Source organism: Dactylosporangium aurantiacum (genome assembly GCF_000716715.1).
In the GTDB taxonomy this organism is placed as follows: domain Bacteria; phylum Actinomycetota; class Actinomycetes; order Mycobacteriales; family Micromonosporaceae; genus Dactylosporangium; species Dactylosporangium aurantiacum.
Map to the genome: position 1 here is coordinate 112,844 of NZ_JNYJ01000038.1, position 57,671 is coordinate 170,514.

46 protein-coding genes and 3 pseudogenes (2 of these 49 running past the window's edge) are annotated in these 57,671 nt (G+C 72.5%); 22 read left to right on the forward strand and 27 right to left on the reverse strand.

The features are described from left to right. Both OP18_RS35540 and tmk read right to left on the reverse strand, forming a co-directional pair. A protein-coding gene (locus OP18_RS35540; RefSeq protein WP_033363508.1) for a DNA polymerase III subunit delta' crosses the window boundary here: on the reverse strand, positions 1 to 628 show its 5' portion. It extends 578 nt beyond the left edge of the window; the window shows 628 of its 1,206 coding nt (coding positions 1-628); its start codon is at positions 626 to 628; its stop codon lies off the left edge, out of view. Continuing rightward, positions 625 to 2,793: a dTMP kinase gene (gene tmk / locus OP18_RS35545; RefSeq protein ID WP_052387810.1), complete on the reverse strand. Its 2,169-nt coding sequence runs from the start codon at positions 2,791 to 2,793 to the stop codon at positions 625 to 627. The genes OP18_RS35540 and tmk overlap by 4 nt, the downstream gene beginning before the upstream one ends. A gap of 142 nt (positions 2,794 to 2,935) precedes the next feature. Between tmk and OP18_RS35550 the strand changes: the two genes are divergently transcribed. Genes OP18_RS35550 through OP18_RS35570 form a run of 5 tightly spaced genes read left to right on the forward strand, consistent with a single transcriptional unit; the run spans position 2,936 to position 6,820 of the window. Then, positions 2,936 to 4,144: an amino acid deaminase/aldolase gene (locus OP18_RS35550; RefSeq protein WP_033363509.1), complete on the forward strand. Its 1,209-nt coding sequence runs from the start codon at positions 2,936 to 2,938 to the stop codon at positions 4,142 to 4,144. An 8-nt stretch (positions 4,145 to 4,152) separates the two neighbouring features. Beyond that, positions 4,153 to 5,106 carry an SAM-dependent methyltransferase gene (locus OP18_RS35555; RefSeq protein ID WP_033363629.1) on the forward strand — a complete coding sequence of 318 codons (954 nt, stop codon included), beginning with the start codon at positions 4,153 to 4,155 and terminating at the stop codon, positions 5,104 to 5,106. 32 nt (positions 5,107 to 5,138) lie between these two features. Next, positions 5,139 to 5,396, forward strand: coding sequence for a DUF6364 family protein (locus OP18_RS35560; protein WP_033363510.1), 258 nt, complete (start codon positions 5,139 to 5,141; stop codon positions 5,394 to 5,396). Then, positions 5,383 to 5,673, forward strand: a complete 291-nt coding sequence (locus OP18_RS35565) for a type II toxin-antitoxin system PemK/MazF family toxin (RefSeq protein ID WP_033363511.1) — start codon at positions 5,383 to 5,385, stop codon at positions 5,671 to 5,673. The genes OP18_RS35560 and OP18_RS35565 overlap by 14 nt, the downstream gene beginning before the upstream one ends. 10 nt (positions 5,674 to 5,683) lie before the next feature. After that, positions 5,684 to 6,820 carry an NADH-quinone oxidoreductase subunit D gene (locus OP18_RS35570; RefSeq protein WP_033363512.1) on the forward strand — a complete coding sequence of 379 codons (1,137 nt, stop codon included), beginning with the start codon at positions 5,684 to 5,686 and terminating at the stop codon, positions 6,818 to 6,820. Positions 6,821 to 7,035: 215 nt separating this feature from the next. On the opposite strand, the gene OP18_RS35575 is transcribed toward OP18_RS35570, so the two are convergent. The 4 genes from OP18_RS35575 to OP18_RS35590 form a co-directional block, all read right to left on the reverse strand. After that, the gene (locus OP18_RS35575) at positions 7,036 to 9,207 is read right to left on the reverse strand and encodes a hypothetical protein (RefSeq protein ID WP_156090027.1); all 2,172 of its coding nucleotides are present in this window, start codon (positions 9,205 to 9,207) and stop codon (positions 7,036 to 7,038) included. A 95-nt stretch (positions 9,208 to 9,302) separates the two neighbouring features. Further along, positions 9,303 to 10,283, reverse strand: a complete 981-nt coding sequence (locus OP18_RS35580; RefSeq protein WP_033363514.1) for a glycine betaine ABC transporter substrate-binding protein — start codon at positions 10,281 to 10,283, stop codon at positions 9,303 to 9,305. 166 nt (positions 10,284 to 10,449) lie between these two features. Beyond that, positions 10,450 to 11,121 (reverse strand): ABC transporter permease, encoded by a 672-nt coding sequence (locus OP18_RS35585; RefSeq protein ID WP_081971405.1) that lies wholly within the window; start codon positions 11,119 to 11,121, stop codon positions 10,450 to 10,452. 103 nt (positions 11,122 to 11,224) lie between these two features. Beyond that, a complete protein-coding gene (locus tag OP18_RS35590; protein WP_033363516.1) occupies positions 11,225 to 11,905 on the reverse strand; it encodes an ABC transporter permease in 681 nt (226 codons plus the stop codon). Between the two features lie 38 nt (positions 11,906 to 11,943). Between OP18_RS35590 and OP18_RS35595 the strand changes: the two genes are divergently transcribed. Further along, the gene (locus OP18_RS35595) at positions 11,944 to 12,900 is read left to right on the forward strand and encodes an ABC transporter ATP-binding protein (protein ID WP_052387844.1); all 957 of its coding nucleotides are present in this window, start codon (positions 11,944 to 11,946) and stop codon (positions 12,898 to 12,900) included. 54 nt (positions 12,901 to 12,954) lie between these two features. Here OP18_RS35595 and OP18_RS35600 read toward each other — a convergent pair whose 3' ends face one another. The 7 genes from OP18_RS35600 to folP all read right to left on the reverse strand — a co-directional run bounded on the left by OP18_RS35600 (position 12,955) and on the right by folP (position 17,579). After that, positions 12,955 to 13,428, reverse strand: a complete 474-nt coding sequence (locus tag OP18_RS35600; RefSeq protein ID WP_033363518.1) for a hypothetical protein — start codon at positions 13,426 to 13,428, stop codon at positions 12,955 to 12,957. Positions 13,429 to 13,476: 48 nt separating this feature from the next. After that, the gene (locus OP18_RS35605; RefSeq protein ID WP_033363519.1) at positions 13,477 to 13,764 is read right to left on the reverse strand and encodes a hypothetical protein; all 288 of its coding nucleotides are present in this window, start codon (positions 13,762 to 13,764) and stop codon (positions 13,477 to 13,479) included. 30 nt (positions 13,765 to 13,794) lie between these two features. Beyond that, positions 13,795 to 15,222, reverse strand: a complete 1,428-nt coding sequence (locus OP18_RS35610; RefSeq protein ID WP_052387812.1) for an ABC transporter permease — start codon at positions 15,220 to 15,222, stop codon at positions 13,795 to 13,797. Between the two features lie 67 nt (positions 15,223 to 15,289). Then, positions 15,290 to 15,862: a DUF3180 domain-containing protein gene (locus OP18_RS35615; protein WP_033363520.1), complete on the reverse strand. Its 573-nt coding sequence runs from the start codon at positions 15,860 to 15,862 to the stop codon at positions 15,290 to 15,292. 15 nt (positions 15,863 to 15,877) lie between these two features. Further along, positions 15,878 to 16,399: a 2-amino-4-hydroxy-6-hydroxymethyldihydropteridine diphosphokinase gene (gene folK / locus OP18_RS35620; RefSeq protein WP_033363521.1), complete on the reverse strand. Its 522-nt coding sequence runs from the start codon at positions 16,397 to 16,399 to the stop codon at positions 15,878 to 15,880. Continuing rightward, positions 16,396 to 16,761, reverse strand: coding sequence for a dihydroneopterin aldolase (folB, locus tag OP18_RS35625; RefSeq protein WP_033363522.1), 366 nt, complete (start codon positions 16,759 to 16,761; stop codon positions 16,396 to 16,398). Before folB ends, folK begins: the two co-directional genes overlap by 4 nt. A gap of 20 nt (positions 16,762 to 16,781) precedes the next feature. Then, positions 16,782 to 17,579 (reverse strand): dihydropteroate synthase, encoded by a 798-nt coding sequence (gene folP, locus OP18_RS35630; RefSeq protein WP_052387813.1) that lies wholly within the window; start codon positions 17,577 to 17,579, stop codon positions 16,782 to 16,784. A 338-nt stretch (positions 17,580 to 17,917) separates the two neighbouring features. Here folP and OP18_RS35635 point away from each other — a divergent pair, with 338 nt between their 5' ends. From OP18_RS35635 to OP18_RS35665, 7 genes are all read left to right on the forward strand, one after another. Further along, positions 17,918 to 18,232 (forward strand): hypothetical protein, encoded by a 315-nt coding sequence (locus tag OP18_RS35635; RefSeq protein WP_033363523.1) that lies wholly within the window; start codon positions 17,918 to 17,920, stop codon positions 18,230 to 18,232. A gap of 47 nt (positions 18,233 to 18,279) precedes the next feature. Continuing rightward, the gene (locus OP18_RS35640) at positions 18,280 to 18,654 is read left to right on the forward strand and encodes a hypothetical protein (protein WP_033363524.1); all 375 of its coding nucleotides are present in this window, start codon (positions 18,280 to 18,282) and stop codon (positions 18,652 to 18,654) included. Between the two features lie 122 nt (positions 18,655 to 18,776). Then, entirely contained in the window at positions 18,777 to 22,163 is a 3,387-nt protein-coding gene (locus OP18_RS35645) for an ATP-binding protein (RefSeq protein ID WP_081971406.1), read from the forward strand. 41 nt (positions 22,164 to 22,204) lie between these two features. Further along, positions 22,205 to 24,127 carry a DMT family transporter gene (locus tag OP18_RS61100; RefSeq protein WP_052387845.1) on the forward strand — a complete coding sequence of 641 codons (1,923 nt, stop codon included), beginning with the start codon at positions 22,205 to 22,207 and terminating at the stop codon, positions 24,125 to 24,127. 6 nt (positions 24,128 to 24,133) lie between these two features. After that, a complete protein-coding gene (locus OP18_RS35655) occupies positions 24,134 to 24,676 on the forward strand; it encodes a hypothetical protein (protein ID WP_033363526.1) in 543 nt (180 codons plus the stop codon). Further along, positions 24,673 to 25,809, forward strand: coding sequence for a M23 family metallopeptidase (locus OP18_RS35660; RefSeq protein WP_033363527.1), 1,137 nt, complete (start codon positions 24,673 to 24,675; stop codon positions 25,807 to 25,809). The genes OP18_RS35655 and OP18_RS35660 overlap by 4 nt, the downstream gene beginning before the upstream one ends. Beyond that, positions 25,806 to 26,435 (forward strand): hypothetical protein, encoded by a 630-nt coding sequence (locus OP18_RS35665; RefSeq protein WP_052387814.1) that lies wholly within the window; start codon positions 25,806 to 25,808, stop codon positions 26,433 to 26,435. The genes OP18_RS35660 and OP18_RS35665 overlap by 4 nt, the downstream gene beginning before the upstream one ends. Here the strand turns inward: OP18_RS35665 and OP18_RS35670 are convergent, their stop codons facing one another. Next, positions 26,436 to 27,059, reverse strand: coding sequence for a hypothetical protein (locus OP18_RS35670; protein ID WP_156090028.1), 624 nt, complete (start codon positions 27,057 to 27,059; stop codon positions 26,436 to 26,438). 321 nt (positions 27,060 to 27,380) lie between these two features. Here OP18_RS35670 and OP18_RS53530 point away from each other — a divergent pair, with 321 nt between their 5' ends. After that, positions 27,381 to 29,399 carry a hypothetical protein gene (locus OP18_RS53530; protein WP_052387815.1) on the forward strand — a complete coding sequence of 673 codons (2,019 nt, stop codon included), beginning with the start codon at positions 27,381 to 27,383 and terminating at the stop codon, positions 29,397 to 29,399. Positions 29,400 to 29,521: 122 nt separating this feature from the next. Here OP18_RS53530 and folE read toward each other — a convergent pair whose 3' ends face one another. The 7 genes and pseudogenes from folE to dacB all read right to left on the reverse strand — a co-directional run bounded on the left by folE (position 29,522) and on the right by dacB (position 39,053). Next, positions 29,522 to 30,154, reverse strand: coding sequence for a GTP cyclohydrolase I FolE (gene folE, locus OP18_RS35680; RefSeq protein ID WP_033363529.1), 633 nt, complete (start codon positions 30,152 to 30,154; stop codon positions 29,522 to 29,524). Between the two features lie 211 nt (positions 30,155 to 30,365). Further along, positions 30,366 to 32,250, reverse strand: a pseudogene (ftsH, locus tag OP18_RS35685) (ATP-dependent zinc metalloprotease FtsH); the annotation flags it as partial. A 212-nt stretch (positions 32,251 to 32,462) separates the two neighbouring features. Then, on the reverse strand, positions 32,463 to 33,038 hold the full coding sequence (hpt, locus tag OP18_RS35690; RefSeq protein ID WP_033363530.1) for a hypoxanthine phosphoribosyltransferase: 576 nt from the start codon (positions 33,036 to 33,038) through the stop codon (positions 32,463 to 32,465). A gap of 85 nt (positions 33,039 to 33,123) precedes the next feature. Next, positions 33,124 to 34,743 carry a gamma-glutamyltransferase family protein gene (locus OP18_RS35695; protein WP_033363531.1) on the reverse strand — a complete coding sequence of 540 codons (1,620 nt, stop codon included), beginning with the start codon at positions 34,741 to 34,743 and terminating at the stop codon, positions 33,124 to 33,126. Between the two features lie 222 nt (positions 34,744 to 34,965). Then, complete coding sequence (gene tilS / locus OP18_RS35700; protein WP_211273766.1) at positions 34,966 to 35,934, reverse strand: tRNA lysidine(34) synthetase TilS; 969 nt, start codon at positions 35,932 to 35,934, stop codon at positions 34,966 to 34,968. Between the two features lie 578 nt (positions 35,935 to 36,512). After that, a pseudogene (locus tag OP18_RS61105) lies at positions 36,513 to 37,568 on the reverse strand (zinc-dependent metalloprotease); the annotation flags it as partial. 90 nt (positions 37,569 to 37,658) lie between these two features. Then, on the reverse strand, positions 37,659 to 39,053 hold the full coding sequence (gene dacB / locus OP18_RS35710; RefSeq protein ID WP_052387818.1) for a D-alanyl-D-alanine carboxypeptidase/D-alanyl-D-alanine endopeptidase: 1,395 nt from the start codon (positions 39,051 to 39,053) through the stop codon (positions 37,659 to 37,661). Between the two features lie 81 nt (positions 39,054 to 39,134). Here dacB and OP18_RS35715 point away from each other — a divergent pair, with 81 nt between their 5' ends. Continuing rightward, positions 39,135 to 39,674, forward strand: a complete 540-nt coding sequence (locus OP18_RS35715; protein ID WP_052387819.1) for an inorganic diphosphatase — start codon at positions 39,135 to 39,137, stop codon at positions 39,672 to 39,674. Between the two features lie 5 nt (positions 39,675 to 39,679). Here the strand turns inward: OP18_RS35715 and OP18_RS35720 are convergent, their stop codons facing one another. After that, complete coding sequence (locus OP18_RS35720; protein ID WP_033363533.1) at positions 39,680 to 43,615, reverse strand: type VII secretion protein EccC; 3,936 nt, start codon at positions 43,613 to 43,615, stop codon at positions 39,680 to 39,682. Positions 43,616 to 43,745: 130 nt separating this feature from the next. Between OP18_RS35720 and eccD the strand changes: the two genes are divergently transcribed. Continuing rightward, the gene (gene eccD / locus OP18_RS35725; protein WP_033363534.1) at positions 43,746 to 45,080 is read left to right on the forward strand and encodes a type VII secretion integral membrane protein EccD; all 1,335 of its coding nucleotides are present in this window, start codon (positions 43,746 to 43,748) and stop codon (positions 45,078 to 45,080) included. A gap of 683 nt (positions 45,081 to 45,763) precedes the next feature. Continuing rightward, a complete protein-coding gene (locus OP18_RS35730) occupies positions 45,764 to 47,074 on the forward strand; it encodes a S8 family serine peptidase (RefSeq protein ID WP_081971383.1) in 1,311 nt (436 codons plus the stop codon). 47 nt (positions 47,075 to 47,121) lie between these two features. Here OP18_RS35730 and OP18_RS35735 read toward each other — a convergent pair whose 3' ends face one another. From OP18_RS35735 to OP18_RS61110, 5 genes are all read right to left on the reverse strand, one after another. Continuing rightward, positions 47,122 to 48,306 carry a MarP family serine protease gene (locus OP18_RS35735; RefSeq protein ID WP_033363535.1) on the reverse strand — a complete coding sequence of 395 codons (1,185 nt, stop codon included), beginning with the start codon at positions 48,304 to 48,306 and terminating at the stop codon, positions 47,122 to 47,124. A gap of 4 nt (positions 48,307 to 48,310) precedes the next feature. Then, positions 48,311 to 48,964 carry an NUDIX hydrolase gene (locus OP18_RS35740; protein ID WP_052387821.1) on the reverse strand — a complete coding sequence of 218 codons (654 nt, stop codon included), beginning with the start codon at positions 48,962 to 48,964 and terminating at the stop codon, positions 48,311 to 48,313. 119 nt (positions 48,965 to 49,083) lie between these two features. Continuing rightward, on the reverse strand, positions 49,084 to 49,707 hold the full coding sequence (locus tag OP18_RS35745) for a TlpA family protein disulfide reductase (RefSeq protein ID WP_052387822.1): 624 nt from the start codon (positions 49,705 to 49,707) through the stop codon (positions 49,084 to 49,086). Then, positions 49,704 to 50,429 carry an endonuclease III gene (gene nth / locus OP18_RS35750; protein ID WP_033363536.1) on the reverse strand — a complete coding sequence of 242 codons (726 nt, stop codon included), beginning with the start codon at positions 50,427 to 50,429 and terminating at the stop codon, positions 49,704 to 49,706. The genes OP18_RS35745 and nth overlap by 4 nt, the downstream gene beginning before the upstream one ends. 35 nt (positions 50,430 to 50,464) lie before the next feature. Next, entirely contained in the window at positions 50,465 to 51,661 is a 1,197-nt protein-coding gene (locus OP18_RS61110; protein ID WP_033363642.1) for a CapA family protein, read from the reverse strand. Positions 51,662 to 53,339: 1,678 nt separating this feature from the next. Here OP18_RS61110 and OP18_RS35760 point away from each other — a divergent pair. The 5 genes and pseudogenes from OP18_RS35760 to OP18_RS35780 form a co-directional block, all read left to right on the forward strand. Then, a complete protein-coding gene (locus OP18_RS35760) occupies positions 53,340 to 54,017 on the forward strand; it encodes a Crp/Fnr family transcriptional regulator (RefSeq protein ID WP_033363643.1) in 678 nt (225 codons plus the stop codon). 106 nt (positions 54,018 to 54,123) lie between these two features. Next, positions 54,124 to 54,717: a TetR/AcrR family transcriptional regulator gene (locus tag OP18_RS35765; protein ID WP_033363537.1), complete on the forward strand. Its 594-nt coding sequence runs from the start codon at positions 54,124 to 54,126 to the stop codon at positions 54,715 to 54,717. Position 54,718: 1 nt separating this feature from the next. Beyond that, the gene (locus OP18_RS35770; RefSeq protein ID WP_033363538.1) at positions 54,719 to 55,540 is read left to right on the forward strand and encodes a TIGR03084 family metal-binding protein; all 822 of its coding nucleotides are present in this window, start codon (positions 54,719 to 54,721) and stop codon (positions 55,538 to 55,540) included. Positions 55,541 to 55,596: 56 nt separating this feature from the next. Further along, positions 55,597 to 57,104 (forward strand): annotated as a pseudogene (locus OP18_RS51540) (acyclic terpene utilization AtuA family protein). Next, positions 57,101 to 57,671, forward strand: the 5' portion of a protein-coding gene (locus OP18_RS35780) for an acyl-CoA dehydrogenase family protein (RefSeq protein ID WP_033363539.1). It continues 530 nt past the right edge of the window; the window shows 571 of its 1,101 coding nt (coding positions 1-571); its start codon is at positions 57,101 to 57,103; its stop codon lies off the right edge, out of view. The pseudogene OP18_RS51540 and the gene OP18_RS35780 overlap by 4 nt, the downstream one beginning before the upstream one ends.

Here is a 57,671-nt window from a genome sequence, read left to right on the forward strand (position 1 = left end):
CCGCCGCCCACGCCGCGGTCTGCTCGTCGAGGCCGTCGCGGCGGCGCAGGAGCGCGGCGATCGCGTCGGCGGGCGGCTGGCGCAGCGCGACGACCCGGCACCGGGAGCGGATCGTGACGGAGATGTCGTCGGGGTGGGTGCTGGGCGTGCACAGCAGGAAGACGGTGCGCGGCGGCGGCTCCTCGATGGCCTTGAGCAGCGCGTTGCCGGCGGCCTCGGTGAGCCGGTCGGCGTCCTCGACGAGCAGGACCTGCCAGCGGCCCTGGGTCGGTGAGCTGGCCGCGCGCAGCACCAGGGCGCGCATCTCGCCGACCGCGATCGACAGCCCTTCCGGGACCACGAACCGCACGTCGGCGTGGGTGCCGCCGAGCGTGGTGTGGCAGGCCGCGCACTCGCCGCAGCCGCCGTCGGGGCACTGCAGCGCGGCGGCGAAGATGCGGGCGGCCACCGACCTGCCGGAGCCGGGCGGGCCGGTGAAGAGCCACGCGTGGGTCATGCCCGCCTCGGCGACGTCGCCGCGGACGATCGCGGCGGCCGAGGCGACGGCGCGGCTCAGCGTCGCGACCGCGTCGTCCTGGCCGACGAGCTCGGCGAAGATCGGCGGGGCGGTGCTGACGTCCACGCTCATACCCTGGTCTCCCGGCCCCCGTCGGGCAACTCGTCGGGAAGCTCGTCGGTCAGTTCGTCGCCGGTCAGCGCGGTGACCGTCTCGGCGGCGTCCTCGAGGGCCTCCTCGATCGCCTCCTCGAGGTCGAACTCCTCCTCGGCGGGCATCAGGTGCCGGACCCGCTGCAGCACGCCGGTGGCCAGGGCCTCGGCCGGCCGGGACGCGTCGAGCACCAGGTAGCGGCTCGGGTCGGCGGAGGCCAGGTCGAGGAACGCATACCGCACCCGCTCGTGGAACGCGAGCGACTCGCTCTCCAGGCGGTCGGCGTCGCCGCGGCGGCCGGCCCGGGCCAGGCCGACGGACGGCTCGAGGTCCAGCAGGACGACCAGGTCGGGCTTGAGGCCGCCGGTCGCCCACTTCGACAGCCACGACACCTCGTCGACCGGCAGGGTGCGGCCGGCACCCTGGTAGGCCAGCGACGAGTCGACATACCGGTCGCTGATGACGACCGCGCCGCGGGCCAGGGCGGGCCGGACAACGGACGCCACGTGGTGCGCGCGGTCCGCGGCGTAGAGCAGCGCCTCAGCGCGCGGGGTCACCACCTCGCCGGTGACCTCGGGCGGGTCGAGCACCAGGCTGCGGATCCGCTCGCCGAGCGGCGTGGCGCCGGGCTCGCGGGTGACGACGACCTCGCGGCCGATCTTCTCCAGCGCCTCGGCGAGGTGCCGGACCTGGGTGGACTTGCCGGCGCCCTCGCCGCCCTCGAAGACGATGAACAGCCCGCGGGCCGCGAGCGGCTCGTCGGGGCTGAGGGGGCGGCCACGGATGGAGCCGAGCACGTCGGCGAAGAGCGGCACGCCCTTCTTGTCGTCCATCTGGCGCAGTGCGACGACACCGGCGAGGACGCCGAGGATGCCGGCGAGGGCGAGCAGCGGCCGGGTGCTGGAGACCTCGAACTCCCGGAAGCCGAGGTTGAGGTGCCGGGACCCGCCGGCGCCGACGATGACGCTGGACAGCGAGATGGTGAGCATGAGCACCACGCGGGTGCCCATCTGCACGAAGGCGAACGCGCGGCCGCGCATGTCGTCGGCGACCTCGCCACCGAGCAGCGTGGTGCCGGACAGGAACGCCATGCCGGCGCCGACGCCGACGAGCAGGGCGCCGCCGACGGCGACGGCCAGATGCGTGGCGAGGGCGAGGATGAGCACGGAGCCCGCGGCCAGCACGATCGACAGGCCGAACCAGCGGCGCCGCGACAGCGCCCCGACGATGCGCGGGCCGGCCGCGATGCCGACGCCGAGGCCCAGGAACAGCGTCGCGAAGAGCAGCGCGAAGCCGGAGTCACCGGCGCTGAGCGACACCGCGTAGAACTTGGCGGTGCCGACGACCACGCCGCCGCCGGCGAACGCGCCGAAGATGCCCAGCACCAGGCCCCGCACCAGCGGGGTCCGGCTGACGAACGACCAGCCCTGGGTGAACTCCTTGAGCATCCCGGGCTTGCGCTCGACGTCGGCGGTGCGCCGGCCGCTGATCTCCTTGATGCCGAAGAACACGGTGAGCGCGGTGGCCAGGAACGTCAGCGCGTTGAACCACAGCGCGACCTCGCTCGGCTCCGCGCCCGCCGGGCGGTCCGTGGCGCCGAACACCACGACGACCAGTTTCTCCAGGCCGATGAGCACGAGGCCGGCGAGCACCGGCGTGATGCCATACGTGGTGGCGAGCGTCAGCTGGTTGGCCGTCTCGAGGCGGGCCCGGGGCAGCAGGTTGGGCACCGCCGCCTCCTTGGCCGGCGTCCAGATCATCGCGGTGGTCTCGATGATGAACGTGGCGATGGCGGCCCACGCGATCACGAGCGTGCTGTCGTCGACGACCAGCGCGGCGGCCGGCATCGAGGCGAAGAAGAGGAACCGGATCAGGTCGCAGACGACCATGGTGAGGCGCCGGTCGAAGCGGTCGGCGAACACGCCCGCGACGGGCCCGAGCACGAGCGCGGGCAGCAGGCGCACGGCGATGACCGAGCCGAACGCCACACCCTGCGCCGCCGAGTTGTCCACCTGCGCGGCGGCGAACGTCGAGGCAGCCAGCAGGCCGAGCCAGTCACCGAGGGACGACAGCCCCAGCACCGCCCACAGCCGGCGGAACGGCCGGATGCGCAGGACCGCCTTCAGCTCGCCGAAGCCGGACAAGTCGCTGCTGGCGATGGCGGCACCTCCTCAGTAGAACGCTTACTGTAACCACGCTACCGGTCTCCAGGTGTCGCCCAGGTGTCGACCGACGCGCCGTACGCGAGGTTCTTTCATATTCACCGTCGACTCGGTACGGTGAGTCGTGTCCAGCTCACGTGACGCCCTCAGGGCCCGCTACGACCGGGCGACCGCCGATCTCGACCCGCCGTTCGCGATCGTCGACCTCGATGCGTTCGACGCCAACAGCGCCGCGATGCTCGGCCGGGCCGCCGGCAAGCCGCTGCGCGTGCCCAGCAAGTCGGTGCGGGTCCGCGCGCTGATCGACCGGGCCCTGGCGCAGCCGGGCTGGCGGGGCGTCATGGCGTACACCTTGCCGGAGGCGATCTGGCTGGCCGGGCAGGGCACGTCCGGCGACATCCTGGTGGCCTACCCGACGGCCGACCGGGCCGCGCTGCACCGCCTGGCCACCGACGAGAAGCTCGCCGCGACCGTCACCGTCATGGTCGACAGCACCGCCCAGCTCGACCTGATCGACGCGGTGGTCCCGGCCAGTGAGCGGGCCGGCGCCGTGCGGGTCTGCATCGACCTGGACGGCTCGTGGCGCCCCGCCCGGGGCGTGCACATCGGGGTGCGGCGCTCGCCCGTGCACAGCGCCCGCCAGGCGGGCGAGCTCGCCGCCGCGATCGCCGGCCGTGCCGGGTTCCGGCTGGTCGGCCTCATGTGCTACGAGGCGCAGATCGCGGGCCTCGGCGACGCGCCGCCCGGGCGCCCGGTGCGCGGCGCGCTCATCCGGGCGATCCAGTCGCGGTCGTTCCCCGAGCTGCTGGCCCGGCGGGCGGCCGTCGTGGCCGAGGTCCGCCGCCACGCCGACCTGGAGTTCGTCAACGGCGGCGGCACCGGCAGCGTCCAGGCCACCGCGCAGGACCCCGCGGTCACCGAGGTGGCCGCCGGATCAGGGCTGTTCGGGCCGTGGCTCTTCGACGGGTACCGCCGCTGGCGCCCGCAACCGGCGGCGTTCTTCGCCATGTCGGTCGTGCGCCGGCCGGACGCGCGGGTCGCGACGGTCCTCGGTGGCGGCTGGATCGCCTCCGGGGAGACCTCGCCGACCCGCCAGCCGCTGCCGTGGCTGCCGGAAGGGCTCGAGCTGATCGGGACCGAGGGCGCCGGCGAGGTGCAGACCCCGCTGGTCGGCCCCGGCGCCGCCGGCCTGCGCCTCGGCGACCGCGTCTACTTCCGCCACGCCAAGGCCGGCGAGCTGTGCGAGCACGTCAACGAGGTGCACCTCGTGTCCGGCGACACGATCGTGGACGTGGTGCCGACGTACCGGGGAGAAGGCAAAGTCTTCCTGTGAGCGTGAGCGTGAGCGTGCGGTGGCGGGCGGCGATGCAGCGGGCGCTCTACGGCCCCGACGGGTTCTTCCGCCGCCCCGGACCCGGCCCCGCCGCGCACTTCCGGACCAGCGCGCACGCCTCGCCGCTGTTCGCCGGGGCGATCGCCACGCTGCTGGAGCGCCTCGACGACGCCCTGGACCGGCCGGCCCGCCTCGACCTGGTCGACGTCGGCGCCGGCCGCGGCGAGCTGCTGCGCGGCGTCCTCGCCGCCCTGCCGCCGTCCGTGGTGGCCCGCGTCGCCGCCGTCGGCGTCGAGGTCGCGCCCCGCCCGCCCGAGCTGCCCGCGCGGATCGGCTGGGCCACCGGCATCCCTTCCGGCATCACCGGCCTGCTCGTGGCCACGGAGTGGCTCGACAACATCCCCGTCGAGATCGTGGAGCTCGATGCGCGGTCGCGGCCACGGTACGTGTGCTGCGCCGCCGACGGCACCGAGACGCTCGACGAGGCGCCGCTGACCCCGCAGGACGCGGCGTGGCTGGCCACGTGGTGGCCCCTCGAAGGGCTGCCGGAGGGCGCCCGCGCCGAGGTGGGGCGGCCGCGGGACGAGGCGTGGGCGGCCGCGGTGGGCAGCGTCGCGCGCGGCCTGGCCCTCGCGGTCGACTACGGGCACCTGCGCGGCGCCCGGCCGCTGTTCGGCACGCTCACCGGCTTCCGGCACGGCAAGGAGACCCCGCCGGTGCCCGACGGGTCGTGCGACCTGACGGTCGCGGTGGCGCTGGACTCGCTGGACGTACACCACCTGCTGCTGACCCAACGGGAGGCGCTGCGGCTGCTCGGGGTGCACGGCGGGCGGCCGCCGCTGGCGATGGCCTCCACCGACCCGGCCGGCTACGTGCGCGCCCTGGCCCGGGCCGGCGAGGGTGCCGAGCTGACCGACCCGGCCGGGCTCGGCGGCCACCACTGGGTCATGCGCTGGGTATGACGTCTGGTCATACCGGGGGTACACTGTGCGGCATGACGGCCAAGGTGACGTTGTCCTTCTCCGATCAGACCATCGCCGACGCCCGGCACTGGGCTGAGCGCGACGGGGTCTCGCTCAGCGCGTGGATCGACCGCGCCGCGCAGGAACGCGCCCTGCGCGAGATCTTCACCGCGCACGCCGAGGCGGTCCGCCGGGCCAAGCCCGACCTGGAGCGCGCCGCGCTCGCCGACGAGGAGGAGATCGCCCTGGTCGACGCGGAGCTGTTCAGCGGGCGCCGTGCGGCGCGGTGAGGTCTGGCTGATCAAGGGCGCCCGCGAGCGCCTCGGGCTGATCATCAGCTCCGACGTGTTCAACAGCACGGACGTGCCCGTGGTCATCGTCGCCGAGGTCACCGACCAGGAGGAGCTGCGCGACTCGCCGCTCGCCGTCGAGCTCGACGACCTCGTCGTCATGCCCGACCGGCTGTCCTCGCCGCTGAAGCGCTGGTTCACGGAGCGGGTCGCCGTCGCCGACACCGCCACGATGCACAACGTCTCGCGCGCGCTGCGGATCCTGCAGGACCTCTAGGCTGGTTCGCATGACCTCCGAGTTGACGGTCGGCACAGGGGCGGGCCTCGACACCGCCGACATGGTGCTCAACATCGGCCCACAGCACCCCTCGACCCACGGCGTGCTGCGGCTCAAGCTCGTCCTGGACGGCGAGCGGGTGCTCAGCGCCGAGCCGATCATCGGCTACATGCACCGCGGCGCGGAGAAGCTTTTCGAGGTCCGCGACTACCGGCAGATCATCATGCTGGCCAACCGGCACGACTGGCTGTCGGCGTTCGCCAACGAGCTCGGCGTCGTCCTCGCCGTCGAGCGGCTCATGGGCATCGAGGTCCCCGAGCGCGCCGTCTGGCTGCGCACCGCCCTGGCCGAGCTCAACCGGGTGCTCAACCACCTGATGTTCCTCGGCTCGTATCCGCTGGAGATCGGCGCGATCACCCCGGTCTTCTACGCCTTCCGCGAGCGCGAGACGATCCAGGCCGTCCTCGAGGAGGCGTCCGGCGGCCGGATGCACTACATGTACAACCGCGTCGGCGGCCTCAAGGAGGAGGTCCCGGCCGGCTGGACCACCCGCGCCCGCGCCGCGATCGACCAGGTCCGCCGGCGCATGCCGGACCTGGACAACCTCATCCGCCGCAACGAGATCTTCCTCGCCCGCACCGTCGGCGTCGGCGTGCTCTCCGCCGCCGACGCGGCCGCGTTCGGGGCCTCCGGACCGGTCGCCCGCGCCTCGGGACTGGACTTCGACCTGCGCCGCGACGAGCCGTATCTGGCCTACGGCTCGCTCACGGTCCCCGTGGTGACCCGCACCGCCGGCGACTGCCACGCCCGCTTCGAGGTGCTGCTGGACCAGGTGTACGCCTCACTCGACCTCGCCCAGGCCTGCCTCGACGAGGTCGACAAGGTCACCGGCCCGGTCAACGTCCGCCTGCCGAAGGTGGTGAAGGCGCCGGAGGGGCACACGTATGCCTGGACCGAGAACCCGCTCGGCATCAACGGCTACTACCTGGTGTCCCGCGGCGAGAAGACCCCGTGGCGGTTGAAGCTGCGCACCGCCTCGTACTCCAACGTGCAGGCCCTGTCGAAGCTGCTCCCGGGCACCCTGGTGCCCGATCTGATCGCGATCCTGGGCTCGATGTTCTTCGTGGTGGGCGACGTCGACAAGTAGGGCTGTGCTGGCTGCCGCGCCTCCGGCGCGGCGGCGGGGGTTCCACCCGCAGCCCTCATACTCGCTGCGCTCGCACTTCCCAACCTGGCCCGACCGGCGAAATCTGGCGCTGCGCTTCCTGGCTTCGTCGTGGTCGGGCCTCCGTCGCGGGCCGGACCGGGCGGAGCCGTCGTGGTCGCCCCGCACCTCGTGACGCCGCAGCGGCGGCGGGGCGCTCAGCGCCAGCGGTCGTCGTTTCCCTCGAAGTCGACGATCTGGCGGGCCGGGCGGGAGCGGGGCTCGTCGCGGGAGCCGTTCCAGCCGTAGTCCTCGTCGTCGTCGTGACGGGCCCGGCGGGGGACGCGCTCGTCCTCGCGGGACGGCGCCGGGTCCTGCCAGCGGGACGGTGGCGCGGCCGGCAGTGCCGCCTGGGCGGCGCCGAGGGCGGGACGGTCGCGGCGGACCTCGGACCAGCGGGTGGTGCCCGTGTCGTCGCGGCGGGCCTCCTCGTAGCTGCTCTCGGACCACTGCGCGTCGGCCTCGCGTTCGCGCTCGCGGCGGGCCTCGGAGCGGCGCGGGCTCTCCCGGCGGGGCTCGTCGGCGGGCGGGTACTCCTCGTGCCGCACCGACGCCCAGCGGTCCTCGATGCGCACGTGGGTGCCGGTCTCGTCGGCGTGGACGGCGGCGCGGCGCTCACCCATGCGCAGCTCACGGCCGCCGCGCTCGTCGCTGTGGACCGACGCCCACCGGTCGGTGGTGCGCACGCCGGTCACGCTGCCGGCGTCGTCGTCAGGGTCGTACGCGCGGCGCCGGCCGCCCGTCCGCTCCACGTCGCGGGACGGGCCGTCGCCGTCGGCGCGGGCCATCCGCTCGCGCAGCAGCTGCTCGGTCCAGGACTCCTCGCGGGGGGCCTCGGTGCGTTCGATCCACTCGGAGCGCTCGCTGCGCTCGGTCCATTCGGAGCGTTCGGTGCGCTCGGAGCGGCTGATCCGCTCGGCGCCCCAGGCCCGGTCTGTGCGGTCGGACGGCTCGTCGCGACCCCCGCGGTCAGTGTGCTCACCACGTCCGCCGCGGTCGGCGTGGTGACCCCGGCTCCGTTCGCCACGGTCGCTGTAATCGCCACGGTCCCCGTGGTCGCCACGGTCGCCCCGGCCGGCGTGGCTGCCGTAGTCGCCCCGGTCGCCGTGGCCGTAGTCGCCGTAGTCGTCGCGCTCGTCGCGGCGGCGGCGCCCGCCGGCCTCGCCGCCGTCGGCCCGCTCGTCTCGGCGGCGCCGGCCGCCGTCACCGTCGGACCAGCCGCCCTCGGCGCGGCCGGGGTCCGCGTCGGACCAGCCGCCGCGGCCGGTGCGCCCACCGGCGTCACCCCGCCCGCGATCGACCCGCCCGGCGTCGTCGTCCGGCCGGGCGCCCCATTCGCCGCGACCCGTGCGGTCGGACTGGTCGGCCCATTCGGCGGCCTCCCGGCCCGCCCGGCCGCGGTCGTGCGCGCCGGCCCGGCCCCGGTCGGCGCCCCGGTCGGCGCCCCGGTCGGCGCCCCGGTCAACGCCCCGGTCAACGCCCCGGTCAACGCCCCTGTCCGCGCCCCTGTCCGCGCCCCTGTCCGCGCCCCTGTCCGTGCCCCGATCCGCGCCCCGGTCGGTGTCGGGGTCCTCGCCGCGGTCGCCCCAGCCCTGGCGGGCGGCGCGGCCGGTGCGGTCCCCGGACTCGCTCCAGTGGCTCGCGTCGACGACCCGCCCGGCGCCACCGTCGGGGCGGCCCCGGTCGCCCGGCTCGTGCCAGTCCTGCCCGTCGCGGTCGGACCACTCGCCGGCCGGGCGGCGCTGCTGCGGGATCTCGACCGGGCGGGCGCCGTACACGGTGCCGTCGCGCCGCTGGTCGGTCGGGTCGACGACCATCGTCTTCGTGGTGACCTGCACGGTCTCCGTGTGCCGCAGCACGCCCTGGGGGACCGCGGCGGAGCCGACCGGCTGCGGGCCGGCGTGCTGCGCGGCGGCCGCCTGCTGGGCGGCGCGGGTGGTGCGCTCGAGCTGGCCGCGCATCATGTCGACCTGGTTGCGCAGGGCGTCGACGGTCTCGTGCAGCACGCCGATGCGCTCGACGAGCTGACCGTGCGTGGCGCGGGCCGCGTGGGTGATGTCGCCGCGGATGTCGTCGCGGAGCGTGTCGAGCTCCTCGAACATCGCCTCCTCGATCTCGCCGCGCAGGTTCTCGTGGTCGGGGCGCAGGGCGATCGACAGTCCGATGAGCACCACGACGCCCACCGCGAGCACCGCGGCGAGCTGCAGGACGAACCCGCCGCCGAAGAGCAGCAGCAGCGCGGCCAGCGGGGCGAGACCGACCCCGGCCCAGAAGAGGATCTGCAGCAGCTTGGCGCTCCGCACTCCTCCGGTGGTTTCCGCGCCTGGCATGAGCAGAGACCTTACCTAGTCTTCAGAGCAAGCGAAATGCCCGCCCTCGGGGTCGAGGACGGGCATTTGGCAACTACCGTGCGTTATCGCCGGGGCTAGCCGAGCGAGCCGTCCGAGGAGAAGACGAGCGCGATCGAGGCCGTGCCCTTCTTCAGCGCGTCGAGGCTCTGCGGGCCGCCCGCGTCGAGGCTGACGAACTTGCCGAACTGGATGCTGTACGTCTTCTCCAGACCCGGCTGGCAGAACGGCCGCTGCGGGCACTCCGCCGGGCCACCGAGGACGGTGTCCTTGCCGGAGCACTTGCTGGCGAAGTCGCTGAGCGTCTTCACCCCGTTCTTGTCGGCGAACGCGGTGGTGACCGCGAACGCGTTCTGGTCGGCCGCCTTCGACGCCTTGCCGAACGTCAGGCCGGCCTTGCCGCCGATCTCCTTGAGCGCGGTGACGGTCTTGTCGACGTCGCCGGACGCGAGGGCCTTGGCGTCCTTACCGTTGACCTGCCCGTTGATGAACTCGGTCAGGGTGCCGGCGTACTCGGGGACGACCTGGAGGTCGCCCTTGGTCAGCTGGCCGTAGTAGATCTCGCGCTTACCGATGGTCTGGACGGTCGCGTCGTACCCGGCGGCGTCCAGGACGATCTCGTAGAGGGCGCCGAGCGTGGCGTTCTCCGCGAAGTCGGCGGCGCCGATCTTGATCGCCCCGCCCTTGCCCTTCTCGATGCCGGTGGTGAGGTTCTCGGCCTTGGCGAAGTCCTCCGCCGCGACCTTGGACGTCTTGCGGTCCACGACGACCGCCTTGTTGAGCTGGATCAGCTTCTCCGTGGTGAGCGCGTCCGCCACCTTGTCCAGCGCCGCGACGAGGGCCGGGTCGGCGGCCTTCGTGTTGATCGCGGCGATGATGTTGTCCGCCGTCTGCAGCTGCTTGTCGTCGGTGAGGACGACGAGCTTGTCACCGGCGACCGGGGCACAGCCTGCCCCGCTCACACTCGCCGGCGCCTGGGTGCCCGAGGAACCCTCCTCGCCGCAGGCCGCGAGGCCTACGGTGGCGAGGCCCAGAAGGACCCCGAGCGTGGCGCGCATGGCAGTTCGCAAAATGGCCCGCCTTCCGTGTCCCGGCGCGATCACTGTGACCGGCCGCGTGTCCGACGGGCGGCGCTATCGGCAATGAAGCCCGCCCGCTTCCCATAGGCAACTCCGCCGATGGGAAATCGGCAACCGCAACCAGGCACGGTTTCGTAACGACCCGTCACACCCGCCCTGCGGCCTGGCGCAACACCCGAGGTGTGATCTTGCGCTCCAGTACCGCCATCAGCCCGTCGATCAGCAGCGCGAGCAGGGCGACCAGGACCGCGCCGGCAAGGATCTGGGCGTCGCCGCGGCCCGGCCCGAGGCCGAACCCGGCGGAGATGATGTTGCCGAGCCCGCCGCCGTTGACAAGGGTGGCGAGGGTGGCGGTGGCGACCACCTGGGTGGTCGCGATGCGCAGCCCGGTCGCCAGGAACGGCACGGCGAGCGGGATCTCGACCCGCCACAGCAGCTGCGCCGCGGTCATACCCACGCCCTTACCGGCGTCACGCACCTCCGGATCGATCTCGCGCATGCCCGTGTACGCGTTGGCCAGCAGCGGCGGCAGCGAGAACACGGTCAGCGCGACCACGACGGCCCGCATGCCGATGCCCAGCGGGCTCAGCGACAGGATCGTCAGCAGCGCGATGACCGGCATCGCCTGCGTGATGTTGGACAGGATGACCACGACACCGGAGCCCGCACCGCGCCGGCCGAGCCAGATCCCGACGGGCCACGCGACCAGGCAGCCGAACAGCACGGACAGGAACGAGATCTCCAGGTGCTCGCGCAGCCGGGTGAGGATCCCGTCGGGGTTGGTCCAGTTCAACGGATCGTTGAACCACGTCACCATCTCAGCGAACGCGTTCACGCCGTCACCTCCGCTTCGCTGCGGCGCCGGCCTGAACTGCGCCCTGAGCTCATGATTCGCAGCCCTCCGCTGCGCTGCGGCACGCTCATGCCTTCCTCCTCGTCCACGGCGTGAGGGCCCGGGTCAGCGCGACCAGCAGCAGGTCCAGCACCAGGGCGAGCAGCACGCAGATGAGCGCGGCGGTGGCGATCTGCGCCTTGTAGAAGTTGTTGCGGAAACCGCTGAGGATCAGCGCGCCGAGCCCGCCCTGCGAGCCGACGGCCGCGCCGACAGTGACCAACGCCACTGTGGAGACCGTCGCCAGCCGCAGCCCGGTGAGGATCGCGGGCAGGGCGAGCGGCAGCTCGACGCGCAGCAGCCGGGCGCCCCGGCCGTAGCCCATCGCGGTGGCGGCTTCCCGCACGTCGCCGGGCACCTGCTGCAGTCCGGTGAGCGCGTTGCGGATGATGACGATCAGCGCGTACAGCACCAACGCCACGACGACCGGGGTGCGGCCGGTGCCCAGGAACGGGGCCAGGAAGGCCAGCAGCGCCAGGGACGGAATCGTGTAAAGCACGCTGGCTGATGTCAGAATCGGCGTGGCGAGCGGGCGCACCCAGTACGCCAGCACCGCCAGCGGCACCGCGATGGCCACCGCGATCGCGACCGACCACACGGTGATGGCCACGTGATCGAGCAGCGCGTCCCGGATCGTGTCGGCGTTGTCCCGGACATAGCTCCAGGAGAACCAGGGGTTGCCCGCCTCACCGCGAGCCAGGAAGGACATGCGTGGACCGTACCGCGAAGGCCGACGGCGCGCCGATCATGCTCGATCGGCTCGGCAAGACGTACCCGAACAAGACCACGGCGGTCGACGAGCTGACGCTGGATGTCGCCGGCGGCGACGTGACCGTGCTCATCGGCCCGTCCGGGTGCGGCAAGTCGACCGTGCTCCGGATGGTCAACCGGCTCATCGAGCCGACCAGGGGCCGGGTGCTGGTCGACGGCGAGGACGTGACGAAGGTCGATCCGGTGCGGCTGCGGCGGACCATCGGCTACGTGATCCAGAACGTCGGGCTCTTCCCGCACCAGACGGTCCGGGCCAACGTCGGCACCGTGCCGCGGATGCTCGGCTGGGACAAGGCCCGCATCGCCGGGCGCACCGACGAGCTGCTCGATCTGGTCGGGCTGGAGCCGGGGCGGTATGCGGCCCGCTACCCGCACGAGCTGTCCGGCGGGCAGCGGCAGCGGGTCGGCTTCGCCCGCGCGCTCGCCGCGGACCCGGTGGTGCTGCTGATGGACGAGCCGTTCTCGGCGGTCGACCCGATCAACCGGGGGCGGCTGCAGGACGAGTTCCTCCGGCTGCGCCAGAGCGTGCGCAAGACGACGATCCTGGTCACGCACGACCTGCAGGAGGCGATCAAGCTCGGCGACCGGATCGCGGTGCTGTCCGACCACGCCCGCCTGGAGCAGTACGCGACGCCCGCGGAGCTGCTGGCGAACCCGGCGAACGCCTTCGTCGAGCAGTTCATCGGCGAGGACCGCGGCATCATGCGCCTGTCGGTGACCCCGATCCCCCGCGACCGCCTGCAGCCCCTCCACGGCGCCCCCGGTGACCTGCCCACGGTGCCCGCCGGCGGGACCCTGCGCGTCGCCTTCGGCGCGATGCTGGCCGCGGGGGCGGCCGCGGCGGTGGTCCGCGACGGCGACGAGCCGATCGGCGTGTTGTCCGCCGCCGATGTACAGGCAGCGCTCGCCGACGTCGACGCCGCACCGCGCTGAACAGCGCGAAGACCGGCGACGGGGGTGTCCGTCGCCGGTCTTCTGGTCAGCGCGTCAGGGCCGGCGGCCCGCCATGGAGGCCAGGCCGATGATCCAGCCGACGATGAGGCCGTATCCGGCGCCACCGGCGGCGTTGACGACCGCGCTGCTGATCGAGGCGTCGGCCAGCAGGAACGCGGTGATGAGGGCGGCCAGTGCGGCCGCGAAGATGTAGGCGGCCCAACCGGTCAGGATCGCCGAGATGGTGCCGCGCGCGCTGGCGAGCTGCGCGCCGACGAGCAGCGTGATGAAGACCGCGGTGAACAGGACCAGCAGGATCGCCTTCAGATCGGCGGCCAGCAGGTCACGCACGGACTGGTCGGTGTCGAAGTTCCAGGCCGGCCACGCGAGGGTCTCCAGGAACAGACCGCGGTTGCCCGAGTTGACCCAGTCGACGTACCAGGGGCTGCCGAAGATCAGCACCAGTAGGAACGCCACCAGGGTGCCCGCGCTTGTCGCGGTGCGGTAGCGCGAACGAGTGATTGCCATGCCCCGGATTAGTCCCGGGAAACAAAATTCGTAAACAGATACCCGTAGTTACTTCGATGGCGACATCAGGTAGTCGATGAAGGCGGCCCTGACCAGCGGCTCGGACTCGCCGTAGGTGTGGTCGGTGACCTCGCGCCAGAGCGCGACGACGTCGTCGACGGTGGCGTCCAGGGAGCCGAGCCAGCCGTCCTGGGTCTCGTCGTTGCTGGACGTGACGTGCTTGAACAGGTCCCAGAAGAACTTCAGGTCGCGACGCTGCCGGGCGAGGCCGAAGGCGCGTTCGCGAAGTTCCTCGGTGGACAGCGCGTCAAGCTCCGCGAGGGTGGCGTCGGTCATGACCTCAGCTTAGCGAGCCGGGCGGCGCCGTCAGCGGCTGCTGCCCCACCGCTCCTCGACGCCCCAGTCCTCGTCGGTGGTGCGCGCCGGCAGCTGGCTCGTCCAGCCGCCGGTGCGCGAGGCGGACCAGCCGTTGTCGGGCTCGGCCTGGCTGGCGCCGTAGCCGCCGGTCGAGGCGGTGCTGGGGGTCCAGACCTCCTCCTCGACCGCTTCCTCGGCGGCCGTCCGCGGCCGGCCGAACGTCTCGATCAGCCGGGTCACGACCAGCCCGATCGCGATCGCGCCGCCGGCCACCGCGAGGGGGGAGATGTTCCACTGCTCGGCGGTGGAGTACCGGAACAGCACCGTCATCGCGGCGACCGCCAGGACGGTGCCGAGGACGCCGCCGCGGCGGCCGTAGGCGGAGGTCCCGCCGATGAGGGCGGCGCCGAGGGCGAGGGCGGTGGTGGACAGCCCGGCCGCGGCCATGCCGTTCTCGGTGGTGGCGATCTCGCGGACGTCGAGGGCGGTCAGCACCCCGGCGACCGAGGCGAGCAGGGCCGAGCCGGCGATCGCGAGGCCGGTGATGGTGGCCGCGCCCCCGCCGCGGCGGCGGGCCGGGTCGGCGACCGGGCGGAAGCGCCCGACGGCGCGGCGGACCGGCCGGATCAGGCCGACGGCGCTGCCGACGGCGCCGAGCGCGACGACCGCGAGCAGCCAGTACAGCGCATGGTCGTGCGGGTCGTAGGCGCCCTGGACGACCTTCTCCGCGTTCTGGTCGGCGATCCAGGCCATGAGCGCGAGCGCCACGCCGAGGCTCGCCGCCCAGCCGGGCACGTGGAAACCGACGACCAGCACCGCGATCACCACGCCGACGCCGAGCGCGACGAGGGCGGTGATGCCGGCGGTCATCGCCAGGCCGCGGTCGGAGTTGTCGGCGAAGAACAGGGCCGACGCGTACGCGATCGGGCCGATCGCCAGGTTGGCCGCGCCGGCACGCAGGGTGAGCCCCATGGCGATCGCCACGAGCCCCAGCTCGGCGCCGGCGAGCAGCAGCGACTCGAGCTCGGCGCCGCGCAGCGCCTCCGGCCGGGCGTCGCGCAGCAGGAACAGCAGCGACGCGGTGGCCAGCAGGAGCACCATCTCCCACAGCACGTGCACCGCCAGCCGGTCGCGGCCGGGCTCGCCGTGCTCGGGGTCGTCGAAGACGTCGTCGAGCTGCGCCGCGCTGGGCGTGGCGCGCCGGGCGGCCAGGCCGAGCGTGCTCTCCGTCGGCGGGACGCTGTAGTCGGGGCTCGCCGAGTACGACCCGGGCGTGTAGACCGACTGGTTGGAGACGCCGAGCGTCGGTGCGTCCTCGGGCACGCCGCCCGAACGGAAGTCGGGTTCCTCACGGAACCCGGGCTCACCGCGGAACCGCGAGTCGTCGTACGCCATCGCGCGCGCCTCCTGCCAGCCGACGACCGGTACGGGTCGCACAGTAACCGCGGATTGTGACGCGCGACAGTCTTTGGGCGAGGAAGACGACAGTGTTTGTTCCAGAACCCTATCGATCGAGGCTTTCGTCCTCTGAGCGTTCCCCCTCCTGGCGCCCGTCCAGGCGGCCCTGCCTGGGAAGATCCTTGTCCCGCGGGCTGGGTGGCACCCGGCAGGCCCGCTCGAGCCAGAGCGCGGCCGCGAGCAGGACGATCGATCCCGCGACGCCGAGCAGGGCCTGCGGCAGGTTCTCCGAGACCTTGGCCAGCACGCCGCGCTGGGTCAGCAGCCAGGACGACATGCCCAGGTAGAGGCCGCCGAACAGGGCCGCGACCAGCGCGGACGCCTTACCGAGGACGGCATACCGGGCGACCACCAGCGGCTGCAGCGGGCCGGCGCCCTCCTTGCGCAGGATCCGGTTGCGGGTCGAGTACGCCTCGAAGCCCTCGAAGATCGCCAGCCCGATCAGGGTGAGCGGCGGCAGCCAGGGCAGCGTCGGCAGGCTGTTCCACAGGCTGCTGATGCCGATCCAGGCCAGCGCGGTGGTCGCGAGCGCGGCGATGACGAGGGTGGCCGGCCGGGTCGGCTCCATCCGGCCCTTGGGCCCGGTCGCGTTCGGTTCGTCGGGTGACGGCGTGGCCATCGGCTCGGCTCCAGATCACGAATCGAGGTGGATGTCTTCCCGCGGGCGCAGGTCGGCGAGGTCGGCGGCCACCGGGGCGGCCCGGACCAGGTCGTAGAGCCATCCGTGACCCGGCAGCTGCCCGTAGGGCTGGATGTCGAGCCACGGCCGGAGCACGAACGCCCGCAGATGTGCCCGCGGGTGGGGCAGGGTCAGCTCCGGGTCGTCGGTGGTGACCGGCCGGTCGTCGTCGCCCCATACGGCGATGACGTCTACGTCAAGCGTACGCGGACCGAAGCGGCGCGCCGGGTCCCGGACGCGGCCCGCCGCGCCCTCCAATTGGTGGGCCCGGTCGAGCCAGTCGCGAGGGCCCGCCGCCGGGTCGACGGCGAGCAGCACCGCGTTGAGGTAGTGCGGCTGGTCGGGATCGCCCCACGGGGGTGTCTCGTACACCCCGGAGACGGCAACCACCACGTCGCCGAGGCCGGCCACCGCGCCGCGCAGGTTGGCCTCGCGGTCGTCGAGGTTGCTGCCGAGGGACAGCACGGCCCTGGTCATGCCCGCTGCCGGCGGATGGTGACGGCGACGTCGGCGAACTCGTGCGGGATCGGGGCCTGCGGCTTGTGGACGGTCACGGTGGCGGCTCGTACCCGCGGATCCGCCAGGCACACGCCGGCGAGGCGGTGCGCGAGGGTCTCGATGAGGTTGACCGGCTCGCCCGCGACCACCTCGGCGAGGCTGCCGGCCAGCTCGCCGTAGTGCACGGTGTCGGTGACGTCGTCGGACGCCGCGGCCGGGGCGAGGTCGAGCTCCAGGACCACATCGATCACGAAGTCCTGCCCGTCGCGGCGCTCGAAGTCGAACACGCCGTGGTTGCCGCGGACCCGCAGCCCGGTCAGGGTGATCCGGTCGAGCGCCATGTCACCGTCCGTCGTCGCTGTCATCGAGCCGCCTGTACGGCCTGCCACACCTTGATCGCGTCCACGTTGCCACGGACCTCGTGGACCCGCACGCCCCACGCGCCCGCGGCGACGGAGAGCACGGTCGTGGCGATCGTGGCCGCCTCCCGGTCCCCGGTCGGGCGCGGGGAGCCGTCGGCGGCCTCCAGCAGCCGGCCCAGGTGCGACTTGCGGCTGGATCCGACGAGCACCGGGTAGCCGAGCGCGACGAGCTCCGGCAGGTGCGCGGCCAGCCGCCAGGTGTGCTCGGCCTTCTTCGCGAACCCCAGCCCCGGGTCGAGAATCAGCCGTTCGGGTGCCACACCGGCGGCGACGGCCTCGTCGACCCGCTCCAGCAATTCGGCACACACCTCTTTCACGACATCGTCATAAACGGCCAAATCGGCCATTCTTCGCGAATGGCCGCGCCAATGCATGAGGACCCACGGGCAGCCGGCCTCGGCGACCACCCGGGCCATGTCGGGGTCGGCCAGACCGCCGGACACGTCGTTGACCAGGGCGACGCCGGCCTCGACCGCCTCGGCGGCGACCGCCGCGCGGGTCGTGTCGATGCTCATCGTGACCCCCGCCGCGGCCAGCTCGCGGATCACCGGCAGGACCCGGTCCAGCTCCGTGCGCGCGTCGACCCGGTCGGCACCCGGACGGGTGCTCTCGCCGCCGATGTCGATCACGTCGGCGCCCTCGCCGACCATCTGCATGGCGTGCTCGACGGCGGCACCGAGCCCGGCGTAGCGCCCCCCGTCGGAGAAGCTGTCGGGGGTCACGTTGAGCACCCCCATGACCACGGGGGAAGGACGGCGAAGGAGCGTCACCTGAATGAAGGTACTCACCTTCGAACCGTCACCTGTCCCCCACCAGGGGTAACCGCTCGGGCGCCTCATCAGCAACACTGATCACGGACCGGTCAGCTTGTTGGAAAGAGGGCCGCAACGTACTCTCTGCAAGTGAACGTTATTCGGACCGTTAAACCCGACAATGGGCATTTAGCAGGGCAAACGCCCGGATAAGGTTCCGCTGGAGGGCGACACAGCAGCCGGGGTCGTATGACCGGGTCGTCTTATCAGCGAGGCTTAACGCGCGGCGTGCACCTCGCCCGTCGCGCCTCCGGGGAGGTCTGATGATGTTGTTGGAGATCGGCCAGGCGCTGTGGGGGGAGACGAGCCGCGTCGCGGACGCCATCGCTCTGGCCCCGTCGCCAAACCCCGAACCGAAGACGATCAACACCGACGGCATCCTGAACTTCTTCACGACCAAGATCGTGCCGATCCTCCTCGCCGCACTCGGTGTCATCTTCATCGGCCGAGCCAGCAAGGGTGAGGTTTCCCGGGTGCTGACGAGCTCCGCCATCGCGATCATCGGGCTGGCCTTTGTGGCCGGTGCCGCGTCGCTGTTCTTCTTCGGCGACTCCCTCGTCAAACTGCTCTTCAACTAGAGCTGCCGTGCCTTCCTGGCCTCACTGCCGAGACGAGTGAACAAGACATGCGGCTGCGCACCGACGACGACATCTACCGGGCCCGCCTGGTCTACCTCGGGCCGCCCGGTTACACGCTGCCCATCCAGCTGCCGTATGCGCAGTATGGGGTGTTCGCGCTGCTGGTGCCGTTGTTCATGTTCATCCGCTACCTGATCACCCTGCAGGTCGACTACTTCCCCGCATACGAGATCGCCCTCGCGATCGTGGCGACGTCGCTGATCTTCCGCTACGTCGACCCCGACCGTCCCGCCCGGATGGTGGTCCGCACAGCCCTGACCGACTGGCGTCACACCCGGGAGCCGAGCCGCGAGCAGCGCGATGCCAAGCTCGTGGCCACCAGGGTGCGGATCCGCCCGGAACTCACCGGTGATCTCGCATGACCAACCCGCCTCCCCGTCGCACCGGGGGCTACTCGAATCAGCCCGACACGGATGACGACGCTGCGCACACGTCTGATTACGATGGCGGACTGAGGGCCGCCGCCGAGGGCGGTCGCGTGGCGATGTTCCGCGGGCCGGCCCGCGGCCCGGCGGCCGACCGCCCGGCGAGCGCGCCACCCGCGGCCGACGTCGACTCGCCGTTCCTCGGCCTGTTCGACGACCCGCCCGGCGGTCGCCCCCGCGACCGGGTGAAGGCCCTGGACCCCGGCAGCAGCCGGCCGGTCTCGGGCATCCCGGTGTCCGCGGCGCCGTCGTCGGGCGCCGGGGCCGGACGGGCCCCGGAGGACCTGCGCGCCCCGAAGCGGGTGGCGCAGCGGACCGAGGCGCTGCCGGCGAACGGGCAAGAGACCTACGAGCGGCGGCAGCTCGGCCGGCCGCCCGTGGAGCGCTACCCGGCCGACGCGGGACGGCCCGCGCTGCCGTCCGCCGCGGCGCCGGCCTCCTCACCGCCGGCGTCGTTGCCGCCGGCGCAGCCGGCCTCGTCGCTGCCCGCCTCGGCACGGCCCGCCGACCGGCTGGAGCGCAGCGGAGAGCACCCCGGATATCCGGAGATCCTCGACTGGAGCGGCGAGCACCCGCGCCAGCTCGGCCGGCCGGGGGTCGCCGAGCGGCGCCCCGCGGACCGGCCCGCGGACCGGCAGCCCTCCCAGCGGCAGCCGGACCGCTCCACCCGCCTGCCCAGCCGGCCGTCGGGCGGCGGCGCCAGTCGTACACCAGCGAAGAACAACGGCAAGGTGGTGCCGGGCCGGGAGATCGTGCCGCCCGCACGGCGGACCCAGACGGACCCGCCCGGACGCCAGCAGCCCGGCCAGCAGCAGCGGCCGGCGGCCGTCAAGCCAGGGCGGCGCACCCCGCTGGAGCGCACCCCGAAGCCGCGGCACAAGGACCGGCAGGCCTCGATCGACCTGGCGATCACGGAGATCGCCGGGCACCTGACGTTCACGCCGAACACCGTCACCGCGTGGTACTGGCTGCCCGAGGTCCGCTGGGCGTTCCGCCCCGACGCCGAGCGCGAGGCGCTGCTGTCGGCGATCTCCGAGCAGTACGCCGGCCTCGCCGGGTTCCGGCTGCACCTGCGGCGCACCACCAAGCCGTTCCCCGCCGACCAGTGGGCCCGCGTGGTGGACAACAACACGCCGTATCCGCTGCCGTCCGCGGGCGCCGGCCCGTCGTGGGCCGACCACCTGGTCGCCGCGCAGAAGCACCTCCTGGCGATCAACCACGCCGAGGGCCAGACCTACCTCGGCATCTCCTTCGCCCGGCGCACCCTCGGCGACACGTTCGCCGAACGCATCGGCTCGCTGTTCCGCCGCGGCGTCGCCGACGCCGAACGGCGCCGGATGGCCCGCACCGTCGAGCAGTTCGACGAGGTCCTCGGCGCGTTCGGCATGCGCGGGCGGCGGGTCACCGCGTTCGAGCTGGAGTGGCTGCTCTACCGCTCGGTCGCGCTGTGCATGTCGCCGCCGGGGCACATCACCACCCTCGACGGCGCCTGGGACCGCGGCGACCTGCTGGCCCTGACCGAGCAGGTCGAGCGCTACCGCACCCCCTACGGCTCCACGGTCAAGCTGGTCAACCGGGTCAGCGGCGAGGAGCGGCACGTCGCGGTGCTCACCGTCGGCCGCATGGAGCCCTTGGAGATCCCGGAGCGGCACGAACCCTGGCTGCACTTCCACGAGCGGCTGCCGTGGCCGATGGAGCTCTCCTCGCGGATCGACATCCTCGGCCCCAACGACTCCTTCCGCAACCTCGAGCACCGGCTCCGGCTGATCCGCTCCCAGCAGGCCGACTACAGCGAGCACGGCATCGACGCCCCGCCCGAGCTGGAGCGCCTCGCCAAGCGCGCCCTCACCATCGGCGACGAGATCAGCACCGGCCTGCCCGTCGACTCGTCCCGCGCGCACGGCTGGCACCGCATCGCCGTCGGCGGCCGCACCCGCGAGGAGTGCCTGGAGCGGGCCCGCCGGGTCACCCAGATGTACTCGCGGGAGATGCGCATCGCCCTGCAGCACCCGAAGCAGCAGGACTGGCTGGCCCGCGAGTTCATCCCCGGCGAGCCCCTCGCGAACACCGGCTACCTGCGCCGCATGCCGGTGAAGCTCTTCGCCGCCGCCCTGCCGCAGGCCGCCTCCACCGTCGGCGACCGCCGCGGCGACCTCATCGGCCGCACCGCCGGCACCTCCCGCCGCCCCGTCTTCCTCGACCTGCACTTCCCGATGGAGGTCCGCGAGCGCTCCGGCCTGGCCGTCTTCGTCGCCGAGCCCGGCGGTGGCAAGTCGACCCTCATGGGCGCGCTCGGGTACCTGAACGCCCGCCGCGGCGTGCAGGTGACGCTGCTCGACCCGTCCGGCCCGCTGGCCCGGCTGTGCGCGATGCCGGAACTGGCCCCGTACTCCCGCGTGCTCAACCTCACCGGCTCCGAGCAGGGCACCCTGGCGCCGTACTCGCTGATCCCCACCCCGCAGCGCGGCCACTACGCCCCCGGCGCCTCCGGCGACCGCGAGTTCGAGATCGCCATCTCCAACGCGCGCGCCGAGCGCCGCATGCTCGTGCAGGACATCTGCATGATGCTGGTCCCGCCGCAGGTCGCCCGCGAGGCGTCGACCGCGACCATGCTGCGCCACGCCGTGCGCCAGGTCCCGGCCGAGGAGTCCTCGACCCTCGAGGACGTCATCCGCTCCCTGCGCGACACCGGCGACCACGACGCCCTGGAGCTCGGCAACCTCCTGCTGGACACCGCCGAGATGCCCCTCGCCATGCTCTTCTTCGGCACCCCTCCCCCGGGCCTCCTCGGCGCCGACGCGACCCTCACCGTCATCACCATGGCCGGGCTCCGCCTGCCCGACCTCAAGATCGAGCGCGAGTACTGGTCGGCCGAGGAGTCCCTCGCCCTACCCATGCTGCACACCGCCCACCGCCTCGCCGTGCGCCGCTGCTACGGCGGCGACATGACCCAGCGCAAGCTCGTCGGCCTCGACGAGGCCCACTTCATGGAAGGCTGGCGCTCCGGCCGCTCCTTCCTCGTCCGCCTCGCCCGCGACTCCCGCAAGTGGAACCTCGCGGCGCTGGTCGCCTCGCAGAACCCGAAGGACATCCTCGGCCTCGACGTGCAGAACCTCGTCTCGACCGTCTTCGTCGGCCGCATCGCCGAGGACAGCGAGATCGCCGCCGAGGCGCTGCGCCTGCTGCGCGTCCCCACCGACGTCGGCTACGAGCAGACCCTGGCCGCGCTCTCCCAGGTCGACACCGCCTCCTCGTCGCGCCTCGGTTTCCGCGAGTTCGTCATGCGTGACGTCGACGGCCGGGTCCAGAAGGTCCGCGTCGACGTCTCCTACGTCCGGGACCTCCTGCGGTACCTGGACACCACACCTGGGGGTGTACCCGTCGACGGCACCGTCGGCGGCGAGGTCGTGGACGTCCACGACGACGACCCGGAGGTCGACAGGTGAGACGCCTGCCTGTGTACGCAGCGGTAATCATCGTCACCGCGATGGCGACGTTGTTCGGCGGACCGGTAGGGGTGGCAACCGCCACGCCGGGACCATTGCGGGCACCAGAGGGCGGGTTGTGCTCCGTTGAGGAGTGGCGACTGCAAGGCAACTTCCAAAACTGCGCAGATCGACTGCAAGTCGATGTTCAATCTCGGGTTAGCTGCTTGGATGCTCCGACACCAAGTGCCCCTGATTCCGGTGTGGCCGGGTGGTTCGCCACGGAGCCGGCTCCAGATCGAGGATCTCGCCTCTGGTTCAGACACAGCGAGTATGGTTACGCTGGATACGACTTTACTACCTACGACCTCAAATGCGCTTCGGTAGTCACTAATCCGAGTGCCGAATTTGAGACGACAATTGCGAACGGCGAGTTCTTGATCGCAACCGGCATTATCGGAGCTTCGAATGCGGTCAGGGAACGCGCGTGGGATCCAACGTATATGTGGGGCTGGGCAGATCCACTCGTTGAGACCGCAACGAAAGCGGTTTACACGAAAGTTTTTACTGCATTCGGCGCAGTTACCCTTACAGTCGTTGGCCTCTATCTGCTCTGGCGCTCACGACAGTCGGACTTGTCCAGTGCCGTCACAACAGCAGGCTGGGCCGTCTTTGTCATGGCTCTGATCACCGCGATCGCCTCGTGGCCCACCTGGTCCGCCGGATTGGCAGATCGGACGCTCATTTCGAGTCTAGGGATCATTCACGACGCAGTCGGACCGCCAAATGAAAGCATCCCAGCGGACCAATGCCGAAATCCAGATACTTCAGCATGTCGAGATGTGCGACCCCCGGCAGCCCGTGCCAGTGACACAGTTGTTGATGGACTGCTGTACCGCAACTGGCTCCGCGGAACTCTTGGTTCCGCCGACAGCGTCACGGCTACGAAGTACGGTCCAGCCCTGTACGACGCAAAATCTTTCTCATGGCAGGACATCGAGAGTATACGTGCCGATGAGAGACTCGCAGCAACAAAGGAAGAGGAGCGAATCCGCGCAAAGCAGCCAGGCCCCCCGATCGGATCAACGATGCGGAAGACCCTCACCGAGCAAAAGCAACAGCGTTGGATGCGAATTTCCGAACAAATCAAGACAGAAGACCCAGAGGCCTATCAGCACCTACAAGGCAGCAAAGGCATGGACCGCATTGGAGCGGGGTTCCTGGCCATCCTTTCGGCTTTGTTCTTCGCCCTCTTTGACATCACTGCTTCCGTGCTGGTGATTCTCGGGTTCCTGATCTTCCGGTGGGCGGTCATCGCATCGCCGATTTTGGGGACGGTGGGACTGCTTCGGCCGGCCAATGCTGGACTGCGGCGGCTCGGTAACGCGGTCATCGCGGCGATGTTCAACATCATCATCTTTGGCACCGGATCTGCCATCTATCTCTTCGCGGTCAGTTTGATTCTCGGTACCGCCTCGCTCGCTGGATGGCTGCAGGTGCTGTTGATCTGGCTCACCGGGGTCGTCGGCTGGCTTTTGCTGCGTCCGTACCGTCGGATCACGCAGCTCGGTGGCAAGGACTCCACGCGGGCGATTACCTCCGCCGGTAGTTGGCACCGTTTGTTCCTTCGTGACGTGCGCCAGGCGGCTGCCCTGAAGGTCGTTGACGCCGGGGGTACCAACGAACCCCGGCAGCGCGGTGAAAGCGGCTTGGTACAGCAGCGGCCGGAATCGCGGGACGAGGATTCGTTGGCTGTGGGGGTCGGCGAGCGGACCACGGGCGCCGGGGAACGTGTGGCGCGGCCCGAGGAACGGCCGGCTCGGCAGGACAGTCCGCAGCGGCGGCGGCGCGATCCGGTTTGGGAAGAGCCGGATTCGCCGGCGGAGACGGCACCGTCGTATTCGATTTATCGACCCGACTCGGACCGGTCCACGGCGGACCGGACGCCGGCTCGACGGCCGGAGTCGGCAAACCTGCCGGGGTGAGCATCCATGCGTACGGTTCTGCGTCTGCTCGGCACGCGGTACGGCATCGCGATGGTGCTCATTGTCGTGGTGCTGGTGGTTGTCGGATTCGGCCGTACCGTATTCAACGGTGATGACGCGCCGGGCAATGGTGCGCTCGGTCCGACCGTCGCTCCGGTGACGACGTCACCAGATCCGTTCAGTTCGCTCGGCGACGACGGGGTGCAGGACGAGCCGGCCTCAGCGGCGCCGTCGCTGAGTAAAGGGGCGGCGGACGCCGGTACGGTGGCCACGCGGTTCGCGAAGGCGTGGATTCGCAAGCCCGGAGTCACCGGGGACCAGTGGCGGGCGGCGCTGAAACCGGACGCGACGAGCGAGCTGATGGAGGACCTCGCCGACACCGATCCCAGCGACGTTCCGACCGCCACGATCACCGGTGCGACGGTCCTGGAGGACTTGGGTCAGGCTGTGACCGCGAAGGTACCGGCCGACGGCGGAACAATCGTGCTGCAGCTGGAGGCCATCAATGGGCACTGGCTGGTCACCTCGCTGGACTGGGAGGTGGCGTGAGCGACCTCGAAGGCACGAATGAGGACGGCGGGCGGCGCAGGATTCGCCCGGCACTGCTGATCGCGCTCGCCGCGGTGCTGGCGCTGGTGTGCTGCGGCGGGGGCGTGGTGTCGTTCTTCCTCGACGCGGCGACAAAGACCGCCACCTATGACGCGGGATGCGGCAACGGCAAACTGGTGGACGTCGCGGCGGAAATGCCGAATCACCGCCGACTCGACCAGGAGCAGGTGCGTAACGCCGCCATCATCGTGCGGGTGGGGCAGGATCTGAAAGTGCCGCCGCGCGGTTGGGTCATCGCCGTCGCGACCGCGATGCAGGAATCGTGGCTGCGGAACCTGCCGAATCTCGGAAAGCGCAACGACCACGATTCGCTGGGACTGTTCCAGCAACGTCCGAGCACCGGATGGGGCACACCCGAGCAGATCATGGATCCCCAGTACGCGTCGCGGAAATTCTACGAGAAGCTGGTGACCATTCCCGGCTGGCAGACCATGAGCCTGACCAGGGCGGCACAGAAGGTGCAGCGTAGCGCGTACCCCAACGCTTATGCCAAACACGAGGAACTGGCCTCGACGGTCGTAAACTCATTGACCGGAGGCGCTGCGCGTGCGGTCGGCGACCAGACCGATCTGCAGTGCGTCAACGCCGGGCAGATCGCCGCGTCCGGCTGGACGGCGCCGGTCAAGGGAAAGGTCGGCTCCGGGTTCCGCACGGCGTCGCGACCGACCCATCAGGGCGTCGACCTCATCGTTCCGCGTGGCACCGTCATCCACGCCGCGGCGGCGGGCCGCGTCATCAAGGTCCGCTGCGACGCGATCGGCCCGAACGGCAAGCCGTGGGGGTGCGACCGGGATGGTTCGCCGTCGGTTCGCGGCTGTGGCTGGTTCGTCGACATCATGCACGCGAATGGCATCATCACGCGGTACTGCCACATGGTGAAACAACCGTACGTGGTGGTCGGCCAGAGCGTCGCGCCCGGTCAGGAGATCGGAGTGTCGGGCACCTCAGGTCATTCCTCCGGCCCCCACCTGCACTTCGAGACACACCGGAACAATGATTCGAGCAAGAACGGTGCCGTCGACCCGGTGCAGTTCATGCAGCTGATGGGCGCACCGTTGGGAGCCGAACCGTGAGCGATTTCCCCGGTGCGGACGACCTTCCCGACTGGGACCTGATCGCGGGCAACAGCGAGCGCATTCCGGCTGGCATTGAACTGGTGCCGGCAGCCGCCGTTCGGGACCTGCGCGGTCGGCGCGCGATGGTGGGCCTGCCTGGCTTGGGCTGGCGCGGCGACCTGCGCGTCGACGATGCCGTGGTGCAGGCGAGTCGTACCTATGTGCCAGTGCTGCCGGAGCAGGAATGGTACCGGGCTGAGTCGGAACAGACCGAGGTATTCGCGCCGCTGGTGCCGGTGGAGCGGGTCTGGGTGGAGCGGGTTTCGGCGTCGGTGACGCCTGCTGGGAATGACGTGGATCTGGTGGGGCGGCTGGTGTCGCTTGACGCGCCGCCGGCCCGGCCGCCGCAGCCGGTGCGGGCGGTGGGGATTGTTACCGGGTTGAGGGTTGTTCGGTTGCCGGGGCCGGATGACAAAGTTGGCAGAGATGAGCGGGATCTGCGGGCTGTTACAGAGCCGTACAACAGCGCAGAGGGTGATATCTGCGTTCGGGTGTGCAAGGAGTTGGACTGGTATCGGTGGGCGTGGAGCGGGCAGGCGCCTAAAACACTCGAACTACCGATCCATCTGGTCTGGGTTGAGTAGTCAAGAGAGTCTCTCCGCACTGCAAACGCGCCAGTTGCCGCCGTAAGTAACAATAAATTTCCACTCCTGAACCTGAACCGACTTCCTGTCCCCATCTTCAGGAATGGCGAGGTTGATTTTCACATGCACTGACGAATCTTCACCCACGGCGGCGACCGCCATGTCGGAAAAGGATGCCGTGATCGAGATGTTAAACCTTGACTCAAGCGTCTTGATGTCGCCGATCGCACGATCTACTGCACTTAGGTTCGGCGAAGAACATGTGAAGATTGAGGCTCTCGCCTCATCACGCGTGTTGAATCGAGCGTTCAGATACTGCTGCAGCGTCACCGTAGGACTGCTGCGGTCCGGTTGGGTGGCTTTGTCGTACAAGACGTAAGCGGTGATCGAGCCCCCCAGGCACAAACCCATCGCCACGACGGCTATCACCAGGAGCAGGGTCTTGCGGAAGCCGAGGCCGCTCTTCACGGCCTCCGGTGGGCGTGGAGGAACCGCACCCGGGCGGCCGAGCGGCTCGTCCTTGCCGATGATCTCGCCCTCGAGCACCTCATCGCTGCCCGGCCTGGATCGCGGGATCGACCTGTTTTGATCGACGCTCGGCTCGTGAGGCTTCGATGGATCCACGCCTCAGAGGCTATCCGCCCGAGGGGCGACAGGCACCCTCCCGCGCCGCGGGTGCCGACCCGCCCGGCCATAAGACGCCGCCCGCCCAGCTGTAAGACGCCGCCCGCCCAGGGGGCGAAGACGTCAGCCCGCTCAAGGCATAAACACGCCCAACCACCACCGGCAAGTACCCGCCACACCCTCGCAAGATCAGAAGAGGGTGTGGAACGTTGGTGCGCCGAAGCCTGCACCTGCGGGAACGTAAGAGTCCCAGTGCGCCTACTGACTGCTTCCGCGGTCTGCGTTACCGTTCCCGCATCTGCTGGATCGGAAAGGGGCACGGTGGCACGCCTGCGGGCACGGATCGAGCGAGCGGCTGCGCTGCACCGGCACACCGCTGCGCTGGTCGCCGCCGCCGGGCCGATCCTTGACGGGTACTCGCCGAGTGCGGCGCCGGCGGGGCAGTACGCGGAACAGCACGACCTGACGGCGGAGCTGCGGGCCGATGCGAACCTGCTGGCCCCAGGGTGGCTGGGGGCGCAGCTGGACGCGCTCGCGCCGACCACGCCGCTCGGGGGGCCGTTGCCGCCCACGTTCGTGCGGGTCGGGCAGGCGCATCCGCTCGACGACGCGCGGTTCCCGGTGGTGGTGCCGTTGCTGCGGGCGGGGCACATCGCCATCGACGCCGATGCCAGGGACAGTCGGGTCGCGGGTTTGCTGCGCAGCCTGGTGCTGCGGCTGCTCGCGTCGTCGCCGCCGGGGTCGGTGCGGATCAGGGCCGTGGACGCGGTGGACTCGGGGGCCACGTTCGGGTGGTTCACCGGCATCGAATCGATCATGCCGCCGCCGGTCAGCGACGCGGAGGGGTTGCGTGCCGTACTGGACGAGGGCGAGCAATGGATCGCCGCCCGGACTGACGGGCCTGGGCCGACGCTGCTGATCGTGATCGCGTCGCTGCCCGAGCTGACCGAGGGCCGGGACCTGGCGAGGATCGCGGGGCTGGCGCACGCGGGGCCGGCCGGACGGTTGCACCTGATCGCCGCGGGCTGGCCGCCGCCGCCGTTGACGGCGGAGACGACGCAGGCGCCGCTGCCGCACGCGACGCAGATCGCGATCCGCAACCCGCACGCCTGGGTGGGTGACCCGCCCGGCGCCACGTTCTCGGGCACCGGCGTGACGCCGGCCAGGCTCAATGCTCCGGTCTACCTCGACCCCGATCCGCCCGCCGATCTGGTACGCCGTGTCTGCGCCCAACTGGCCGGCCCCTGGGGCTCCCCGCCGGTCCAGATGGGTGAGCCGAGCCGGACCGCGTGGCTCAACTACGTGGCCGCGGGGCAGCGGCTCGACGCGGTGCGGCGGGAGGTGATCGCGGTCGTCGCGGAGCACAAGGCGGCACTGAAGGCGGCCCGCGACGACCTGTCCGCGATCCGGGCGAAGCTCGCCCACCATCAGGCGTACCTGACCGAGGTGGCCCAGGAGGTCGGCGGCCGGCCGTTCGAGCTCGTGCCGAGCTGGCAGGAGACGCAGGCCGCCGCGGCGGTGCTCACCGGCGCGGCGCAGCCCGCCGCCGGACGCCGCCGCGGAGGCGCCCCGGTCCCGGCGTCGGCACCGCCGGCGGCGTACCCGCAGCAGGGTTCGCGCACGGCGACGCTGCCCGTCAGCGCGCCGCCCGCGGCGCCCGGGGTGAGCAGCCCGGCGCCGCCACCGCCGACGGGCAACCTCTACATGGGCAGCACCGCGGGCAACACCGGCGCGATCATGGGCCCGTTCCAGCAGTACCCCGGGACCGGCGGCGCCTTGCACGGCCCGACCGGCGCGCAACCGGTCTACCGCCCGCCGGTGAGCGGTGTCCCGGCGAAACAGGTCAGCGGTGGCCCCGTCCGCCCGGCGGCGGTCAGCGGCGTCCCCGTGTCCGTGGCCACCAACGCCACCGGAACGGGCGCCGTACGCCCGCTGAGCCCTCCAGCGCCCGATTCCCTGCCCGGGAGGGTGTCCCATGCCCTCCGCGTCGCGGCGGCCGGTCTGAAGCAGTCTGAGGCGGCCCTCGCCACGCCCGACGGGGCCGGCACGGCGTCCAGTACACGGGTCTGGATCAACGCCGCGGTGTACTTCACGTTCGCGGTGCTCGCGGCGGTGGTCCAGGTGCCGACGCTGCTGGCGGGTGAGCGGTTCGACGAGATCAGCCTGCTGGCACTGCCGTGCGCGCTGGTGCTGCCGGCGCTGGCGTTCGGGCTGGGCTGGCTGACGATCGGGGCGACGACCCGCCGGCCCACGTCGAGGACCCCGGTGATGGGCATGGCGATCAGCCTGCTGTCGCTGATCCCGATGATCGTGTTCGCCGCCGTGCTGTTCCTGGACTGACCCGGACCGGCAAGCGGACCGGCCCGGACCAGCAAGCGGACCGGCCCGGACCGGCAAGCGGACCGGCCCGACCAACGAGCGGGCTGGCCGGACCGGCCCGGAACAGCACGGACAGTGAAAAGCTAGCTGCGCAGGATGAGCGACATCGCCTCGGCGCGGGACTTCGCGTCGTCGCGCAGCAGCCCTCGTACGGCAGACGTGATCGTCCGCGAGCCACCCTTCTGGATGCCACGCATCGACATGCACAGGTGCGTGCACTCGATGACCACGATGACGCCGCGCGGGTTGAGCTCGGACATCAGCAGGTCGGCGATCTGCGAGGTGAGCCGCTCCTGGACCTGCGGGCGGCGGGCATACACCTCGACGAGCCTGGCCAGCTTCGACAGGCCGGTGATGCGGCCGTCGTGGCCGGGGATGTAGCCGATGTGCGCGACGCCGTGGAACGGCAGCAGGTGGTGCTCGCACATCGACGTGACCTCGATGTCGCGGACGAGCACGAGCTCCTCGTGGTCGGCCTCGAACGTCGTGGACAGGACCTGGGCGGGGTCGACGCGCAGGCCGGCGAAGAGCTCGGCGTACGCGCGGGCGACCCGGGCGGGCGTCTTGCGCAGCCCGTCGCGGTCGGGGTCCTCGCCGACGGCGAGGAGGATCTCGCGGACCGCGGCCTCGATGCGCTTCAGGTCGACGTTGCGCTCGACCTCGACGCCGCCGAGCTTGCCGCTGACGAGCCGGGCGGCGACATGGTCGAGCTCCACCGCGGCGTCGGCGTCGAAGTGGTCCGCGGTGGTGTCCAGGGACGCACCGAGCCCGACGACATTGTCGTCGGGCTCGGTGCTGCTGATCTCGTTCAGCTCTTACCGTCCGTGGTCTCGCCGCCGCTGGTGATCCGCACGTGGTCACCGTCGCCGTTCACCCCGACCGGCTGGCCGACCTCGGCGCCGTTCGCGCCGGGCTCCAGGGCCCGCCGCCGGCGGCCGTTGCCGCTGTACGGCGCCATCGGCGGCCGCTTGACGACGCGGGCGCAGATGCGGGCCATGTCGGCCTGGGAGATGGTCTCCTTCTCGAACAGCTCCTCGACGATCTGGTCGAGGACGTCGCGGTACTCGACCAGGATCTCCCACGCCTCGTCGTGCGCGATCTCGATGAGGGCGCGCATCTCGCCGTCGATCTCGGCCGCGACCTTCTCCGAGTAGTCCCGCTCGTGGCCCATCGTGCGGCCCAGGAACGGCTCGCCGTCGCCCACGCCGTACTTGACGGCGCCGAGCTTGGCGCTCATGCCGTACTCCGTGATCATGGAGCGGGCAAGGGCGGTGGCCTTCTCGATGTCGTTGCCGGCACCGGTGGTCGGCTCGTGGAAGACGAGCTCCTCGGCGGCCCGGCCACCCAGCGCGTAGGCCAGGGTGTCGATCATCTCGGAGCGGGTCTGCGTGTACTTGTCCTCGGTCGGCAGGACCAGCGTGTGGCCCAGTGAACGGCCGCGGGACAGGATCGTCACCTTGTGCACCGGAGCGGAGTGCGGCAGCGCCCAGGCGACGAGCGCGTGACCGCCCTCGTGGTAGGCGGTGACCCGCTTCTCGTGGTCGCTCATGATGCGGGTGCGCCGCTCCGGGCCCGCGATGACCCGGTCGATGGCCTCTTCGAGGTAGTCGTTGGTGATCGCACGCTTCTCGTTACGTGCGGTCAGCAGCGCTGCCTCGTTGATGACGTTGGCCAGGTCCGCGCCCGTGAAGCCGGGCGTGCGGCGGGCGACCGAGTCGAGGTCGACGTCGGGCGTGAAGGGCTTGCCCTTCGCGTGCACCCGGAGGATGGCCTTGCGGCCCTCCATGTCGGGGCGGTCGACGGCGATCTGCCGGTCGAAGCGGCCCGGCCGCAGCAGGGCGGGGTCGAGGATGTCGGGCCGGTTGGTGGCCGCGATCAGGATCACGCCGCCCTTGGTGTCGAAGCCGTCCATCTCGACGAGGAGCTGGTTGAGCGTCTGCTCGCGCTCGTCGTGACCGCCGCCCATGCCGGCGCCGCGGTGGCGGCCGACGGCGTCGATCTCGTCGACGAAGACGATGGCGGGCGCGTTCGCCTTGGCCTGCTCGAACAGGTCACGGACCCGGGAGGCACCGACACCGACGAACATCTCGACGAAGTCCGAGCCGGAGATCGAGTAGAACGGCACCCCGGCCTCGCCGGCGACGGCGCGGGCCAGCAGCGTCTTACCGGTGCCGGGCGGGCCGTAGAGCAGGACGCCCTTCGGGATCTTGGCGCCGAGGGCCTGGTACTTCGCCGGGGCCTGCAGGAAGTCCTTGATCTCGTGCAGCTCCTCGACAGCCTCGTCGGAGCCGGCCACGTCGGCGAACGTCGTCTTCGGCGTGTCCTTGGAGATCAGCTTCGCCTTCGACTTGCCGAAGTTGAGCACCCTGGAGCCGCCGCCCTGCATCTGCGACATGAACAGCAGCAGCAGCACGACCAGCACCGCGATGGGCAGCAAGTTGATCAGCAGGCTGACGAATATGTTGTCCTGCGTGACATTGACGTTGTACTGGTCGAGCTTCTTGTCCGCCTGCAACGTCGCGAGCTCCGTCTGGAGATCATCGGCGAACTGTGCGGAGAACTGCGTCTCGACCTTGTCCGTCTTGGTGTTCTTGATTGTTTCCTTCGACCGCAGGTCAAGCCTGAGCGTCTGCTCCTTGTCCTGAATCACCGCCTTCTTGGCCTTGCCCTCACGCAACAGGGCAAGCACCTGCGATGTGTCCGCCTTCGTGTAGCTGGGGCCGGACGTGAAGAAGGAACTCAGAATGATCGCACCGATGATCACGAGGAGGATCCAGACCACCGGCCGGCGGAACAAACGGGTACGTTCCATGTTGTCGTCGGGCGCACGCGGCGCCCGGCCCCTCCATCCGTAAGGCCGCTGACCGCGCCGGACCCACTGTGCCGACGCGATGTCAAAAGCGTCGAGGAGTATGGCCCGGTTGACGCTCGTGACCATTTGACGGTACACCGTGGCACCGACAGTCGCGGATCGGCGTGGGCCGGGACGCTGATGCTCCCAGCAGACTCCCAGGAAGGACGGGGTCAGCCGCGCCCGTAGACCGACGGCTTGAGCACGCCGACGAAGGGCAGGTCACGGTACCGCTCGGCGTAGTCGAGCCCGTAGCCGACGACGAACTCGCTGGGGATGTCGTACCCGACGTAGCGCACCGGCACGTTCACTCTCAGCGCATCGGGCTTGCGCAGCAGCGCCACCACGTCGACCTGCGCCGCGGAGCGGCTCTGCAGGTACTTGAGCAGCCACGACAGTGTGAGACCCGAGTCGACGATGTCCTCGACCACGATCACGTGCCGGCCGGCGATGTCGCGGTCCAGGTCCTTGAGGATCCGCACGACCCCGGAGGACGTGGTGCCCTGCCCGTACGACGAAACGGCCATGAACTCGAGCTCCACCGGTGGACCGACCCGCCCCAGCGCGCGGGCGAAGTCCGCCATGAACATGACGGCGCCCTTGAGCACACCGACCAGGAGGATGGACTCGGCGTCGGAATAGTCCGCCGCCACCTGCTTCGCGAGCTCCGCGGTCTTCTCGCGGATCTGCTCCTCGCTGATGATCACGTGGTCGATGTCGGACGCGTGCCAGGTGGTGCCGTCGGCCATACACCTAGCCTGCCGTATCGGCTCTTCCGGATCGACGGCGGGTCACCCTCCAAGAGATCCGCGTCGCAGCGGCCGGCGGTGGGGGTCAGTACCCCACGGCCGCGCCGTCGGCCCGCGGCTCGGATCCGGCGACATAGCCGGACGGGGTGCGCCAGATCGCCTGCCCGTACCCGAACGCCCCCTGCTCGTCGACGACGCGCACCTCGTGACCGCGGCGGCGCAGGCCGTCGGCGGCGTGTGCGAGGCCCGGCTCGAGGCGCACGTCCAGCCCCGTGTGCCAGTACCAGCGCGGCCGGTCGAGCGCGGCCTGCGGATCCAGCAGGTCGTCGACGGTCGAGCGGACCACCTGCACGTGGCCCTGTGGCTGCATGTGGCCACCCATCACGCCGAACGGTCCGACCGCCGCGCCGTCCCTGGTCAGGAAGCCCGGGATGATCGTGTGGAACGGCCGCCGCCCCGGCCCGACCGCGTTCGGGTGACCTTCGGCGAGCGCGAACCCGGCACCGCGGTTCTGCAGGCTGAACCCCGTGCCGGGCACCACCACGTGCGAGCCGAAGCCCATGTAGTTCGACTGGACCAGGCTGACCATGAGCCCGTCGGCGTCCGCGGTGCACAGGTAGACCGTCCCGCCCCGCGCCGGGTCGCCCGGAGGGTGCTCGACCGCCCGGTCGCCGATGCGCGCCCGGCGTCGCGCCAGGTAGCCGGGATCCAGCCAATGCGGCGGCTGTACCACCAGCGCCGGATCCCCCACGTACGCGTGCGCGTCGGCGAAGCCCAGTTTCACCGCCTCGATCTGGCGGTGCAGGTCCTCCTCGCCACCGGCGGCGAAGCCGTCCAGGATGCCGAGTGCCTGCAGCGCGGCGATGCCCTGCCCGTTCGGTGGCAGCTCCCAGACGTCGTGGTCGCGGTACCGGACCGACAGCGGCTCGACCCAGAGCGACGCGTGCCCGGCCAGATCGGCCTCGCGCAGCAGGCCACCGGTCCGTTCGGCGTGCGCCACCATCGCCTCGGCGAGCTCACCCCGGTAGAACGAGGCCGCGCCGGTCCCCGCGATCGAGCGCAGCGTGCGGGCGGCGTCGGGGTTGCTGAAGCGCTCCCCCGCCCGCGGCGCCCGGCCGCCGTACGTGAAGACGCGACTCCACTCCGTGAACTCCTCGCCGGACAGGCCGGCCTGGACCACTTCGACGGCGCGGTCCCAGTGGTGAGCGACGGTCGGCGAGACGGGGTAGCCGTGCTCGGCGTACGCGACGGCATCCTCGAACAGCTCCGCGAACGGCCGCGACCCGAACCGTTCGTGCAGGTCACGCCAGCCGGCCGGGGCGCCGGGCACGGTCACCGGCAGCCAGCCCCGGGCGGGCATGACCTGGGCGGCGAGGGCCTGCGCCCCGCCGAGCGCGGCCGCGGCCCGGGCGGCCGGCTCCCGGTCGAGGACCAGGTCCCGGGTCAGCAGCGCGGGCGACTTCCCGGAGCCGTTCAGCCCGTGCAGCTGTGAACCATCCCACACCAGGGCGAACAGGTCACTGCCGATGTCGTTCGACCCCGGCTGCAGCACGGTCAGCGCGGCCGCGGTCGCGATGGCCGCGTCGACGGCGTTGCCGCCCCGGCGCAGGACGGCGAGCCCGGCGGACGCGGCGAGCGGCTGCGTGGTCGCCACGACCCCCCGCGGCGCGTAGACCGCCCGGCGCGGATGCAGGTGGTTCGACATCGGTTGATCTTAAGCGACACAGGCCGGCGTGCGGTGCCGACGGCGCTCGGCCCACCGTGCCGACGGCGCTCGGCCCACCGTGCCGCGTCGGCCTTGTCCCAGGCGGCGCGGCCGGCCCAGGGTCGATACGCCGCAGGACGGAGGCCGGTCCGAGGCGGCTGGCTTGTCCGAGGCGGCTGGCTTGTCCGAGGCGGCTGGCTTGTCCGAGGCGGCGCAGCCGGCTCATCCGAGGCGGCGCAGCCGGCCGTCCTGGCGGGCCACCCGCAACCCCCCGGGCAGCGCCGCCGGCCCTTGCCCGTGCCAGTCGGTGACCAGGTTGTCCATGGCGACCACGTGGCGATGCGACAGCGCCCCGCCCGACACCCCGAGCCGGCGGGCCCAGGCGTGCAGGACCCTCGTGCGGACCGCCTGCGGCAGCCGCTGCAGCTCGGCGACGTCGAGCTCGTCCGCCCCCGTGGCCGCCTTGTCGTACGCGTCCGCGGCCAGCTCGTCCAGCAGCGCGGTGTCGGCCGCCACCAGCGCCGCGGTGCGGGCCAGATTGTCGATCACGGCCGGGCCGAGCGCGGCGACGAGGGGTCGGACCCGCGACCGGGCGTACGCGTGGTCGCTGTTGTGCGGGTCCTCCCACGGCGTCAGCCCGGCCACCTCGCACGCGGCCCGGGTGTCGGCCCGCGTCACGTCGAGCAGCGGCCGGGCGAAGCACACCCCCTGCCGCTCCCGCCGGGCCGGCATCCCGGCGAGCCCGTGCGGGCCGGCCCCGCGGGTCAGGGCCAGCAGCACCGTCTCGGCCTGGTCGTCCCGGGTGTGCCCGAGCAGGACCAGCGCCGCCCGGTGGGCCTTCGCGGCGGCGACGAGCGCGGCGTACCTGGCGTTGCGCGCGGACGCCTCCGGCCCGCCGTGCCCGGCGACCTTGACCGTCCGCACGTCCACCGGGTCGAACTCGTGCTCGCGGGCCCACCCGGCGAGCCGCGCGGCCCGCTCCCCGGAGCCCGCCTGCAGCCCGTGATCGACCGTGACCAGCCCGCAGTGCGTCCGCATCCGCTGCGTGACGAACCGCGCCGCCACCGCCAGGGCCAGCGAGTCGGCACCACCTGAGCAGGCCACCAGCACCGTGTCACCCGGCGACATGTCGGCCAGGCCACGCCGGACCGCGGCACGCACCGCGGCCACGGCCGGCGCGAGCGCGGCCACCGCGATCAGCCGGTGGCGTCGGGCTTGGCCGGCCGCTCCTGGGTGCCGTCACCCTCGCCGGTGTCGGCCTTCGCCACCAGCGGCTCCGCCTCAGCGGGCTCGTCCTCGTCGACGCCCGCCCCGGCCGAAGACCCGGCGACCGACGACCCGGCGGCTGCCCCACCGACGACACCAGCGGCTTCAGTGCTCTCAGCACCGACCGCCGCAGACCCCGTTTCCGCCGGCTCCGCCTTCGCAGGCTCCGCCTTCGCGGCCGCCGCCTCCCCGGACCCCGCCTCAGTCTCGGCGGACCCGCCGGCGGGCTCGACGGTCGTGGTCGCCGGCGTCACCGGCGCAGCGACCGCGGCCTCCTCGGGCGACAGCCCCGCCACCTCGGTGGACTCCGCGATCCCCGCCTCCGCCACCGCCGGCTCCGGCAGGGTCGGCACCGGCGCCGGCGGCGCCTCGACCACCCCGGCCTTCGCCGGAGACGCGGCCGGAGACGCGGCCGGGGCCGCGGCCGAAGCCACCCCCGGCGGCACCGCGGCCGAAGCCGCACCCGGCGGCACAGCGGCCGGCGGCACGGCAACCGGCCTGCTCAACGCGCCCGCGCCGTGCACCCGCACCACCCAGGCATCGGGGTCGCTGAGCTCGTCCAGCCGCGGAATGGTCAGCGGCGACTGCCAGATCTTGTTGAAGCCGTCCATGCCGATCCGCTCCACGACCGCGTGGACGAACTTGCGGCCTTCGGCGTACTGACGCATCTTCACGTCGACACCGAGCAGCTTGCGCAGCACCCGGTCGAGCGGGTTGGCGGCCGCCTCGCGGCGCCGGTTGAACTTGGCCCTGATGTCCTCGACCGACGGCAGCACCTCGGGGCCGACGCCGTCCATGACGAACTCGGCGTGCCCCTCCAGGACGGTCATCAGGGCGGTGAGCCGGTCGAGCACGGCGCGCTGGCCGGGCGTCTGCACCAGGTCGAGCACCGAGACCTTGCTGTTGGGGTCGCGCACGACGTCGGCGAGGGCGCCGATGCCCCGGCGCAGCCGCTCGGCGAGCTGGTCCTGGTTGAGCTGGGACGCGTCGACGAACGCGCCGACCTCACCCAGGAAGTAACCCCGCATCCAGGGCACGGCGGTGAACTGCACCCGGTGGGTGACCTCGTGCAGGCACACCCAGAGCCGGAAGTCCCGGGGGTCGGCGTTCAGCCGGCGCTCCGCCTCCACGATGTTGGGGGCGACCAGAAGGAGCTGGCCGGGGTCGGCGGAGAAGACCTCGTACTGCCCGAGGACCTTGCCCGACAGATACGCCAGCACGGTCCCGGCCTGCACGCCGGTGAACCGTGACCCGATGGCGCTGGCGACCGGCCCGGGCTGCTTGCCGCCCGCGAGCCGCTCCGCCAGCGGCTGGATCACCTGCCGGAGGCCCTCGATGTTGGTCGCCGCCCAGTCACGGCGGTCGACGATGCGCACCGGCGGTGCCAGAACCTTCGTGCGCAGCCCGGTGAAGGAGCTGACGTGCTCGGTCGCCTCGTCCGCCAGTCCCCGCAGGTCGGTGACGGCGGCGGCGGCCTCCTCGTAGGACACGGCGGGGCCGCTCTTGCCCAACGCCGCGGCGGTTGCTGCGGCCAGATCCCAATCGACGAACTGCGCCATGCACCCACCGTACCCGCGCCGGACCATCACCGGCCGCCAAGAAGCCCCGCCTTCGACCGACAGTTAACCCCCGACCACGCAGCGACAGAACTACCGGCAGCCGCAGGCGGCGAGCGCGGCGGCGACCCGGTCGAGCGCCACGACCGCCTTGGGGCCGTCGGTGGTTTGGTCGGCCATGAACGCGAACGCGAGCGTCCGCCCGTCGGCGTCCACGACGATCCCGGTGAGGGAGTTGACCCCGGTGAGCGTGCCCGTCTTGGCCCGGACCAGGCCGGCCGCGCCGGCGCCTTCCTGCGGTTTGGTGAATCGTCCGGCCAGGGTTCCGGAGTACCCGGCGACCGGCAGCCCGCTGAAGATGCCGTGCAGGTCGGCGCGGTCGGACCGGGCGGCCATCGCCAGCAGCGTGGTGAGCAGCGCCGGGGACAGCCGGTCGTTGCGGGAGAACCCGCTGCCGTCGACCAGCCCGTACGCGGTCACCGGCACGTTGAGCCCTTCCAGCACGGTCCGCATGGCCGCGGCGCCACCCTCGAACGACGCAGGCTGGCCCTTGGCGAGCGCGACCTGCCGGGCGAGGATGTCGGCGAGCACGTTGTCGCTCTCCAGCAGCATGAACTCGACCAGCCGCACCATCGGCGCCGACTCGACCTTGCCGAGCTCCTGGGCGCCGGCGGGCGCGGTGCCCGTCACGACGGCGGCGGGCGGCAGCCCGAGCAGCTTGGCGAACGCCTGCGCGGCCTGGATGTCGGGCTGCGGGTGGCGCTTGGCGTACTTGCCGCTGTTGGGCCGGCCACCCTCGGTCATGATCGGGGTGATCACGGCGCCGGAGCCCTCGGTGGTGGCGTCGGCGTCCCAGCCGGGGCCGATCCCGGACCCGACGAACAGCGATCCGTCGTAGACGACCTTGGTCGGCGTGGTGTCGCCGAGCGCCTTCTTCACCTGGGCGGCCAGGTCGTCGAGGCGGGCGGCGCCCGGGTAGTACGGGGTCTGGAACACCGCCAGGGTCGGGTCGCCGCCGCCGATGAGGACGACCTCGCCGGGCTGGGCGCCGGCCACGACGCGGGTCGGGATCCGGTACGCCGGACCCCGCGCGGCGAGCGCCGCCACCCCGGTGACGACCTTCGTCGTCGAGGCGGGCGTCATGGCCGCGTCGGGCTCGGAGGAGTACAGGACCTGCCCGGTCGCCACGTCCACGACGGAGGCGGTGATGTGCGGGCCGAGCGCGGGCGCGGCCAGCAGCGGCGCGAGGGCCGCCTTGACGCCGTCGGGTGACGGCAGCGGCGCCTGACCGTCCATCGCGGTCAGGACGGCGGGCGGCAGCTCCGGCGCGACGCCGGCGGTCCACTTCGTCCGCTCGCCCGGGTCCACCAGGCCCAGCAGGCGGATGGTCTCGGGTCCCGCGTACACCGAAGCCAGCGCGGCGACGAGCGCCACGACCAGCGCGACGGCCGCGGCGACAGTGCCAACCTGTGGTCTTTCCCTCGCCAACCGACCCTCCCCGTACTTCACCGTGGTGCTGTCAGGGAGACTAATGGTCGGCGCAGCGGTGCGAGGGTGAGGAGTCATCAGATGGACTTCGACGTAACGGTCGAAATCCCGAAAGGTCAACGCAACAAGTACGAGGTTGACCATGCGACGGGCCGGATCCGGCTCGACAGGACGCTGTTCACCTCGACGCAGTACCCGGCGGACTACGGCTTCATCGAGGGCACGCTGGGTCAGGACGAGGACCCGCTGGACGCGCTCGTGCTGGTGCAGGCCCCGACGTTCCCGGGCTGCCTGATCCGCTCCCGGGCGATCGGCATGTTCCGCATGACCGACGAGAAGGGCGGCGACGACAAGGTCCTCTGCGTGCCCGCGGACGACCCGCGCCTGGAGCATCTGCGCGACATCCACCACCTGGGTGAGTTCGACCGCCTGGAGATCCAGCACTTCTTCGAGGTGTACAAGGACCTGGAGCCCGGCAAGAGCGTCGAGGGCGCGACGTGGGTCGGGCGGGTCGAGGCCGAGGCGGAGATCGCCGCCTCCCGCAAGCGTTACCAGCAGGCCATCGCCGACGGCACCTACCACGACCCGGGCGTCGCGCCGAACGCGCACCCGACCGAGTAGCGCCCTCAGCCCGCCTCGACGTGCGCCACTTGTACCAGGCGCGCGCCGTCGCGGCGGGTGAACAGCCAGCCCCGGCCCGGTGGCAGCGGACCCGGACGGACGTTGCCGAGCAGCGCACCCTCCTCGCGGTCCCCAGACAGCACCAGGCCGGGCGAGGACAGCTCCCGCAGCCGTTGCAGCATGGGCTCGAACAGGGCCCGTGCCGCGCCGCCGCTGCGCCGGGCCACGATCAGGTGCAGGCCGATGTCGCGGGCCTGGGCGAGGTAGGGCAGCAGCGGGTCGAGCGGGTTGCCGGGCCCGGCGGCGACCAGGTCGTAGTCGTCGACCAGCACGAAGCACTCCGGCCCGGTCCACCAGCCGCGGGTGCGCAGCTGGTCCTGCGTGACGTCGGGGCCGGGCAGGCGCCGCTGCATGTAGGCGGCGACCGACGCGACGAGGTCCTCGGTCTGCTGGGTGCCGGTGCCGTAGCCGATCAGGTGCTCGGTGTGCACGGCGCCGAGCAGGGTGCGCCGGTGGTCGACGAGCACGATGCGGGCCCGTTCGGGGGTGAACCGGCCGCTGATCGTCGCGGCCAGCCCGCGCAGCAGCGTCGACTTGCCCGATCCGGCGTCGCCGAAGACCAGCAGGTGCGGCTCCGCGGCGAAGTCGACCCGGGCCGGGCGCAGGTCGGCCTCGGCGAGGCCGATCGGCAGGTCGAGCGGGTTGCCCGGGTCGGCGTCGCCGGCCACCGCCGCGTGCGGCACGAGGCCCGGCAGCATCCGCACCCTCGGCGCCGGGGCGCCGGCCCATCCGGCGGCGACGGCCTTGACCAGGTCGGCCTGGTCGCCGACGGCCAGCTTCGGCAGGGCTACGAGCAGGTGCAGGCCGTCGGTGGTCACGCCCCGGCCCGGCGCCTCTTTCGGCACGTTGGCGGCGGCCCTGCGCGAGGCGAGGGAGTCGCTCTCGTCGCCGAGCCGCAGCTCGATCCGGGATCCGAGCAGGTCGCGCAGGGCCGGGCGGAAGTCCGTCCAGCGTGACGCGGAGGCGGCGACGTGGATGCCGAACGACAGCCCGCGCGTCGCGATGTCGGTGATCGTGGTCTCCAGGTCGTCGTACTCGCCGCGGACCGTCGCCCAGCCGTCGATCACCAGGAACACGTCGCCCCACGCGTCGGCGGCCGCGGCACTGCTGACGGTGGCGCGGCGGCGCCGGTAGGTGGCCATGCCGTCGACGCCGGCCTCGGCGAAGCGCCGCTCCCGGTCGTTGAGCAGTGCCGCGACCTCGCCGACGGTACGGCGCACCGCGGCCGGATCGAGCCTCCCGGCGACCCCACCGACGTGCGGCAGGTCCCGCAGGCCGAGCAGCTGCCCGCCGCCGAAGTCGAGGCAGTACACCTGCGCCTCGGCCGGCGTGTGGGTCAGCGCGAGCCCGGCGATCAGCGTGCGCAGCGCCACCGACTTGCCGCTCTGCGGGCCGCCGACGACGGCGACGTGCCCGTTGGCGCTGTCGAGGTTGAGCCACAGCACGTCGCGCCGCTGCTGCAGCGGCTTGTCGACGAGGGCGACCGGCACCCGCAGCGCCCCACGCTGCCGCCGGTCGGTGACGCCCAGCCCGCGGCCCGGCTCGACCGCGACCGGCCCGAGCAGCTCGTCGATCGACGCGGACACGCTCAGCGGCGGCAGCCACACCTGGTGGGCGGGGACACCCTGACCGACCAGCCGGTCGACGAGGATGTCGAGCAGGCTCACGGACGGCTCGTCCCGCTGGGGCTCGGGCAGCGCTCGCGGCGGCGCGAACCGGGTGTCGTACACCGCGACCCGCCGCCCGAGCGCGGCCGCCGCACCCGACCGTCCCGGCTGGTGGTGCGCGCCGGACACGTAAGCGGCCTTGAACCTGGTCAGCGGCTCGGTGCCGGACTTGAGGTAGCCGTGGCCGGGTGAGCGCGGCAGCTCATACGCGTCGGGGACGCCGAGCACCGTGCGCGACTCCAGCGACGAGAACGTCCGCAGCCCGATCCGGTACGACAGGTGCGTGTCGAGCCCGCGCAGCCGGCCCTCCTCGAGCCGCTGCGAGGCCAGCAGCAGGTGCACGCCGAGCGACCTGCCGACCCGCCCGATCTGCACGAACAGGTCGATGAAGTCGGGCTTCGCCTCCAGCAGCTCGCTGAACTCGTCGCAGATCACCAGCAGGCTGGGCAGCGGCGCGAGCGGCGCGCCGCCGGCGCGGGCCCGCTCGTAGTCGCGCAGCGAGTCGTAGTCGCCGGCCCGGCGCAGCAGCTCCTGGCGCCGCAGGACCTCGCCGTTGATCGCGTCGGTCATGCGGTCGACCAGCGGCAGCTCCGCCTCCAGGTTGGTGATGAACGCGGCCACGTGCGGCAGCCGGTCCAGCCGCGCGAACGTCGCCCCGCCCTTGAAGTCGATCAGCACGAAGTTGAGCGTCTCGGAGGAGTGCGTGGCGGCCAGGCCGAGCACCAGCGTGCGCAGCAGCTCCGACTTGCCGGAGCCGGTCGCGCCGATCAGCAGCCCGTGCGGCCCCATGCCGTCCTGCGCCGACTCCTTCAGATCGATCTCCACCGGCTGCCCCTGCGGGCCGACCCCGATCGGCACGCGCAGCCGGTCGCGGTGCGGTCGCGGCGCCCACGCCCTCGCCACGTCGAGCGACCACGGGTCGTCCAGCGCCAGCAGCGCCGCCAGGTCGGCGCCGTTCTCCCGTTTCGCATCGTCGTCGCCCGTACCGCCGGCGACCGCCAGTCTGAGCGGCGCCAGGCGACGGGCGAGCGCCTCCGCCTCGGTCGCGGCGAGGGCATCGGGCACCCCGACCTCGCCGTCGGCCTCCACGGACACGGTCACCAGCCGCCCGCCGGCCGGGTCGAGCACGATCGCGGCCGGGTCGAGCAGCCGCGCCGGCGCGCCGTCCAGGCTGATCAGGGTCACCCCGTCGACGCCGCCGTCGGTGCCGAGGTGGCCGCTGCCGGCGAGGTCACCGCCGTCGAGCACGACCACGAGGTGCGGCGCGGCCCGCTGCGGACCGGCCCGGTCGGCGGCGAACCTCGCCCGGTTGGCGAGCAGGTCGTCCAGCAGGCCCTCCAGCTCGACCGCGGAGCCCGCGACGAGCCGGACCGGGCCGACCGCGTCGGTGCGGGCCGGGTGCATGGCGTGCGGGAGCCACTTCGTCCACTCCCACCGCTCCCGGCGGTGCGGCCCGGCACAGACCGCGATCAGCAGGTCCTCGGGCGCGTGGAACACCGCCAGCTGCGCCAGCACCGCCCGCACCAGCGCCACCGCCGCCTCATCGGGCGCCGCGCCCCTGCCCACGTGAACGCGCGCGAAGCTGCGCAGGGAGATCGCGACCGGCAGGTCAGGCACCACCGAATACGTGTCGAGGAACCGGCGCAGCGCCCCGGCGGTCAGCGGCTCCAGGTCCTCCAGCGGGCCGGTCGGGGGCGGGTGCAAGGGCGTGGCCAGGGTCTGCGGGCCGACGGCGACCCGTACGACCGCGAAATCCGCGTCGGCCGGGCGTCGCTCCCAAAGCCGGAAGCTGTCCACGGTCGACCACAGCGACCCGGGGTCGGGATGCCGGTAATGCAGGCCGGTGCGCTGCCTGGCGGCGGTGTCACGCACCTGCCGCCGCAGCGCCGCCAGGTGCCGCAGATACTCGCGGCGGGCGGCCATCATCTCGGCCTTCTTCGGCCCGCCGCCGGCACCGGCCGACGTCAGCAGCATCCCCAGCGTCGAGAACCCGAACACCGCCCCGATCACATACGAATACGTCCCGCCGTCCCGCCCCGCGAACAGCATCGCCGTGGCGAGCGTGCCGGTGAGCATCGGCACCAGCTGGACCAGCTGCTGCCAGCGCGACGGCGGCACCGGCGGGATCTGCGGCGGTGCCTGGACGACCAGGTCACCGCTCGGGATCTCGGGCGCGGGCCGTCGCGGAGACCGTTTCACCACGACCGTGCTCACGCCACGCACTGTAAGACTCGCGCGGGGCGGGCGGGACCCCTGTTGCATCCAGCGTGACAACTCCGTCACACAACGTCCGATTCGCGGGAGCGGGACGACACCCGCGCATCGACCGTGGTACCTCTGAGCGATGCCCGCAGCATCGCCCGGCCTCGCCCGCGTGACGATCAGCTCGCCGCAACGGCGGGTCGACGTCGCGCTGCCTGATGCGGTGCCGCTGGCCGAGCTGCTTCCAGAGCTTCTGCGGCACGCCGGGGTCGGACTCGCCGACGACGGCGAGCGGCACGGCGGCTGGCTCCTGCGCCGGGGCGACGGCACCGCGCTGTCCACCACGACCGGCCTGGCCGGCCAGGAGGTCCACGACGGCGCCGTGCTGCACCTGGTCCCGGCCCGGGCGAGCTGGCCCGAGCTCGAGTTCGACGACGTGGTCGACGCCATCGCCGCCGGCGCCCGCCGCCAGGGCGTCGCCTGGAGCCCGGTCGCGACCCGGGCCGCGGCGCTCACCGGCGCCGGCGCCGGCCTGGCCGTGGCGCTCGCCGCCACCGTCCGCGGCGGCCTGCCGCTGCCGGCCGCGGTCGCCGCCCTGGTCCTGCTCCTCACCGGCACCGTGGCCTCCCGCGCGTACGGCGACGCGCTCACCGGCGCGGTCCTCGCCGGGTTCGGCCTGCCGTTCGCGGCCGCGTTCGGCTGGCTCGCCACCCCACCGCCGGCCGGCGCCGCCGCCCGCGCCCTGCTGGCCTCGACCGCGCTCCTGGTGGCCTCGCTGCTCGCCGGAGCCGGGGTCGCGCATCTGCTCCGGATCTTCGTCGCCGGTGCCACCCTCGGCCTGCTCGGTGCGGGTGGCGCTTTTCTGGCCGTACACGTGCGCCCTGCCGCGGCGGCCGCCGTGGTCCTCGCGGCCGTCGTCGCCGGTGTGGCCGGCACCCCGCTGCTCGCCATCCGCCTCGGCAAGCTGCCCGTGCCCGCCGTCGCCCTCCCGGGCGACCTCACCGCCACCGGCGCCGGCCTCGGCACACCCCCGGACCGCGCCCAGGTCTTCGCCGCCGTCGCCCGCACCGACGAGATGCTGACCGGCCTGCTCATTGGCTCGGCGCTCGCCGCCGCCGCGTCCGCCACCGTCCTGATCGACTCCCGCGACGCGTCCGGCGTGGTCATGGTCGCCGTCTGCGGCGTCGCGCTGCTCCTACGCGCCCGCATGTTCGTCACGGTCCGCCACCGCCTGCCACTCCTCGCCGCGGGCGGCTGGTGCCTGGCCGCGCTGGCGTTGTCCACCCCGCCGACCGCGGTGGTGGCGGCGGCGGTCGCGCTGGTATCGGGTGGGGTCGCGCTGGCCGGGGCGCGTGCCGCGGTGCGCCCACTGTCGCCGTACGCCGGCCGGGCCGCCGACATCCTCGACATCCTCTGCCTGGTCTCCGTGGTGCCCCTTGCCTGCGCCGTGCTCGGCCTGTACGGCCTGCTCACCTGACGTCCCGCGCCCGACCTCACCCGACGCCGGAGCCCGCGGAGCAAACACCGACACCCTCGGTGCGCGGGGGCCAGGACGCGGAGGCGCGGGGGCCAGGACGCGGAGGCGCGGGAGCACGGCACGAGCGCGCGGGAGCACAGCACGAGGCGCAGAAACACGAGACGCAGAAACACGAGACGCAAGAGCACGAGACGCAAGAGCACGAGACGCGAGAGCACGAGGCGCAAGAGCATGAGGCGCAAGAGCACAAGGCGCGGAAGCACGAGACGCGGAAGCACCAGGCGAGGCGCGGTGGCGTGGGTCCCGACGCGTCGATTCTGCCGCGCCCGATTCGTTCCTCCGCCGTCGATGGCCGCCCGCCGCCGTTGGTCGCCCCCGATAGCCACCTGCCGCCCGCGCCGTCGCACGGTCCGTTTCGCTTCATGCGCCCGGTTTCCTCCACGGCACCCTCTTGACGCCCCGGTCCCGGCTCGGCCGCTCGATCGGTCGGCCCACCCGACGTTCAACCCAGGACCGCATTCGTGCTGGTCACGACCACTGTGGCGACCATAACGGGTGAGATCGGTGCATTCAGGGCAGGAGTCCCGTCAACCGGCCGGGTGATGGCGGCAGTTTTAGCGGCTGCTTAAGAATCGCCGGGAGGTGGGGGGAGAGGCTGACAGACCCGACCAACACGGTCCAGAATGGGTGCCATCGCACCCGTCTCCCTCCCCCGTGCCGCCGCCCGTGGCCTTGTTACGGCGGTCTTTGCGCTGTTGGTGTGCCTGGTCACGGCGCAGCCGGCCGGTGCGGACCAGACCCGGTCGGCGCAGTGGCAGCTCAACGCGCTCGGGGCGAAGGCGGCCTGGAAGGTGTCGACGGGCAGCGGGGTGATCGTCGCGGTCCTGGACAGCGGGGTCGACGCGAAGCACCCCGATCTCGTCGGGCAGGTGCTGCCGGGCGTGGACCTCGTCGACGGGGGTGACGGCCGGTTCGATCCGGTCGGGCACGGCACGACGGTCGCGGGGTTGATCGCGGGGCGAGCCGACGACCCGAACGGCGTCGCCGGGATCGCGCCAGGGGCGAAGATCCTGCCGGTGCGGGTGCTCGACCAGTCGAACAAGTACGACGACCCCACAGTGATCGCCGACGGCGTGCGGTGGGCCGTCGACCACGGGGCGCAGGTGCTCAACCTGTCGCTGGGCGGGGCGCTGCGCAGCGACGCGATCGCGGAGGCGCTGCGGTACGCGGCGGCCCGGGACGTCGTCGTGGTCGCGTGCACCGGCAACGTGGCGACCGACCCGTCGATCCACGAGGTCTGGTACCCGGCCCGCGAGCCGGGCGTCGTCGCGGTCGCCGGGCTGAGCGGGGGCGCGGCACCCAGCGCCCGGCCGACGGCCAGCCCGACCGCGTCCGGTGGGCAGGGTGGTGGGGCGGACGCGCTGTGGGCGGGGTCGCTGACGGGGCCCGAGACGGTGCTGACCGCGCCCGCCGACAATCTCACCGGGGCGCGTCCCGGCGGCGGGTACTGGCAGGTACAGGGCACGAGCTTCGCCGCGCCGCTGGTCGCCGCGACGGCGTCGCTGATCCGGGCGAGGTACCCGGACATGAGCGCGGCGAACGTGATCAACCGGTTGATCGGCACGGCGAAGGATCTCGGGCCGGCGGGGCGGGACGACCAGTTCGGGTACGGCGAGGTGGACCCCGTCTCGGCGCTGCGCGAGACGGTCGCCGAGGTCGCGGCGAACCCGCTGACCGGCGCCGCCGAGCCGAGGACCGAGTCGGGCAGGCCGGCGAAGGCGAGCCCTTCGGCGACGCAGCCGGCCCATGAGGGTGGCGCCGCACCGCTGCCTTCCGGCGACGTGGCCGGGCTGGCCGGCGCCCGGCGGTCGGCGGTGCGCGAGCCGGTCGGCGACAGCGTCACCGTCGGTCTCGTCGCCACGCTGGTGATCCTGACCCTGGGCGCCGCCGGCGTCCTGCTCCATCACCGCACCAGGCGCCCCGACCGGTTCTGAGCGGGCCCACCTCCATATGAGGCAAGCCCTGCCGGCTCAGCCGGCCGTCAGGCGCACTTGCCCGTGCCCGTCGGCTCGTTGTGCGTCTTGCCCGCCTCGGCCACGACGGCCGCCTCGTCGGCGGTGATGGCGAAGCCGGTGTTCTGGTCGTCGGCCGCCGCCGCGAAGATCACGCCGAGGACCGTGCCGTCCGGGGAGACGAGCGGGCCGCCGGAGTTGCCGCTGCGCACCAGCGCCCGGATCGTGTAGATCTCGCGGGTGACCTTGCCGTCCTCGTAGATGTCGGGGCCGGTGATCTCGCGGTGGTCGCGGATGCGGGCGGACTGCGCGTTGTACGGCCCGTCCAGCGGGTACCCGATCACGATGGCGTCCGCGTTGGTCTCGGCCTTCTTCGTCGCGAACGGCATGATCGGCGCGTTGAGCCCCTTGACGTAGAGGACGGCGAGGTCGCGGTCGGGGTCGTACGCGACGACGACCGCCTTCTTCTGCGAGCCGTTGACCTCGACGGTGGTCGACTTGGTGCCGGCCACGACGTGGGCGTTGGTCATGACCCGGTCGGTGGCGTACACGAAGCCGGAGCCCTCGATGCGCCGGGAGCAGCTCTGCGCGATGCCGCGGACCTTCACCACGGACCGCTCGGACTTCTTCACCAGCTCGGAGCCGGCGAGCTTCGGGTCGGGCGCCTCGACCTGGCGCACCCGGGTCGGTGCCAGGCCGTCGAACACGTCGGGGAAGCCGCGCGTGTCGACGGTGTCGCGCAGTGCGGCGGAGAGCTGGTCGGCCTGCTGCGGCATGAGCTTGTCGACGCCGTTGAGGATGAACGAGTTGCTCACCGAGCGGGCCAGCCACGGCAGCGACGACGAGCTCAACGGCGCCGCGACGAGCCAGACGACCACGAGGACCGCGATCACGGAGACGACCGCGCCACCGGCGTTGTCGACGCCCTGCGCGGTGCGGTTGACGATCGCGCTGCGCAGCCGGTTGCCCACGAAGCTGGCGAGGGCCTGCCCGGCGACCGCGAGGCCGAACACCGCCGCCAACGAGATGACGACCCGGATCGGGTCGTCGTCGAAGAACTCCGCGATGCGTGGGCCGACCTGCAGCCCCAGCAGGGCACCGCCGAAGAACCCGGCGAATGACAGCAGACCAACGAGGAACCCCTGGCGGTAGCCGTTGACGGCGAACATCACCACGAGGAGCACAAGGACGATATCGATCACGCTGCCAGACACGCATTCAGCCTACGGTGGCGGCACCAGGTGCCGGCAGTTCCTCAACCCGGTCTGTCGGCCACTCGACCGCCCATCCACCGAGTTCCAGCAGCGTAGACAGCACGCCGGCGGTGAAACCCCACACCAACATGTCGTGTATCCGAAACGCCGGACCGATCCAGCCGCTCGGGTGACGCAGCCGCAGGCGGTTCGCCGGGTCGACCAGGTCGCGGATCGGCAGCCGCTCGACCCGGGCCACCTCGGCCGGGTCCGCCGGCCCGACCGGGTGCGGCGAGCGCCACCACCCGACCACCGGCGTGACCAGGAAGTTGCTCACCGGGATCCACAGCGTCGGCAGGGTCGCGACGACCTCGACGGTCGACGGGTCGAGCCCGACCTCCTCCTCCGCCTCCCGCAGGGCGCACGCGATCGTGTCGGCGTCGGTCGGGTCGACCGCCCCGCCGGGGAACGCGGGCTGCCCGGCGTGGTTGCGCATGGTCGCGGCCCGCTGCAACACCAGCACGTCGGGCCCGCTGCCGGGCTGCTCACCGAACAGCACGAGGACCGCGCTCCGCCGCTGCCCCTCCCCGTCGGGCGTGGGCAGGCGCGTGAAGTCGCCCGCCTCGGTGTCGCGCAGGCGGGTCAGCAGCGGGGTCAACCAGTCGGGAAGCTCGCTCATGCCGGCACCTCCGCTGCGCTCCGGCGCCGGCCTGAGCTCCACCCTGAGCCAATGATTCGCGGCTCCTCGCTCCGCTGCGGCCCGCTCATGCCGGCACCTCCGCTGCGCTCCAGCGCCGCTCATGCCGCCACCTCGATGCCGAGATGCGTGGCCGTGAGCGCCCGGATCTTCTGCTCGTCCAGAGCGTCTCCCTGGTACGTGTAGACGACGCGCCCTCCCGGTGCGATGAACAGCGTGGCCGGCAGCGCGTTGGCGACCGGCTTGCCCACGACCCGGCCGAGCGCGACGGAGAACTGCTGGTCGCGGTCCTCCAGCATCGGGAACGTCAGCCGCTTGTCGTCGATGACCGACTGCGCGGCGTCGCGGCTGTCCCTGACCACGACGCCGACGACCCGGAGCCGGCCGTCCGCCGCGGTCACGAACCGCTGGAACGCGGGCAGCTCGGTGCGGCACGGCTCGCAGTACGACCCCCACAGGTTCAGGATCGTCGGGGCGGAGCCGAGCAGGGCGGCGTCGACGTACCGGCCGCCGTCGAAGCACCGGACGGCCATCGCGGGCAGCGGCTTGCCGGCGGCGCCACCGGACGGGGACGGCGGAGCGGCCGGCGACGGCGAGGCGGGGGCCGGCAGGCACGACGGGCCGGTCGGCGCGGCGGCGACGTCGTCGGCCTTCGGCGGGTCGTCGGTGCAGGCGGACACGGTGAGCAGGGTCACGGCCAGCAGGCCGGCGAGCAGGCGCCTCATGACGCGAGTGCCAGCTCGGTCAGCTCCGCGACCCGCGGGCCCTTCAGCAGGGCGGCGGCGGTCTCGAAGTCGGTGGGGCCTATCCCGTACGACGGGCAGTCACGCCGCAGCGTGCACGCGCCGCACGCCGGTCTGCGGGCGTGGCACACCCGGCGCCCGTGGAAGATCACCTGATGGGACAGCATGGTCCAGTCGCGGCGCTCGATGAGCTTCGCGACGGCGAACTCGATCTTCACCTCGTCGGTCTCCGTGGTCCAGTGCCACCGCTGGGTCAGCCGTTTGAAGTGGGTGTCGACGGTGATACCCGGTACGCCGAACGCGTTGCCGAGGATCACGTTGGCCGTCTTGCGCCCGATGCCGGGCAGCGCGACGAGTTCGTCGAGGGTGCCCGGGACCTCGCCGTCGTGCCGGTCGATCAGCGCCTGCCCGAGCTTCATCAGCGAGTCGGTCTTGTTGCGGAAGAACCCCAGCGGCATGAGCATGTCCTGCATCTCCGCCCGGTCCGCCGCGGCGTAGGCGGCCGCGTCCGGGTAGCGCGCGAACAGCTTCGGGGTCACCTGGTTGACCCGCACGTCCGTGGTCTGCGCCGACAGGATCGTGGCCACGGCGAGCTCGAGCGGGCTGGTGAAGTCCAGCTCGCAGTGCGCGTCGGGGTGGATCACCGCGAGGGCCCGCGCCATCCGTCGGGCCCGTCGTTTCAGCCCCAGCGCAGTCTCGGTCACGCTCCGACTTTACGTCGCCGCCCGGCGGGGGCGGATCAGCCGCCCGCCGGTGGGGTGATCGCCCCGTCGGCGGCGATCTTCGCCCCCGTGGTCGGGAAGTCCTGCTTCGTCAGGTTGGACACGAACGGGATCGCCTGCTTCTTCGGGTCGGGCTTCGGCAGGCCGGGCGCCACCATGTACGTCGCGGTCAGCGAGCCGCTCTTGTACGTGCCGTCGCCACCCAGGGTCACCTTGAGCACACCGCCGATGCCGACGACGCCGTTGTAGCTCAGCGCCCGGTAGCCGGCGAAGTTGCCGAGGCTGTACGCGATCAGGCGACCCTTGTAGAACTCCATCGCCCGCATCACGTGCGGCCCGTGCCCGACCACCAGGTCGGCGCCCGCGTCGATCACCTTGTGCGCGAACGCGATCGTGTCGCACCGGTTCTCCCCGAGGAAGAACTCCGTGCCGGGCTTCGTGTGCGTCTTGTCCGAGCCCTCCGCGCCCTGGTGCACCTGGACGACCACGAGATCGGCCTTGGTCGCGGCCTCCTTGATGATCGTCTCCGCCGCGTCGAGGTCGCTGCACAGGTTGGACCACTTGTACGACGCGAACCCGACGACCGCGATCTTCACGCCCTTCGCCTCGCCGACCGAGATCGCCCCGGGCCAGCCGGTGTACTTGATCCCGGCGCCGTCGAGCGCCTTCTGCGAGTTCTTGTAGCCGACCTCGCCGAAGTCGTACGCGTGGTTGTTCGCCATGGTCATCATGTGGAACCCGGCGTCCTTGAGGTTGCTCACGTACGACGGTGGCGTCCGGAACGCGAAGCACGTCTTGCCGGCCGACTCCGCGGAGCACTTGCCGACGCCGGTGTCCTCGGTGAGCACCTGCTCGAGGTTGCCCATCTGGAAGTCGGCGGTCAGGTACTCCTTGACCGGGTCGAAGAACCCCTTGCCGTTGTTGGGCGGCAGCCCGTTGGGCGCCATGCCCATCACGATGTCGCCGGTCGCGGTCATGGTGATGCCGTCCGCGGGCCCGGGCGCCGCGGGCGCGGTCGACCCGCCGGGCGTCGCCGCCTTGCTGCCCCCTTGCGCCGCCGGCGGCTGGCTGTTGCCCGGCGCCGGGTCGTCGCCACCGAGGAACGTCGCCGCCCCCGCCGTGCCGGCCCCGATGATGAGCGCCGCGAGCGCACCCAGGATGATCGCCGTCCGGCGCCCGCCTCCGCTCTTCGGCGGCGGCGTCTCCCCGGGCAGCGGCAGCTTCCGCCGCCCGGCCCGCTCCTCCGGCTGGTACGCCTGCGCCGCGTACAGGTCCTCGGGCCCCCGGGTCGCCCCCGGGTCCGGCGCCCGCGTGGCCCCGTAGACGGGCCCGGTCGCCTGCGCCCCGTAGACGGGCCCCGTGTGCTGCTGCCCACCGGCCGCGAACAGCGAACCACCGCCCGGCGCCCCGTCCCGGAACGTCCCGGTGGCCGGCGGCTGCGCGTCGCGGAACGTGCCCGTCGCGGGCGGCCGCTCCTCCCGGAAGGCCCCGGTCGCGGGCGGCTGCGCGTCACGGAAGGTCCCGGTGGCCGGCGACTGCGCGTCGCGGAACGTGCCCGTCGCGGGCGGCTGCGCGTCACGGAACGTTCCAGTGGCCGGCGACTGCGCGTCGCGGAACGTGCCCGTCGCGGGCGGCTGGGCGTCGCGGAAGGTCCCGGTGGCGGGCGGCCGGGCGTCGCGGAACGTGCCGGTCGGCTCGGGGCCGGCCCCTGGCACCGCCGCGGCGCCGAACGTCGCGCCAGCGGGCCTGGCGCTGCCCCGAGCGGGCGACGGCGGCCCGTCGAAGCCGGGGGTCGCGCCGCCCCGCGCGGACGTCGGCGAGTCGAACAGCGAGCCGGTCGGCCGGTCGCCGCCCGGGACCTGGGCCGTGCCGCCGAAGACCGGGCCGGTCGGCCGGTCGCCGCGGGTCTCCTCGGGAGCCCATGCGCTGCGGCCCTGCGCCTGGCCACCGTGCGGGTCGCCGGAAGGCGGCCCCGCCCGGAAGTCGCCACCACGCAGCTCGCCCCCACGCGCGTCGCCGGGCCGGGCGTCGCCGGGCCGGGCATCGCCGGGCCGGGCATCGCCGGGGCGGGCATCCCCAGAGCGGACATCCCCAGGGCGGACATCCCCAGGGCGGACGTCGAGCGGCCGAGGGTCGAGCGGCCGAGCATCACCAGGCCGAGCATCACCGGGTCGAGCATCACGCGGTCGCGGGTCGAGCGGCCGAGGGTCAAGGGGTCGGGGGTCCACCAGCCGAGGGTCGACCGGCCGGCGGTCAAGCGGCCGTGGGTCGCCGCTCCACGCGGCCGTGGCCGGCTCGGCGCCCCGCCCGTCGCCACCCCAGGCGGCCGCACCGGGCTCGGCGCCCCACGCCGCCGTGCCGGGCTCGGCGGGCCATGCCGCCGCGCCGGGCTCAGGACCCCAGGGGGCGGTGCCGGGTTCCTCGCCGCGACCCCCACCGGCGCGCCGGTCGGCCCAGGCGTCACCCGGGGGCTGCTCGCCCCGCCGGTCCAGCCCGCGAGGATCGCCCCCGGCCGGCCCGCGAGGATCCGCCCCGGCTGGCCCGTAACCAGGGCCGGGCGCCGGCGGTTGGTCGTGTGGAGGCTGCTCGCGATCGTCCGGCCACCGGGAAGGATCGCTCGGCGGTCCGCCGTACACCGTCATGCGCTTCCCACCCCACCGGTCTTTCAGCTGTGGGGTCGAGTCGCCCCGCGGCGAAGATATCGCACGCGCGCGAGCTCGTGATGGTCCGGTTCCAATGCGTGACCAGTACCGTTGAGGGACGCCGCGCCGCAGGTCGGCGTGTATGGTGATCATCCTGCCCGACGCCCGGGACACGACCCCGTGTGCATAAACTGACGTTCGCGTGATTGCTCATGGCGAGTGACACGCCGACGGATTCGAGGTGGACGCGATGGACGAGGTACTGGCGCGCAGCGGCATTTTCCAGGGCGTCGAGCCCGAGGCTGCGGAATCCCTCGCCAAGGAGATGGAGACGATCGACGTCCGCAAGGGCGAGATCGTGTTCAGTGAGGGCGAGCCGGGCGACAGCCTGTACATCGTGCTGTCCGGCAAAATCAAGGTCGGTCGCCGGGCCGCCGACGGCCGGCAGAACCTGATCGCCGTGATGGGCCCCAGCGACATGGTCGGGGAGCTGTCCCTGTTCGACCCGGGTCCGCGCACCGCGACCGCCACGGCGGTGCTCGACACGCGGCTGGCGCGGCTGCGCAAGCAGGCGCTGCGCCCGTGGCTGACCAACCGGCCGGAGATCGCCGAGCAGCTGCTGCGCGTGCTGGCCAGGCGGCTGCGGCGCACCAACGACGCCCTCGCCGACCTGATCTTCACCGACGTGCCGGGCCGGGTGGCCAAGACGCTGCTGCAGATGGCGGGCCGTTTCGGCACCCGCGACGGCGGCGTGCTGCGGGTCAACCACGACCTGACCCAGGAGGAGATGGCGCAGCTGGTCGGCGCCTCCCGCGAGACGGTCAACAAGGCCCTCGCGGACTTCGCCTCCCGGGGCTGGCTCCGCCTGGACGGCAAGAGCGTCATCATCATGGACCCCGAGCGGCTGGCCCGCCGCGCGCGCGTCTAGCACCCAGGTCAGACACCCCAAAAAGGCACGCCGCCGCGTGCCTTTTTGCTTGCCGGCAAAAAAATCAGTCTTGACTGTTTGTTTCTGGGGCAGGACCCTCGAAGGTGTGAGAGCCCCGCAGCAGGAGCGCAGCCGCGCCACCCAGCAGCGCCTGCTGGAGGCGACCGTCGACTGCCTCGTGCTGCACGGCTGGTCCGGCGCCACCACCACGGTCATCGCCGAGCGCGCCGGCGTCTCCCGGGGCGCCCAGCTGCACCACTACCCCACGCGCGCCGCTCTGGTCCTCGCCGCCGTCACGCACCTCGCCGAGCGGCGCGCCGAGGAGATCCGCACCGAGGCGGCCACGCTCACCGGCGACCGCGACGAGCGCCTCGACAAGGTCCTCGACATGCTCGCGGCCGCGTTCACCGGCCCGCTGTTCGTCGCGGCGCTCGAGGTGTGGGTCGCCGCCCGCACCGACCCGGAGCTGCGCGACGCCCTGGTGCCGCTGGAGGCCCGGGTCGGCCGGGAGATGCACCGCCTGACGGTCGAGCTGCTCGGCGCCGACGAGCGCCGGCCCGGCGTCCGCGAGGCGGTACAGGCGACGCTGGACCTGCTGCGCGGCCTCGGCGTGGCCAACCTGCTCACCGACGACAGCCACCGCCGCGGCCAGCTGCTCGCGGCGTGGAAACAGCAGCTCACGACGATTCTGGGGACCTGAGATGGTGACGTTGTCCGAGGTGCTCACCGACCTGCGGGAGGAGTCCGGGTCGCTGGACCGGCTGGTGTCGGCCCTGGACGACCGGGACTGGAGCCGGCCGACGCCCGCGAAGGGCTGGACGGTCGCGCACCAGATCGCCCACCTGCACTGGACCGACACGGTGGCGACGCTGGCCGCGACCGACCCGGCGGCGTTCGTCGCGCAGATGAGCGCGATCGAGGATCCGTACACGATGGTGGACCGCGCGGCGGCGGACCACATCGCCCCGCCGGACGAGCTGCTGCGCCGCTGGCGCGACGGCCGGGAGGCCCTCGCCGAGGCGCTGGACCGGCACCCGAAGGACGCGAAGCTGCCGTGGTTCGGCACCGCCATGTCGCCGCTGTCCAGCGCGACCGGCCGGATGATGGAGACCTGGGCGCACGGCCAGGACGTGGCCGAGACGTTCCCGGAGCGGGCCGACGCCCAGGCGCACCGCCGCCCCACGGACCGGCTGCGGCACGTGGCGAACCTCGGCTACCGCACGATCGGGCACAGCTTCGTCAGCCACGGCCGGCCCGCGCCGCAGGGAGCGTTCCGGGTCGAGCTGTCCACCGTGGACGGCGCACTGTGGACGTTCGGGCCCGAGGACGCGCCGAACCGGATCGCCGGCCCGGTCGAAGACTTCTGTCTGCTGGTCACGCAGCGCCGCCACCCCGCCGACCTCGCCCTGCAGGCCACCGGCGACGAGGCCCGCGAGTGGACGACCCTGGCCCAGGCGTTCGCCGGCCCGCCCGGGGACAAGCGCGAGCCAAGGCCGACCCAGCAGCAGGAGCTCCGGCGGTGATCCGCATCGGCAACGCCTCGGGGTTCTACGGTGACCGCGCCACCGCTTGGCAGGAGATGCTCGACGGCGGCCCGCTCGACGTGCTCACCGGCGACTACCTCGCCGAGCTGACCATGCTGATCCTGGCCAAGGACCGCATGAAGGACCCCGGCACCGGCTACGCCAAGACGTTCCTGCGCCAGCTCGAAGGCTTCCTCGGCACCGCGCTCGACCGGGGCACCCGGATCGTCACCAACGCCGGCGGCCTCAACCCGGCCAAGCTGCGCGAGGCGATCGAGGCCCTCGCGGGCCGGCTCGGCCTGACCGTCCGGGTGGGGCACGTCGAAGGCGACGCCATCCGCCCGGACACGAACGCGTACCTCGGCGCGTTCGGCATCGCCGAGTGCCTCAAGGCCGGCGCCGACGTCGTGGTCACCGGCCGGGTCACCGACGCGTCGCTGGTCGTCGGCCCCGGCATCGCCCACTTCGGCTGGGGCCCGTCCGACTTCGACGCGCTCGCCGGCGCCACGGTCGCCGGCCACGTGCTGGAGTGCGGCGCGCAGGCGACCGGCGGCAACTACGCGTTCTTCACCGAGCTGCCCGACCTCGACCACCCGGGCTTCCCGATCGCCGAGCTGCGGCCGGACGGGTCGTCGGTCATCACCAAGCATCCCGGCACCGGCGGCGCCGTCACGGTCGACACGGTCACCGCGCAGCTGCTGTACGAGATCGGCGCCCCCGAATACCTCGGCCCGGACGTCACCACCCACTTCGACACGATCCGGCTGGCCCAGCAGGGCGACGACCGGGTCGAGGTGACCGGCGTCAAGGGCAGCCCGCCGCCGGAGACGCTGAAGGCCGGCACCGTCGCCCTCGGCGGCTTCCGCAACAGCATGACGTTCGTCCTGTGTGGACTGCGGATCGAGGAGAAGGCCGCCCTCGTCGAGCGCCAGCTCCGCCGCCGCATCGGCGGTGACGGCCTGGAGTTCCGGCTGGCCCGCACCGACCACCCGGACGCCGACGACGAGCAGCGCGCGAGCGCCCTGCTGGCGGTGCACATCAAGAGCGCCGACCCGAAGGCGGCCGGCCGCGCGTTCTCGCAGGCGGCGGTCGAGCTGGCGCTGTCGTCCTATCCGGGTCTCACCCTGACCGGCCCGCCCGGCGACGCCACGCCCTTCGGGGTGTTCCGTTCGGCGGCGGTACCCCGCGGCGAGGTCCGCCACGTCGCCGTCCTCCCCGACCGCACCACCGTGGAGGTCCGATGAGAGTGCCGCTGGGGACCCTGTTCGGGGCCAGGTCGGGCGACAAGGGCGGCGACGCCAACATCGGCGTCTGGGCCCGCTCCGACGAGGCGTACGCGTGGCTGCGGGCGACGCTCACCGAGGACCTGCTCAAGACGCTGCTGCCGGAGGTGCGCGACGTCAGCCGGTACGAGCTGCCGAACCTCCGCGCGCTCAACTTCGTGGTGCACGGCATCCTCGGCGACGGCGTCGCCGCCGGCACCCGCTTCGACCCACAGGGCAAGGCCCTCGGCGAGTGGCTGCGCTCCCGGGTCGTCGACATCCCCGACGAGTTGCTGCCATGACGACCGACCTGTTCGCCAAGCCTGAGCTGCGCGACCTGGTGCGCAACTTCACCCTCCGGGAGATCGTGCCGCACCTGGCCGACTGGGAGCGGGCCGGCGAGGTGCCCCGGGAGCTGCACCGCAAGGCGGCCGGGCTGGGCCTGCTCGGCATCGGCTTCGCCGAGGAGGTCGGCGGCGAGGGCGGCGACCTGACCGACTCGATCGTGGTCACCGAGGAGATCATCCAGTCGGGTGGCTCGTCGGGGCTGATCGCGGCGCTGTTCACGCACGGCATCGCGCTGCCGCACATCATCGACAGCGGCAACAGCGAGCTGATCGACCGGTTCGTGCGGCCCACGCTGCGCGGCGAGCTGATCGGCTGCCTGGCGATCACCGAGCCCGACGGCGGGTCCGACGTCGCCGGTATCCGCACCACCGCGAAGGCCGACGGCGACCGGTACATCGTCAACGGCACGAAACTCTTCATCACCAGCGGTGCCAGGGCCGACTTCGCCACCACGGCGGTGCGCACCGAGGAGGGCGTGCGACTGGTGGTCGTGGAGGGCTTCACCGTCACCAGGACGCTGG

Bases quoted from the DNA above. Each gene is read 5' to 3' on its own strand.
- OP18_RS35560 (WP_033363510.1), top strand. From the start codon at position 5,139: ATGACGGCCAAGGTGACGTTGTCCTTCTCCGATCAGACCATCGCCGAC.
- OP18_RS35570 (WP_033363512.1), top strand. From the start codon at position 5,684: ATGACCTCCGAGTTGACGGTCGGCACAGGGGCGGGCCTCGACACCGCC.
- OP18_RS35575 (WP_156090027.1), bottom strand. From the start codon at position 9,207: ATGCCAGGCGCGGAAACCACCGGAGGAGTGCGGAGCGCCAAGCTGCTG.
- OP18_RS35580 (WP_033363514.1), bottom strand. From the start codon at position 10,283: ATGCGCGCCACGCTCGGGGTCCTTCTGGGCCTCGCCACCGTAGGCCTC.
- OP18_RS35585 (WP_081971405.1), bottom strand. From the start codon at position 11,121: ATGGTGACGTGGTTCAACGATCCGTTGAACTGGACCAACCCCGACGGG.
- OP18_RS35590 (WP_033363516.1), bottom strand. From the start codon at position 11,905: ATGTCCTTCCTGGCTCGCGGTGAGGCGGGCAACCCCTGGTTCTCCTGG.
- OP18_RS35595 (WP_052387844.1), top strand. From the start codon at position 11,944: ATGCTCGATCGGCTCGGCAAGACGTACCCGAACAAGACCACGGCGGTC.
- OP18_RS35600 (WP_033363518.1), bottom strand. From the start codon at position 13,428: ATGGCAATCACTCGTTCGCGCTACCGCACCGCGACAAGCGCGGGCACC.
- OP18_RS35605 (WP_033363519.1), bottom strand. From the start codon at position 13,764: ATGACCGACGCCACCCTCGCGGAGCTTGACGCGCTGTCCACCGAGGAA.
- OP18_RS35615 (WP_033363520.1), bottom strand. From the start codon at position 15,862: ATGGCCACGCCGTCACCCGACGAACCGAACGCGACCGGGCCCAAGGGC.
- folK (WP_033363521.1), bottom strand. From the start codon at position 16,399: ATGACCAGGGCCGTGCTGTCCCTCGGCAGCAACCTCGACGACCGCGAG.
- folB (WP_033363522.1), bottom strand. From the start codon at position 16,761: ATGGCGCTCGACCGGATCACCCTGACCGGGCTGCGGGTCCGCGGCAAC.
- folP (WP_052387813.1), bottom strand. From the start codon at position 17,579: ATGGGGGTGCTCAACGTGACCCCCGACAGCTTCTCCGACGGGGGGCGC.
- OP18_RS35635 (WP_033363523.1), top strand. From the start codon at position 17,918: ATGATGTTGTTGGAGATCGGCCAGGCGCTGTGGGGGGAGACGAGCCGC.
- OP18_RS35640 (WP_033363524.1), top strand. From the start codon at position 18,280: ATGCGGCTGCGCACCGACGACGACATCTACCGGGCCCGCCTGGTCTAC.
- OP18_RS35645 (WP_081971406.1), top strand. From the start codon at position 18,777: ATGTTCCGCGGGCCGGCCCGCGGCCCGGCGGCCGACCGCCCGGCGAGC.
- OP18_RS61100 (WP_052387845.1), top strand. From the start codon at position 22,205: ATGGCGACGTTGTTCGGCGGACCGGTAGGGGTGGCAACCGCCACGCCG.
- OP18_RS35655 (WP_033363526.1), top strand. From the start codon at position 24,134: ATGCGTACGGTTCTGCGTCTGCTCGGCACGCGGTACGGCATCGCGATG.
- hpt (WP_033363530.1), bottom strand. From the start codon at position 33,038: ATGGCCGACGGCACCACCTGGCACGCGTCCGACATCGACCACGTGATC.
- OP18_RS35695 (WP_033363531.1), bottom strand. From the start codon at position 34,743: ATGTCGAACCACCTGCATCCGCGCCGGGCGGTCTACGCGCCGCGGGGG.
- OP18_RS35715 (WP_052387819.1), top strand. From the start codon at position 39,135: ATGGACTTCGACGTAACGGTCGAAATCCCGAAAGGTCAACGCAACAAG.
- eccD (WP_033363534.1), top strand. From the start codon at position 43,746: ATGCCCGCAGCATCGCCCGGCCTCGCCCGCGTGACGATCAGCTCGCCG.
- OP18_RS35730 (WP_081971383.1), top strand. From the start codon at position 45,764: ATGGGTGCCATCGCACCCGTCTCCCTCCCCCGTGCCGCCGCCCGTGGC.
- OP18_RS35740 (WP_052387821.1), bottom strand. From the start codon at position 48,964: ATGAGCGAGCTTCCCGACTGGTTGACCCCGCTGCTGACCCGCCTGCGC.
- OP18_RS35745 (WP_052387822.1), bottom strand. From the start codon at position 49,707: ATGAGGCGCCTGCTCGCCGGCCTGCTGGCCGTGACCCTGCTCACCGTG.
- OP18_RS35760 (WP_033363643.1), top strand. From the start codon at position 53,340: ATGGACGAGGTACTGGCGCGCAGCGGCATTTTCCAGGGCGTCGAGCCC.
- OP18_RS35770 (WP_033363538.1), top strand. From the start codon at position 54,719: ATGGTGACGTTGTCCGAGGTGCTCACCGACCTGCGGGAGGAGTCCGGG.